The 57,671-nt window shown below is 61.8% G+C and carries 47 protein-coding genes and 1 tRNA gene (1 of these 48 running past the window's edge); 25 read left to right on the top strand and 23 right to left on the bottom strand.

All coding sequences use genetic code 11. The features are described 5' to 3' along the window. On the bottom strand, positions 1-2,042 hold the 5' portion of the coding sequence (locus EGJ68_RS08495) for a TonB-dependent receptor (protein ID WP_158283579.1). It extends 130 nt beyond the left edge of the window; only the first 2,042 of its 2,172 coding nucleotides appear in the window; its start codon is at positions 2,040-2,042; its stop codon lies beyond the left edge, outside the window. 531 nt (positions 2,043-2,573) lie between these two features. Between EGJ68_RS08495 and EGJ68_RS18110 the strand changes: the two genes are divergently transcribed. From EGJ68_RS18110 to EGJ68_RS08465, 6 genes are all read left to right on the top strand, one after another. Next, a complete protein-coding gene (locus EGJ68_RS18110) occupies positions 2,574-3,128 on the top strand; it encodes a hypothetical protein (RefSeq protein WP_158283578.1) in 555 nt (184 codons plus the stop codon). 273 nt (positions 3,129-3,401) lie between these two features. After that, the gene (locus EGJ68_RS08490; RefSeq protein ID WP_123034159.1) at positions 3,402-4,385 is read left to right on the top strand and encodes an AraC family transcriptional regulator; all 984 of its coding nucleotides are present in this window, start codon (positions 3,402-3,404) and stop codon (positions 4,383-4,385) included. Positions 4,386-5,587: 1,202 nt separating this feature from the next. After that, positions 5,588-6,142: a hypothetical protein gene (locus tag EGJ68_RS18105; protein WP_158283578.1), complete on the top strand. Its 555-nt coding sequence runs from the start codon at positions 5,588-5,590 to the stop codon at positions 6,140-6,142. A gap of 273 nt (positions 6,143-6,415) precedes the next feature. Then, positions 6,416-7,399 (top strand): AraC family transcriptional regulator, encoded by a 984-nt coding sequence (locus tag EGJ68_RS08480; RefSeq protein ID WP_123034159.1) that lies wholly within the window; start codon positions 6,416-6,418, stop codon positions 7,397-7,399. Positions 7,400-8,304: 905 nt separating this feature from the next. After that, positions 8,305-11,070: a hybrid sensor histidine kinase/response regulator gene (locus tag EGJ68_RS08470; protein ID WP_158283577.1), complete on the top strand. Its 2,766-nt coding sequence runs from the start codon at positions 8,305-8,307 to the stop codon at positions 11,068-11,070. Next, on the top strand, positions 11,067-12,158 hold the full coding sequence (locus tag EGJ68_RS08465; protein ID WP_199227988.1) for an HD-GYP domain-containing protein: 1,092 nt from the start codon (positions 11,067-11,069) through the stop codon (positions 12,156-12,158). The genes EGJ68_RS08470 and EGJ68_RS08465 overlap by 4 nt, the downstream gene beginning before the upstream one ends. A gap of 173 nt (positions 12,159-12,331) precedes the next feature. On the opposite strand, the gene EGJ68_RS08460 is transcribed toward EGJ68_RS08465, so the two are convergent. From EGJ68_RS08460 to EGJ68_RS08425, 8 genes are all read right to left on the bottom strand, one after another. Further along, a tRNA-Arg gene (locus tag EGJ68_RS08460) sits at positions 12,332-12,408 on the bottom strand. 65 nt (positions 12,409-12,473) lie between these two features. Next, a complete protein-coding gene (locus tag EGJ68_RS08455) occupies positions 12,474-14,171 on the bottom strand; it encodes an FAD-binding oxidoreductase (protein ID WP_123034157.1) in 1,698 nt (565 codons plus the stop codon). Between the two features lies 1 nt (position 14,172). Continuing rightward, positions 14,173-14,583, bottom strand: coding sequence for a hypothetical protein (locus EGJ68_RS08450; RefSeq protein WP_123034156.1), 411 nt, complete (start codon positions 14,581-14,583; stop codon positions 14,173-14,175). A 98-nt stretch (positions 14,584-14,681) separates the two neighbouring features. After that, positions 14,682-15,107 carry a hypothetical protein gene (locus tag EGJ68_RS08445; protein ID WP_123034155.1) on the bottom strand — a complete coding sequence of 142 codons (426 nt, stop codon included), beginning with the start codon at positions 15,105-15,107 and terminating at the stop codon, positions 14,682-14,684. 111 nt (positions 15,108-15,218) lie between these two features. Beyond that, positions 15,219-15,647, bottom strand: coding sequence for a group I truncated hemoglobin (locus EGJ68_RS08440; RefSeq protein WP_158283576.1), 429 nt, complete (start codon positions 15,645-15,647; stop codon positions 15,219-15,221). A gap of 9 nt (positions 15,648-15,656) precedes the next feature. Further along, a complete protein-coding gene (locus EGJ68_RS08435) occupies positions 15,657-16,481 on the bottom strand; it encodes a DUF3034 family protein (protein ID WP_123034153.1) in 825 nt (274 codons plus the stop codon). Next, positions 16,474-18,828: a putative bifunctional diguanylate cyclase/phosphodiesterase gene (locus EGJ68_RS08430; RefSeq protein ID WP_123034152.1), complete on the bottom strand. Its 2,355-nt coding sequence runs from the start codon at positions 18,826-18,828 to the stop codon at positions 16,474-16,476. Before EGJ68_RS08430 ends, EGJ68_RS08435 begins: the two co-directional genes overlap by 8 nt. Beyond that, complete coding sequence (locus EGJ68_RS08425; RefSeq protein WP_123034151.1) at positions 18,818-19,516, bottom strand: methylamine utilization protein; 699 nt, start codon at positions 19,514-19,516, stop codon at positions 18,818-18,820. The genes EGJ68_RS08430 and EGJ68_RS08425 overlap by 11 nt, the downstream gene beginning before the upstream one ends. Positions 19,517-19,756: 240 nt before the next feature. Between EGJ68_RS08425 and EGJ68_RS08420 the strand changes: the two genes are divergently transcribed. The 5 genes from EGJ68_RS08420 (at position 19,757) to EGJ68_RS08400 (ending at position 23,748) form a co-directional block, all read left to right on the top strand. Beyond that, entirely contained in the window at positions 19,757-20,980 is a 1,224-nt protein-coding gene (locus EGJ68_RS08420; RefSeq protein ID WP_123034150.1) for an acyl-CoA dehydrogenase family protein, read from the top strand. Further along, positions 20,973-21,371: an HIT family protein gene (locus EGJ68_RS08415; RefSeq protein ID WP_123034149.1), complete on the top strand. Its 399-nt coding sequence runs from the start codon at positions 20,973-20,975 to the stop codon at positions 21,369-21,371. The genes EGJ68_RS08420 and EGJ68_RS08415 overlap by 8 nt, the downstream gene beginning before the upstream one ends. Further along, positions 21,361-22,098, top strand: coding sequence for an SDR family NAD(P)-dependent oxidoreductase (locus EGJ68_RS08410; RefSeq protein WP_123034148.1), 738 nt, complete (start codon positions 21,361-21,363; stop codon positions 22,096-22,098). Before EGJ68_RS08415 ends, EGJ68_RS08410 begins: the two co-directional genes overlap by 11 nt. A 51-nt stretch (positions 22,099-22,149) precedes the next feature. Continuing rightward, a complete protein-coding gene (locus EGJ68_RS08405; protein WP_123034147.1) occupies positions 22,150-22,782 on the top strand; it encodes a glutathione S-transferase family protein in 633 nt (210 codons plus the stop codon). Between the two features lie 138 nt (positions 22,783-22,920). Beyond that, positions 22,921-23,748, top strand: coding sequence for an HAD-IIB family hydrolase (locus EGJ68_RS08400; protein WP_123034146.1), 828 nt, complete (start codon positions 22,921-22,923; stop codon positions 23,746-23,748). Positions 23,749-23,771: 23 nt separating this feature from the next. On the opposite strand, the gene EGJ68_RS08395 is transcribed toward EGJ68_RS08400, so the two are convergent. After that, positions 23,772-24,407 (bottom strand): DUF4136 domain-containing protein, encoded by a 636-nt coding sequence (locus tag EGJ68_RS08395; RefSeq protein ID WP_123034145.1) that lies wholly within the window; start codon positions 24,405-24,407, stop codon positions 23,772-23,774. A gap of 183 nt (positions 24,408-24,590) precedes the next feature. Between EGJ68_RS08395 and EGJ68_RS08390 the strand changes: the two genes are divergently transcribed. From EGJ68_RS08390 to EGJ68_RS08380, 3 genes are read left to right on the top strand one after another with little or no spacing between them, the layout of a single operon-like run. Next, entirely contained in the window at positions 24,591-26,354 is a 1,764-nt protein-coding gene (locus EGJ68_RS08390; protein WP_123034144.1) for a lyase, read from the top strand. Positions 26,355-26,365: 11 nt separating this feature from the next. Continuing rightward, entirely contained in the window at positions 26,366-28,267 is a 1,902-nt protein-coding gene (locus EGJ68_RS08385; RefSeq protein WP_199227987.1) for a pyrroloquinoline quinone-dependent dehydrogenase, read from the top strand. After that, positions 28,264-30,204 carry an outer membrane protein assembly factor BamB family protein gene (locus EGJ68_RS08380; protein ID WP_123034143.1) on the top strand — a complete coding sequence of 647 codons (1,941 nt, stop codon included), beginning with the start codon at positions 28,264-28,266 and terminating at the stop codon, positions 30,202-30,204. The genes EGJ68_RS08385 and EGJ68_RS08380 overlap by 4 nt, the downstream gene beginning before the upstream one ends. On the opposite strand, the gene EGJ68_RS08375 is transcribed toward EGJ68_RS08380, so the two are convergent. Genes EGJ68_RS08375 through EGJ68_RS08360 form a run of 4 tightly spaced genes read right to left on the bottom strand, consistent with a single transcriptional unit; the run spans position 30,194 to position 36,946 of the window. Then, positions 30,194-32,551, bottom strand: coding sequence for an efflux RND transporter permease subunit (locus tag EGJ68_RS08375; protein ID WP_199227986.1), 2,358 nt, complete (start codon positions 32,549-32,551; stop codon positions 30,194-30,196). The genes EGJ68_RS08380 and EGJ68_RS08375 overlap by 11 nt on opposite strands. Beyond that, positions 32,548-33,657, bottom strand: coding sequence for a YCF48-related protein (locus EGJ68_RS08370; RefSeq protein ID WP_199227985.1), 1,110 nt, complete (start codon positions 33,655-33,657; stop codon positions 32,548-32,550). The genes EGJ68_RS08375 and EGJ68_RS08370 overlap by 4 nt, the downstream gene beginning before the upstream one ends. 40 nt (positions 33,658-33,697) lie before the next feature. Then, positions 33,698-35,062: a DUF1329 domain-containing protein gene (locus tag EGJ68_RS08365; protein ID WP_123034142.1), complete on the bottom strand. Its 1,365-nt coding sequence runs from the start codon at positions 35,060-35,062 to the stop codon at positions 33,698-33,700. Positions 35,063-35,086: 24 nt separating this feature from the next. Then, positions 35,087-36,946, bottom strand: coding sequence for a DUF1302 domain-containing protein (locus EGJ68_RS08360; protein ID WP_158283575.1), 1,860 nt, complete (start codon positions 36,944-36,946; stop codon positions 35,087-35,089). A 185-nt stretch (positions 36,947-37,131) separates the two neighbouring features. Here EGJ68_RS08360 and EGJ68_RS08355 point away from each other — a divergent pair, with 185 nt between their 5' ends. Continuing rightward, positions 37,132-37,602, top strand: a complete 471-nt coding sequence (locus EGJ68_RS08355) for a pyridoxamine 5'-phosphate oxidase family protein (protein ID WP_123034140.1) — start codon at positions 37,132-37,134, stop codon at positions 37,600-37,602. On the opposite strand, the gene EGJ68_RS08350 is transcribed toward EGJ68_RS08355, so the two are convergent. The 4 genes from EGJ68_RS08350 to EGJ68_RS08335 form a co-directional block, all read right to left on the bottom strand. After that, on the bottom strand, positions 37,577-38,323 hold the full coding sequence (locus EGJ68_RS08350) for a universal stress protein (RefSeq protein ID WP_158283574.1): 747 nt from the start codon (positions 38,321-38,323) through the stop codon (positions 37,577-37,579). The genes EGJ68_RS08355 and EGJ68_RS08350 overlap by 26 nt on opposite strands. After that, positions 38,313-40,712 (bottom strand): Lon protease family protein, encoded by a 2,400-nt coding sequence (locus tag EGJ68_RS08345; RefSeq protein ID WP_123034138.1) that lies wholly within the window; start codon positions 40,710-40,712, stop codon positions 38,313-38,315. The genes EGJ68_RS08350 and EGJ68_RS08345 overlap by 11 nt, the downstream gene beginning before the upstream one ends. A gap of 100 nt (positions 40,713-40,812) precedes the next feature. Further along, on the bottom strand, positions 40,813-41,094 hold the full coding sequence (locus tag EGJ68_RS08340) for a hypothetical protein (protein WP_123034137.1): 282 nt from the start codon (positions 41,092-41,094) through the stop codon (positions 40,813-40,815). A gap of 274 nt (positions 41,095-41,368) precedes the next feature. Next, positions 41,369-42,715, bottom strand: a complete 1,347-nt coding sequence (locus tag EGJ68_RS08335; protein ID WP_123034136.1) for a serine hydrolase domain-containing protein — start codon at positions 42,713-42,715, stop codon at positions 41,369-41,371. 129 nt (positions 42,716-42,844) lie between these two features. On the opposite strand from EGJ68_RS08335, the gene EGJ68_RS08330 reads away from it, so the two are divergent. From EGJ68_RS08330 to EGJ68_RS08315, 4 genes are read left to right on the top strand one after another with little or no spacing between them, the layout of a single operon-like run. Beyond that, positions 42,845-43,279, top strand: a complete 435-nt coding sequence (locus tag EGJ68_RS08330) for an MAPEG family protein (protein WP_123034135.1) — start codon at positions 42,845-42,847, stop codon at positions 43,277-43,279. Between the two features lie 41 nt (positions 43,280-43,320). Next, positions 43,321-44,418, top strand: coding sequence for an MltA domain-containing protein (locus EGJ68_RS08325; RefSeq protein WP_158283573.1), 1,098 nt, complete (start codon positions 43,321-43,323; stop codon positions 44,416-44,418). Between the two features lie 46 nt (positions 44,419-44,464). After that, positions 44,465-45,322 (top strand): TIGR03619 family F420-dependent LLM class oxidoreductase, encoded by an 858-nt coding sequence (locus tag EGJ68_RS08320; RefSeq protein WP_123034133.1) that lies wholly within the window; start codon positions 44,465-44,467, stop codon positions 45,320-45,322. Between the two features lie 15 nt (positions 45,323-45,337). Beyond that, positions 45,338-46,384, top strand: coding sequence for an alpha/beta fold hydrolase (locus EGJ68_RS08315; protein WP_158283572.1), 1,047 nt, complete (start codon positions 45,338-45,340; stop codon positions 46,382-46,384). A gap of 38 nt (positions 46,385-46,422) precedes the next feature. Here the strand turns inward: EGJ68_RS08315 and EGJ68_RS08310 are convergent, their stop codons facing one another. The 4 genes from EGJ68_RS08310 to EGJ68_RS08295 form a co-directional block, all read right to left on the bottom strand. Further along, positions 46,423-47,724, bottom strand: a complete 1,302-nt coding sequence (locus EGJ68_RS08310) for a spinster family MFS transporter (RefSeq protein ID WP_123034131.1) — start codon at positions 47,722-47,724, stop codon at positions 46,423-46,425. A gap of 116 nt (positions 47,725-47,840) precedes the next feature. Then, a complete protein-coding gene (locus EGJ68_RS08305) occupies positions 47,841-48,131 on the bottom strand; it encodes a hypothetical protein (protein ID WP_123034130.1) in 291 nt (96 codons plus the stop codon). 10 nt (positions 48,132-48,141) lie between these two features. After that, positions 48,142-49,815 carry a dihydroxy-acid dehydratase gene (gene ilvD, locus EGJ68_RS08300; protein WP_123034129.1) on the bottom strand — a complete coding sequence of 558 codons (1,674 nt, stop codon included), beginning with the start codon at positions 49,813-49,815 and terminating at the stop codon, positions 48,142-48,144. A gap of 81 nt (positions 49,816-49,896) precedes the next feature. Further along, on the bottom strand, positions 49,897-50,781 hold the full coding sequence (locus tag EGJ68_RS08295) for a DUF6671 family protein (protein WP_123034128.1): 885 nt from the start codon (positions 50,779-50,781) through the stop codon (positions 49,897-49,899). Positions 50,782-50,902: 121 nt separating this feature from the next. On the opposite strand from EGJ68_RS08295, the gene EGJ68_RS08290 reads away from it, so the two are divergent. The 4 genes from EGJ68_RS08290 (at position 50,903) to EGJ68_RS18500 (ending at position 55,066) form a co-directional block, all read left to right on the top strand. Continuing rightward, positions 50,903-51,832, top strand: coding sequence for a LysR family transcriptional regulator (locus EGJ68_RS08290; protein ID WP_123034127.1), 930 nt, complete (start codon positions 50,903-50,905; stop codon positions 51,830-51,832). 2 nt (positions 51,833-51,834) lie between these two features. After that, the gene (locus EGJ68_RS08285; RefSeq protein WP_123034126.1) at positions 51,835-53,343 is read left to right on the top strand and encodes a cryptochrome/deoxyribodipyrimidine photo-lyase family protein; all 1,509 of its coding nucleotides are present in this window, start codon (positions 51,835-51,837) and stop codon (positions 53,341-53,343) included. 65 nt (positions 53,344-53,408) lie between these two features. Beyond that, positions 53,409-54,953: a tannase/feruloyl esterase family alpha/beta hydrolase gene (locus EGJ68_RS08280; protein ID WP_123034125.1), complete on the top strand. Its 1,545-nt coding sequence runs from the start codon at positions 53,409-53,411 to the stop codon at positions 54,951-54,953. Continuing rightward, entirely contained in the window at positions 54,950-55,066 is a 117-nt protein-coding gene (locus tag EGJ68_RS18500; protein ID WP_199227984.1) for a PLDc N-terminal domain-containing protein, read from the top strand. Before EGJ68_RS08280 ends, EGJ68_RS18500 begins: the two co-directional genes overlap by 4 nt. Here the strand turns inward: EGJ68_RS18500 and EGJ68_RS08270 are convergent. After that, entirely contained in the window at positions 55,035-56,198 is a 1,164-nt protein-coding gene (locus EGJ68_RS08270) for a tRNA-queuosine alpha-mannosyltransferase domain-containing protein (RefSeq protein WP_199227983.1), read from the bottom strand. The genes EGJ68_RS18500 and EGJ68_RS08270 overlap by 32 nt on opposite strands. A gap of 32 nt (positions 56,199-56,230) precedes the next feature. On the opposite strand from EGJ68_RS08270, the gene EGJ68_RS08265 reads away from it, so the two are divergent. Next, the gene (locus EGJ68_RS08265) at positions 56,231-56,614 is read left to right on the top strand and encodes a hypothetical protein (protein WP_123034123.1); all 384 of its coding nucleotides are present in this window, start codon (positions 56,231-56,233) and stop codon (positions 56,612-56,614) included. Between the two features lie 92 nt (positions 56,615-56,706). Beyond that, positions 56,707-57,671 (top strand): NAD(P)-dependent alcohol dehydrogenase (locus EGJ68_RS08260; RefSeq protein ID WP_158283571.1); only part of this gene is annotated, 965 nt, incomplete at its 3' end.

Genomic DNA, 57,671 nt, shown 5'->3' with positions numbered 1-57,671 from the left:
AGGGCGACCTCCACCTCGCCCCGGGGCAGCGGGGATGACAAGGTCAGACGTGCATTCCACAATCCGTGAGCCTGAATGATATACGTGCCTGCATTCACCGTGCTGCTGGAAAACTGCGCTTCTTGCCACAAGTACTGACTCGCCAGCCGCACATGGCCGAGCGCAGTCTCAGCGAGCGTGTACTCCAGGCCCAAAGTCAAAAAATGCCTGGGCGCTCCGATAAACCGATAGCGATCAGCCACATTGGTCCCATCCGCAGCAGTGATGCGATCGAAGCCGGCATCCAGCCAGGCGTAGCGGATGTCATAGCGCAGGTTGTCACCCCATAGCCCGGAAAGATCAAGCTCGAGACCGTCAATGGTCGCGGAGCCTGCGTTGAGCACATCCGACAACAACACGTTATTCGGATCTGACTGCACATTGACCTGAATATCTTCGTAGTCAGACTGGAACAGTGCCACGTTGAGTCTCACGCGACGATCCAGCCAATCCGATTTCAGCCCCAATTCCCAGGATACCAGCGTTTCATCGTCAAACCCTTCGCTGAACCGTTGGGGGCTCGTAGCCCGCGCATTAAACCCTCCACTCTTGTAGCCCTCCACCACTTTCGCGTACAGATTGATAGTCTCATGGGTTTGCCAGCTCATCACAAAGGATGGGCTAAAATTATCGAACTCCTGTTCACCCGCGCTGGGCTGTGGATTAAAGGTGACGGTGCCAGTCGCCACGTTTTCCAGCGCGCGATTGAGTACCGCCCGCCGCTTGTCCTCGGACCAGCGGCCGCCCAGCGTCATTTCGAGGCGCCGATCCAGAACCGGAGGCGCCCATTTCACATGCCCGAAGACGGCCAATGCGGTATTTTCGATGTCACGCCCGAACACCAACCGCCGCAGGCCGGTGCCTGGCGTGTAGTTGCTCGCCATTCGCTCCGCCTGTTCCTTGAACCAGTAGATGCCGAAAATGTGCTCGAGACCCCACTCATCCGAGCCACCCAGAAACTGCAGTTCCTGGCTCCAATTGTCCTGGATCCCTGTCGCCTCGGTTTGCAGTAGTGGCAGGGGCCCGAACTCGCCGCTGTGAAAGTCCTGATTCTGATAGTCTACTAATTTACGATATCCGGTTATGGAGCGTACCTCAAAGACACCGCCGGGAGACCAGCTGACATGAACACTATGGCCCTCTGCATGCACCCGGTTGGCGCGCAAGTCAGCAACGTCGGGACTGCCGCTGGATGGGCGGTCAGCCGCAAGTGGGGCAAGAGGCACACGATCGATGAAGGCCGGCGTGTCCTCACTCTCCGCTGTGTCGTAGGCGTAGCGCAAGCGCCAGGATGGCACAGGTTCCCAATACAGATCTGCCCGCAAGGCCTCGCGATCGCGGCTGCCGAAGTGACTTTTCCCACTCCCTGCATTGCGTACAAAACCCTGCTGGGAGGAAACCAAATAGCCAACCCCCAGTGCCGCTGTATCACCCAATGGCAGGTTGAGCCCCGTCCGGCTGCGCAGCAGGTCGCGACTGCCAGTGCCGAGGTGCTGTCGGAAGGCCCACTCCCCCAACTCAGGCAGGCGGGTGACAAAATTGACCGCACCGCCCGTTGCGTTGCGCCCATAAAGCGTACCCTGAGGCCCTCTGAGTACCTCAACACGCTCAATGTCGAGCAGTTCCAGATTCAGTCCCTGACTGCGCGCCAGGTAAACGCCGTCGAGGTAAACGCCGACCGAGGGATCCTGGATAATCTGTTCGTCGGCGTTACCCACTCCCCGGAGAAAGACCAGCTGAGTGGACTGCGCATTCGGATGGGGCAAAAGCTGCAGGCCAGGCACCTGCAGACGAAGCGATTCCAGATCATCGAAGCCAATCGTCGCCAGCGCTGTCTCATCCAGGCTAACCAGGGAAATGGGCACTAATTGCAGAGGCTCGCTACGTTTCTGAGCGGTTACCCTTACCTCCTCCAGCTGCGGCTCGCCTCGCGCCTGGGCAGACACACCAACGCTGGCCGCCGCACAACACACACCGGCGAAAAAAAAGAGAGAACTGCGCATGAACAACATCCCGTAGGGCAATCACGGATTTTACCCAAAACCTGACTCCCATACGTTCGCCCGGCCACATCCGTTACAAAAAGTTACCCACCGGCATTCCCTCTACACGCGTCACACGGCGCCTTGTGCTTGGGCCCCAACTACACACCTGCCCGCGGACTGACTTGACCCAACCTTGAGCAAGGGAGCCTCCGACAAACCCGGGGCGCTTCACCATCCTCCAGCCCTGGCAGGATTGGAGCGATAAACAGGGCTGGTTTGGACGCTGGGGAGGCGTCCACGCCGCACCGTCTCTGGCGGAAATGCCAAGTAATTTGGCGCGTCTGACTAGTGCATCATTCCACGCCTTGAGCGATGCTCCTCACCATCTCGAGCGGCAAGCGAGACCGCAGTTCTGTGCGGCCAAATGGCCATGCCAACCGTGTATCGGGGATTGTAACTACGCCGGTCAAAGCCGTCTGTGTGTTAGTGTCCCAGGATGTGGTGCAAAAAGCCTTCCTCGGCTGGAATATTTTCTAGGGAAAAAACTTTATGAAAAAAGCTTCATGTAGCCTCAGTTTCGCGCTTGTCGCTGTACTTACCTCGGGTGCGGTGTCAGCTGCTATCCAGCAGCACAGCTTCGCTATTACGGGTGACAATGGTGAGAGTGGTACAGGCAGCTTTACATGGGATGATGAGACTGTTCCCGTCGGAAGCAGTGTCGGCTCAACTGGCGTTAGTGGAACGGGAGCTATCCTCTCACTTACTATGACCATCTCGGGTGGCAATGTTTTTGCAGACGGTTTTGTCCCTGGTAGCACTATCACATTCACGTTGGCAGATTGCTCTCTCGCTACCGCCGATCTGTCACCCGATTTTCAAGAACAACTGAATTTTGACTGTGAAAGTGAAGACGGCCTGAACTACATTTTTCCAGTCGGCTCTTCCATTGCCAATCTCAATGAAACAGCGACCACTCTGACGTTTACTCCCGGCACAACTTCCTCAGCTAACCCCGCTACTCCAGTTCCAACGCTGCCCTTCTACGGACTAATGGCCCTCGGTTCTCTTTTAGGGCTTCTGGGGCTGCGCAAACTCAAGGCGTAACTCCTTATTCGGCTCAATACCCCCTATCCAACGCTACGGGATTCTGTGGAGGAAGCGGGGCGTCAAAGCCTGACTCCATGGACAATGGGTGCCCATCAGGTGACATGCCCCCTGTTCCAGCCGACAAGAGCTGCTGGAGGATGCTGGCATCACGGGATGGATACCCTGTACCCACCTTACGCAGCCGCGCCGGTGATCTTGCGGCTCTGATTGGCATTAGCGGGTACTATAGGGAGCAACACACAGGGATCAGATCATCAAAGGGGCAATTCAATGTTTCGAATTGAGCGCTACTGGCATGTGATTTTGCCTGCATTTGATATATCTGCAGAGGTTTTGGCGCGAAAGGCCGGGTTGCCCGTCGGGATTTTCGCGGATGATCCCGTGTTGATTGATGTCACCGCATGGGCTTCACTCTGGGACGCGTTTGAGGCCGAAGTTAACCAGCCCGACCTCGCTTTACAGATAGGTAAAAATGTCACGCTGGATATGTTTGACCCAGCGCTGTTCGCGGCCATGTGCTCTGAAAACTTCGAGCAAGCTATGAGAAGGTTTCAACGCTATAAACCGCTGATGGGTCCCTGCCGCTTGATTATTGAGAGCGATGCCGGTTTCGCTGCCACCTGTCACGTCAACGGCTTGCAGATACCACCACGGCTGTGGGGTGTTGCAGAGCTCGTGGTGTGGGTAAGTCTGGCGCGTCACCTGACGCGCCGACCAATCATTCCAATGCGCGTTGAGGCACCCATTGACCTGGCGAGATCGACTGCCTTTTCGACCTACTTTGGAGTGCCTGTGACGCGCGGCCCGAATTACAGGGTTGTCTTTAATCATGAGGACGTGCAATGCCCCATTGTGACGACCGACGCAGCTATGTGGGAGTTCTTAGAGCCAGTTCTGGAAAAGCGACTTGCTGATTGCGGTGCGTCAGCGTCGATGAGGGAGCGTGTGCAGGCGGCGCTCGTTGAACTCCTCCCAAGCGGTCGAAGCGAACTTGCCGAGGTGGCGACGGCTTTAGGTGCCAGCGCTAGAACCGTCCAGCGCCATTTGAACGCAGAGGGGGTGACCTATCGTGAAGTTTTAGACGCCACCCGCGCTAAGCTCGCTAAGTATTACCTTGCTCATACACAAATGACGACTGCCGAAATCGCTTTCCTGATTGGCTATGACGATCCGAACTCGCTCTATCCAGCGTTTCGAGACTGGACGGGAACGACGCCGCAGGCTGCGCGAGATGATGCGCAATCCAAACGGTAGCGACCCAGTCCGCGAGCTGCCCACTACTCTCAAAGCTGATCAGGTCAAAAGTTTGCTGTGAATTGCAGCTTTACTGGCGCACCACAGCATATCAGTGCTCTCACGATCGCTTTCAAACGATCTCGGTGGAATGGCGACTGACACTGCCGTCCCTGATGAGGGCTTCTCCGTCGCCGCCAGCAGCGTTAGTGTTCTGGCCTGCCCAGCCCCTAGCGAGTGACGTTACTGTCGATGTCTGACCTGCCAATGACGGTTCAGCAAGTCATGAGCGACGACCTGACGTTGCTCGCCGCTCCTCTGAACCTGACGGTGATCGCGCGCTCTGGTTGCCCGTACTGGGCTTTGTTGTGGGGATGATCACCACCATGATCAGTATCAATCTGCTCTACCAGTTCTGGGGGCACCACGGCTCTAATGTCCGCTACCTCGATTGCAATCACGGTGGCGTGCTGATCATCTGGGGGGGGGGGTAACCCATGGTCTACGGGCTTACGCGCGACATCATCGGAACGCCCACTCCCCCGNATGGGCACTAATTGCAGAGGCTCGCTACGTTTCTGAGCGGTTACCCTTACCTCCTCCAGCTGCGGCTCGCCTCGCGCCTGGGCAGACACACCAACGCTGGCCGCCGCACAACACACACCGGCGAAAAAAAAGAGAGAACTGCGCATGAACAACATCCCGTAGGGCAATCACGGATTTTACCCAAAACCTGACTCCCATACGTTCGCCCGGCCACATCCGTTACAAAAAGTTACCCACCGGCATTCCCTCTACACGCGTCACACGGCGCCTTGTGCTTGGGCCCCAACTACACACCTGCCCGCGGACTGACTTGACCCAACCTTGAGCAAGGGAGCCTCCGACAAACCCGGGGCGCTTCACCATCCTCCAGCCCTGGCAGGATTGGAGCGATAAACAGGGCTGGTTTGGACGCTGGGGAGGCGTCCACGCCGCACCGTCTCTGGCGGAAATGCCAAGTAATTTGGCGCGTCTGACTAGTGCATCATTCCACGCCTTGAGCGATGCTCCTCACCATCTCGAGCGGCAAGCGAGACCGCAGTTCTGTGCGGCCAAATGGCCATGCCAACCGTGTATCGGGGATTGTAACTACGCCGGTCAAAGCCGTCTGTGTGTTAGTGTCCCAGGATGTGGTGCAAAAAGCCTTCCTCGGCTGGAATATTTTCTAGGGAAAAAACTTTATGAAAAAAGCTTCATGTAGCCTCAGTTTCGCGCTTGTCGCTGTACTTACCTCGGGTGCGGTGTCAGCTGCTATCCAGCAGCACAGCTTCGCTATTACGGGTGACAATGGTGAGAGTGGTACAGGCAGCTTTACATGGGATGATGAGACTGTTCCCGTCGGAAGCAGTGTCGGCTCAACTGGCGTTAGTGGAACGGGAGCTATCCTCTCACTTACTATGACCATCTCGGGTGGCAATGTTTTTGCAGACGGTTTTGTCCCTGGTAGCACTATCACATTCACGTTGGCAGATTGCTCTCTCGCTACCGCCGATCTGTCACCCGATTTTCAAGAACAACTGAATTTTGACTGTGAAAGTGAAGACGGCCTGAACTACATTTTTCCAGTCGGCTCTTCCATTGCCAATCTCAATGAAACAGCGACCACTCTGACGTTTACTCCCGGCACAACTTCCTCAGCTAACCCCGCTACTCCAGTTCCAACGCTGCCCTTCTACGGACTAATGGCCCTCGGTTCTCTTTTAGGGCTTCTGGGGCTGCGCAAACTCAAGGCGTAACTCCTTATTCGGCTCAATACCCCCTATCCAACGCTACGGGATTCTGTGGAGGAAGCGGGGCGTCAAAGCCTGACTCCATGGACAATGGGTGCCCATCAGGTGACATGCCCCCTGTTCCAGCCGACAAGAGCTGCTGGAGGATGCTGGCATCACGGGATGGATACCCTGTACCCACCTTACGCAGCCGCGCCGGTGATCTTGCGGCTCTGATTGGCATTAGCGGGTACTATAGGGAGCAACACACAGGGATCAGATCATCAAAGGGGCAATTCAATGTTTCGAATTGAGCGCTACTGGCATGTGATTTTGCCTGCATTTGATATATCTGCAGAGGTTTTGGCGCGAAAGGCCGGGTTGCCCGTCGGGATTTTCGCGGATGATCCCGTGTTGATTGATGTCACCGCATGGGCTTCACTCTGGGACGCGTTTGAGGCCGAAGTTAACCAGCCCGACCTCGCTTTACAGATAGGTAAAAATGTCACGCTGGATATGTTTGACCCAGCGCTGTTCGCGGCCATGTGCTCTGAAAACTTCGAGCAAGCTATGAGAAGGTTTCAACGCTATAAACCGCTGATGGGTCCCTGCCGCTTGATTATTGAGAGCGATGCCGGTTTCGCTGCCACCTGTCACGTCAACGGCTTGCAGATACCACCACGGCTGTGGGGTGTTGCAGAGCTCGTGGTGTGGGTAAGTCTGGCGCGTCACCTGACGCGCCGACCAATCATTCCAATGCGCGTTGAGGCACCCATTGACCTGGCGAGATCGACTGCCTTTTCGACCTACTTTGGAGTGCCTGTGACGCGCGGCCCGAATTACAGGGTTGTCTTTAATCATGAGGACGTGCAATGCCCCATTGTGACGACCGACGCAGCTATGTGGGAGTTCTTAGAGCCAGTTCTGGAAAAGCGACTTGCTGATTGCGGTGCGTCAGCGTCGATGAGGGAGCGTGTGCAGGCGGCGCTCGTTGAACTCCTCCCAAGCGGTCGAAGCGAACTTGCCGAGGTGGCGACGGCTTTAGGTGCCAGCGCTAGAACCGTCCAGCGCCATTTGAACGCAGAGGGGGTGACCTATCGTGAAGTTTTAGACGCCACCCGCGCTAAGCTCGCTAAGTATTACCTTGCTCATACACAAATGACGACTGCCGAAATCGCTTTCCTGATTGGCTATGACGATCCGAACTCGCTCTATCCAGCGTTTCGAGACTGGACGGGAACGACGCCGCAGGCTGCGCGAGATGATGCGCAATCCAAACGGTAGCGACCCAGTCCGCGAGCTGCCCACTACTCTCAAAGCTGATCAGGTCAAAAGTTTGCTGTGAATTGCAGCTTTACTGGCGCACCACAGCATATCAGTGCTCTCACGATCGCTTTCAAACGATCTCGGTGGAATGGCGACTGACACTGCCGTCCCTGATGAGGGCTTCTCCGTCGCCGCCAGCAGCGTTAGTGTTCTGGCCTGCCCAGCCCCTAGCGAGTGACGTTACTGTCGATGTCTGACCTGCCAATGACGGTTCAGCAAGTCATGAGCGACGACCTGACGTTGCTCGCCGCTCCTCTGAACCTGACGGTGATCGCGCGCTCTGGTTGCCCGTACTGGGCTTTGTTGTGGGGATGATCACCACCATGATCAGTATCAATCTGCTCTACCAGTTCTGGGGGCACCACGGCTCTAATGTCCGCTACCTCGATTGCAATCACGGTGGCGTGCTGATCATCTGGGGGGGGGGGTAACCCATGGTCTACGGGCTTACGCGCGACATCATCGGAACGCCCACTCCCCCGACTCAGGCAGGCGGGTGACAAAATTGACCGCACCGCGAGGGCCCTCTGAGTACCTCAACACGCTCAATGTCGAGCAGTTCCAGATTCAGTCCCTGACTGCGCGCCAGGTAAACGCCGATATTACCCAAAACCTGACTCCCATAGGTTCGCCCGGCCACATCCGTTACAAAAAGTTACCCACCGGCATTCCCTCTACACGCGTCACACGGCACACTTGTGCCGCCCTACCCCACTACACACCTGCCCGCGGACTGACTTGACCCAACCTTGAGCAATGGCGCTACACATTTTGCCCAGGCACCTGACAGTGGCGCACTGGCCACCCTATCCAGGCAACGCTTTTTTCGCCGCATCAGGATAGTCGTGGGTTGTGGCATTTTGTTGATCTGCCTCGCTCCACCCAGCATTTTCACCTTGCGGCAGTTCGCCTACCTCAACTCCACCCTCGCCTCCGAAGCCAAGGTACTTACCAACATGAGTGAGCGCCTGTGGTCGGAGGATCCGCCCATCGACCTGGAATCCAAACTGGAGGTGCTGCGGACACTGGCGACCGACATCTCCGTTGCGGGCACTCAGATCCACGCTGCACTGGAATCGCAGCAGGTCGTCGTATTGCGAGGGGATCTTCGGCCACCGGTTGTGAGTGTAGAGTCCACCGCCACTGCAGAGGGCCTGGGGCCTGTGCGCTTTGTGGTTTCTCGATCCTTGCGTGACCGTCTTCCTTTGATGATCGCGGTATTAACCCTCGGCGCAGCGTTGACGCTGAGCCTGATGGCACTGCTCAATCGTCTCGTTTTCAGACCCTGGATTTTGGCTGAATCCGCGAGAGAAAGTCTTTTCGAGCGCTTTGAGGACATTGCAACACTGTCCAACGACTGGTTTTGGGAGATGGATGCCAATTCCCGCTTCCTGTTGAATACCATGAAGCCCGGAAACCTTGGCAGTACGCTGCCCCTGGATCGGGTCTGTCCGTGGCTCATCGATGAGATCACTCCCAGCAAGCCCTGGGAAATCACGCTCGAAGACCTCGCGCAGCACAGGCCCTTTATCCTCCGCTATTCATTTTCCAGCGAAACCGGCACGCGTTGGCACGAAATTCACGGTAAGCCGATCTTTGCGCCCACCGGCGAGTTTGAAGGTTACCGGGGAGCCGGTGTCGACATAACCGAAGATGAACGACTCAAGACCGAGATCGCTCGTCACAGGGACGACCTGCATCGTCTCGTCGACGAGCAAACCATCGAGCTGCTCGCAGCCAGGCGCGAGGCCGACACAGCCAACAGGGCGAAGTCTGTTTTCCTCGCCAACATGAGTCATGAAATTCGTACACCCATGAATTCCATTATGGGGCTGGCTCACCTCATCAGCAGTACAGAGCTCTCGCCCAAGCAACGCAGTCAGGTTGACAATATCCAGCTGTCCGGCGAGCACCTGCTACATGTCATCAATGAAATTCTGGATTTCAGCAAGATCGAAGCTGGCAAAATGACCCTCGACGAAGACGCCTTTGATCTGGAAAAGCTGCTGGATGATGTTGCGTTGCTAATGCAGGACCGTGTTCTGTCGAAACAGCTTGAGCTTGTTTTCGATCTCGACTGCAGCGCCGGCAAGACCTTCATCGGCGACCAGCAACGGCTGAGCCAGGCGCTTCTGAATTACATCAGCAATGCTGTCAAGTTCACTCGTCGCGGGCATGTGCTGGTAAAGGTCAGCTGCAAAGATGCCGGCGTTGAGTACAAATCGCTGCAATTCTCCGTAACGGATACCGGTATCGGGCTGACCGACGAGCAGGCCTCGCACCTGTTCGCACCCTTCGAACAAGGTCAGCGAAGCACCAACCGGCAGTATGGGGGCTCAGGGCTCGGTCTCAGTATCGTGAAAAATCTCGCGGAGATGATGGGTGGCGAAGTCGGCGTAAGCAGCCGCTACGGCCAGGGATCAACATTCTGGTTTTCGGCCAGGCTCAAGTGCGTCGCAGAGAATTCCGCAGAGGCAATGCCGCCGAAAAGCCTCTACGGCAAGCGCGCGCTGGTGGTAGACGACAACGGCACCGCAAGCAAAGTGCTGTCGAGGATGCTTGCACAGTGTCATCTGGAGGTGGATAGCTGCGACAACGGCGCAGAAGCCATCGCCGCCATCACGGCGCAGGCAAATCTCGGCAAGCCCTATGAGCTCGTATTTACCGACTGGAATATGCCCAACATGAACGGTGCTGAGGTCTCCCGTCAGGTTGCTGCTTTAGATATACCGCAGCATCCGGTATTCATTTGCGTCAGCGCCTACAGCCGGAGCGAAGTGCTGGAAGATTCGGACCCTGCAGATTTTGCAGACATCCTCAGCAAGCCTGTGAGCCCCTCCAGACTGCGTGCACTGCTTGAATCCCTGCAGGAACCGGCTTCGCTCTCGGCAGCCAGTGCGGTGGCCGATACTCAAGAACTCTCACCCGCGAGCGGGCTTGAGAACAAGCGACTGCTGCTGGTAGAGGACAATGAGCTAAACAGAATGGTTGCCGAGGCAGTGCTAACCCGTTTGGGCCTTGAGGTTGTCACTGCAAACGATGGTGAGCAGGCTCTCGCTGCAGTCCGCAACAGCAAACTGCCCTTCGAGTGCGTGCTGATGGACATTGATCTGCCCGACATGGATGGCGTGGCCTGCGCGGAGCAGCTGGCGGCGCTGCCGGGGCAATCGGAACTCCCCATCATTGCCCTGACCGCCATGGCGTCCGCACATGATCGGGAGCGCTGCCTGCAGGCGGGCATGGTAGACTTCATCGGCAAACCCTTTGATTTGTCGCTACTGAAGCAAACCCTGCTTCAGTGGATGGCCAACACGCGTCCGGACACTGTGGCTGCAGAGACAAAAGCCGCAACCGCGCGCCCGCAGACCTTGAACATCCAACTGGAGGAGGAAGCGCTCGCGATGATAAACGAGCTGGCCCGCTTGCTGGCAGCAGGCGACCCCGCCGCTATCGACTGCCTCGCTCAACAGGAAGCCTCGTTGCAAAAGCTGCTTGGCCCCCCCCATCGCGCCCTGCGTCAAGCCGTGAACACCTATGATTTCGCCGCCGCGCATGCGTTCATCGCACCTTATCTTGGAACCAATATGACAAACAGCAGAAAAGCAAGAACGCAGGGAGCGACAACGTGATCGATACGGACAAGGCGGCCATCATGGTTGTCGACGACACGCCGCAGAATTTAGCCCTGTTCTCTGAACTCCTGCGAGACCGCTATCGAGTCATTATTGCAAACAGCGGCCCAAGGGCGTTCGAACTGATCAGTGCAGGCCAAAGACCGGATGTCATACTCCTCGACGTGATGATGCCGGAAATGGACGGCTACGAGGTGATCAAACGCCTAAAGAGTGACCGCGCCACCGAAAACATCCCCGTCATGTTCGTCACTGCCAAAACCGAAGTCGCCGACGAGGAGCTGGGGCTGCATCTGGGTGCTGTCGACTATATCTACAAGCCAATCAATCCTCCACTGCTACTGGCGCGCCTGCAAACACACCTGGCATTGAAAGTCGCGACTGACATCCTGAGAAACCGTGCGGAATCGCTTGAAGAGGAAGTCTCTCGACGCACCCGGGAGCTGCGTGCGATACAGGACGTGACTGTATTGGCCATGTCGTCAATGGCAGAAACACGCGATAACGAGACCGGCAATCACATCCTGCGTACCCAAAACTATGTCAAATGCATTGCCGAAACGCTGGCCAAGCATCACGCGTTCCAAGAGCAGCTAACCCCCGACTACATCGAACTGCTCTACAAATCTGCACCGCTGCACGACATCGGCAAGGTGGGAATCCCGGATGCTATTCTGCTGAAGCCAGGCAAGCTGACATCGGAAGAATTCGAGATCATGAAGACTCACACAACCATCGGCTACGAGGCCATTGTGCGAGCGGAACAGTCCTTGGGTACAGAGGTCGATTTCCTCATATGCGCCAAGGAAATCGCACTATCTCACCAGGAAAAGTGGGACGGATCGGGCTATCCTCAGGCCCTGGCCGGGAGAGCCATACCCCTGTCAGCACGGTTAATGGCGGTGGCCGACGTGTACGACGCGCTGATCAGCAAACGGGTCTACAAGGACGCTTTCTCTCATGAGACCGCCGTCGCCATGATGACAGAAGGCAGAGGAACGCATTTCGATCCTGAGGTATTTGACGCGTTTCTCCGCGTGCAGGACGAGTTTGCCGCCATTGCCGCCCGCTTCAAGGACGACTAGAGCCGGCGAGCGTATGGATTCAGGAACTTTGAGAATTACAGGCTGAGGCTGCTGACCCATTGTGAATGCGCGATGCGGCGTTCCGCTGGCATCATGAACAGGGTTTAGTGAATATCGGCCCATCCCCCGTTACCTGGGTAGAGCCCCTAACCACTTGATTTGCTTGAGGAAATTGGCGCGCCTGGCACGATTCGAACGTGCGACCGCCTGGTTCGTAGCCAGGTACTCTATCCAGCTGAGCTACAGGCGCGTTGAGGGGCGGTACTATAGGTATCAGAGCCCCCTTCGTCAAGCCCTTCGGCGCCAAAAATCCCCTTACTTGCCCAACACGCCACCCGCGACAGCACCGCGCTGCGGTGTATCGATCAACACACCCGGGTTCATCATGCCTTGGGGATCAAGCGCTGCGCGGGCGCCGGCGAACGCAGCGCGGAACAAGGGAGGTGACTGCTCGTCATAGCCACCGGGCCTGTGGTCCCGCCCCACGGCATGGTGGTGGGTCACGGTGCCCCCCAGGCTCGTTACCGCCGCGTTCGCGGCCAGCTTGATATGCTGCCAACGGCCCAGCATCGCCTGCATGTCGCCGCAATCCGTGCCGTGCGCATAGAAACTGAAATACGGCGCCGGGCCATCGGGGTACACATGAGTGAAGCGACAGGTCACCATACCGTCTACGCCGGTTACCTCGCGAATCGCACGGCCCAGCGCATCGCGCACACCCGCATAGAAGGCCTCAAACCGGTCCCAGGTAATCGCCGTTTCAAAGGTATCCACCATCACTCCGCGCGGCGTGAGGTAGTTGCGGTAGTACGGTGCGCGCAGAAACTGGTCGCGCCAGGCACCTGCCGCCCCCTGCCGGTGTTCAGCCACCGCGGGCTTTTCCGCACCCCGCAATGAGCGTTGCGCCGCCTCAGTGTCCCAGCTGCCACCGTGGTCCGCCACCAGCTCCAGCGCCCGCGCCAGCCAGGCGTCCAGCGGGTGATCGGCTGACTCGAACGCCAACACCAGCAGGGCAGATACGCCATCTCCTACCCCATTGAGCAGCGCTTCCGCGGGGTCCAGTAGCCGACAGTTGCTGGGGAACAGGGCGGCCTGGCTGATAGCACGCACCGCGCTGCAGGCCTGCGCCATGCCCGGGAAACGCACACTCGCGGAGGCACGAAAGCGTGGCCGCTCCTGCACACGCATCCAGGCACGCGTGATCAGGCCCAGCGTGCCCTCCGAGCCCATGAGCAGGCGGTCGGGTGACGGCCCTGCACCGGAGCCGGGCAGACGGCGCGTCTCCAGCACGCCGCTGGGTGTGAGCATGCGTATGCTCTCGACAAAATCATCGATGTGCGTGTACTGGGTGGCGTAATGGCCGCCGGCACGCGTGGCTACCCAGCCGCCCAGCGTGGAAAACTGGAAGCTTTGGGGGAAATGGCGCAGCGTGAGGCCCGCCGGCTTCAGTGCCGCTTCCAGCTCAGGACCCAACGCGCCGCCCTCGATAAGCGCCGCGCGGCTGCTGTGGTCAATCTCAAGGACACGGTTCAGGTACTGTAAATCGATCACCAGCACACAGCTGTAGTCGCCCGACACATCCGCTTCCACACCGCCGCAAACACTGGTGCCACCGCCGAACGGAATCACCGCGGCCCGCGCGCTGCCGGCCCAGTCGAGCAGCGCTTCTATCTGCGCTTCGTCGCGTGGAAAGGCCACCCAGTCAGGCGCCGCTGGCAACGCGCGCTGCAACAGTCGCAGGCTGTCAGCGAGGGATTTGCCCAGTGCATGGGTAATGCGATCATAAGGGGTTGCAGAACAGATAGCGCGCAGGGCATCGGGCGGTGAGCCTCGAGATGGCGCAAGCGACACATCGTTCAACCGAGGCAGCGCTATCGCAGCGCCTCCGCCCACCAGGGTTACGAGATCGGCGAGCCGCGCCTCTTCAGCCGTGCCCAAATGCTCATCGGCATATCCCCAACCCCAAAAACGCAGTGCGCGCCGATGGCCAAGGGTGTCGAAAGCGTCTGCCACCTCAGCGAATGAAGCCGGTAGCGGATTCCATATACAAACGCAGCGGCAGGCTACCGTCGTCTTTCAGGTGAATGATGAGGCCGTAATTATCGTTGTCGTAGTCCGCCACCCACTCGTAGCGAAAGTCGGGCAATATATCGACCGGCTCAGGACGGCGGCCAACCACTCGCACCTCTTCCAGTGCACCCGGCTCGAATGCCGCGTGGGCTTTGGGAATAATCAGGGTGACCTTGCGCTCGCCGGGCTCAGTCCCGGGCTCCACGCTATCCACACTGATGCCGGATTCGGCGTCCAGGTGGCCTTTAACCAGTTGTAGCCAACCGCTCTCGGCGGTGGTCTTGTCGCCCCAGGATACGGGTGCAGCAAGCAACATGCACAGCGCACTTGATACACAAATCGAACGAACGAGCATGGTCGTCTCCGGGCATCCGCAGGCAGGAAAAGCAGAGCAACCCGCCGCGCGAGCCGACCATATGTGGCCGACGCCGCAGAGGGTCGCTCTCGTTACAGCTACTTCATGGCGTCCTGAACAGCCTTGTCGGCCTCGTCTGCCATCTCACCCGCCTTTTCCTTGGCATCGTCCATGGCCTGGCCTGCTTCATGCTGCATGTCTTCAGCGGCTTGACCCGCCTCGTGCATGGCGTCTTCGCCCATTTGCTCGCCATCGTGCATGGCGTCGTCGATTGCGTCGCCGGCGTCATCCATTGCATCGCCCGTTGCATCTGCAGCGTCGTCCATGGCATCGCCAGCAGCGTCCATGGCATTGCCGGTGGCATCAGCTACTGCGCTACCCGCCTCTTCAGCTTTGTCCGCTACCGTGCTCATGGCGTTGGAAGCAGACTCGCTAACGCTCTCCGCGTCTTCCTTGCTGCAGGCAGAAAGGCCAAAAACCATCATCGTTGCCAGTACGGCACCCGCTACTTTTTGTATTTTCATACACTCACCCCTTAATTTGGTTGTGTTGTCGCGTCCGCACAGGACCCCTTGAGACTACACAGCTAGCGCTACAGAGTAAAGCTATGCAACGATGCGGCATGAGGCCTGCGCTCACTCGGCAACAATATCACCGTGCATCGCAGCCAGTCTCTGCAGCAGGGCGTTCTGCGCACCCACCGCTATCTGCTCCTGCTCCATAACGCGAATAAGGCTACTCACGAGGCGGTTGAACTGCGCGGAGGTAACCTGCAGATGGCGGTGGGTTTCCCGCATGCTGTCCCCGGTGTACACACAGGGGCCATCGGTGACGGCACACAGCTGCTCCGCGAGCTTGTCGCGAAAGCGTTTGATGTCAGTATCGACAAACAGCGCGCGCGTCTCGGCGTCCTCGGCAATCTCCCAAAGCAAACCGGCAACGATGCGGTCGACACCTGCCTCACCGCCGAGCTGCGCATACAGCGAGTCGCCTCGCTCCGGCTGACCCGTACACCCGGTCACCAGTAATGTGAGCCACAACCAGAGATACAAGAAACGCGGCATGACGAACACCTATTGACTCAACTGTAGCGACAGGTACCAACCGCTCTGGCTTGCAAGCCCGGCGATATCACCCAGCTCCGTCCACGCCAGCACCGCAGCGAAGCGCTTGTTGGGAAACCAGCCGACAAACATATCGGCCCAGTCATCCTCGGTAACACTCTGCAGCTGGTCGGGCTTCTGCCGGTATTCCGCACCGATCACCCAATGCCGGTTAAGGAACACACCCACACTGCCCTCCGCGACCAGTTCGCGCTGTTCATCGAACCCGAGCAGCCCCGTCTGGTGCGCGGCGGTCCAGCGCAGTGTGCCGTTGGCAAACACGTTGCGACCCAATACGCCGTTGAGCCAGAGTTTGCCCGCCGCAAGGTAAAGGTCTGTGCCACTGTCACGTGCCGCACCCAAGGCCAGGGGCACGCCCATGTCGCGGTTGCGCTTGTACTGCAGGCCCGCGGTAAGCTGCGGCAGTGCGCCGTAAATGAGGTCGCCAGCCAGACGCGCTTTCGCCCCGAACACGTCCTGACGGATATTCAGGCCCAAGGGTGCCACCTCAAGGTCCTGCCGGCTCACGCTGAACTCGAGCGTGTTCTCCAGGCCTACGCTGACGCTCTGCACATCAAGCTGGAAGTCGTCCACACTCACCCTGCCCAGCGCCAGGGCACCGCCCCACTCGCCAACGTCGCCGTAACCACTGATCACGGCCCAGGGGGCAATGCCTCCGCCAGCCTGGCCTTCAATGCTACTGGCACCGCCGGTGGCCAGCAGCCGACTGTCAGCCTGTACCATCAAGGGCATGAAAAGTGCCAGTACAGCGAGGCGTGCCTGCCAGTTACGCATGGGAGTGACCCGCGATGGCAAGTACGGGAGGCGGCAGGTCGTCCAGCCACGCCGCGAGCTCGGGCGCCGGCATCGGGCGGGCAATGTAGTAGCCCTGCACGGCGTCGCAACCCATCGCCTGCAGCAGGCGCAGGGACGCGATATTCTCCACACCCTCCGCGACCACCTTGAGCCCCAGGTAGTGTGCCATCTCGATCGTCGAGCGCACGATCTGCTGGTCGTCCGCGTCCTGGTCAAGCTGCAGCACCAGGCTCTTGTCGATCTTCAGCTCCTGTACCGGCAGTATTTTCAGCTGTGCAAGGGAGGAGAACCCGGTACCGAAGTCATCGATGGCCAGTCGGATACCCACTTTTTCGAACTCCCGAATGTTCGCCAGCGCGAGGTCCATATCGGCCATCATCATGGTTTCGGTAATCTCGAACACGACGGCACTGCTGTCCAGGCCGGCGCTTGCCAACAGGTCGATGGCGTGACGCACGAAATCGAGCTGCAGTATGTCCGCCCCCGACAGATTGATACACACGGTCACTTCGAGCCCCGCGCGCTCCCAGTCCTGCAGCTGGCGCAATACCAGGCGCAGCACGATCATGCTGATGTCTGTAATGATGCCGGTTTGCTCTGCCACCGGGATGAACTCATCCGGGTACACCTCTCCCAGCTCCGAATCATTCCAGCGCATGAGCGCCTCAACTTCCAGCACCCTGTGGTCCGCAAGATCGTACTTGGGCTGATAGACCATGCGGAAGCTCTCTGCTTCCACCGCCGCCTGCAGACGATGTGCCAGTGTGATCTGGCGCAGGTGATTTTCATCCTGGCCGATTTCATAGAACGAGTAGCCATGTTTGGTTGAGCGCGCGTTACCGAGCGCAATCTGGGCGCGGCGCAGTAGCTCCTCAAAGCCCTGCCCGTGTTGCGGGGCAAACACGAATCCCAGCAGCGGCTCGATGCGCACGGGAATACCCTCTATCGACAACGGCGCGGCAAAATCGGCGCGCAGCTTGCTCAGCACCACGTCGACGTCGGCGCGGGTCAGCGCATCGAAAAACAGCAGGATCTGCGAGTCCGCGACGCGAGCGGCCATGTCACCCCGGCGCAGGCTGTCTGTCACCCGGCCCGCCACAGCCTGCAGGGCCTGGTCACTGAAGTCGCTGCCGTAGAGGTCGGTCAACTCGCGCAGGTTACCCAGCTCCAGCAGGGCCATTGCATAGTTTGCCGCGGCTGTTGGCTCCGCCATACGGTTGTTGAAGGTGCCGGTAATGTGGATGCGGTTGGGCAGACGCGTCAGCGTGTCGTGCTGCGCCTGATAGCGAATGCGCGCCTCACGCTCGGATACCGTGTCCTGCATCAGGTTCAGGGTATCGGCAAGCGTACCGAATTCCGCCCCGGATTTCAGGTCGATGCGGTGCGTGTAGTTGCCGTCGGCAATGCGCCGGGCAGCGCGCACCAGCGCGTAGATGGGCTGGGTTACACCGCGCGCTATCACCAGTGCCGTGAGAACCGCGAGCAGCAGGGCAACCAACCCAATCAGAATCATTTGCTGACGCAAAGGTCGGTAACTCTGCAGCGCCTGCTGCAATGATTGCGAGAGCAAGGCCGACAGGCGCTGCCCCTCTTCGTCCAGCAACAGCACCTCGCGGGTCACCCAGCGGCCATCAGCCCGTGTGGCGACTGCGCCCTTTTCGGCCTCCCCGGAGTGCGCACCGGCGTGCAGACCCGCGCTCAGGGCCGGAGGCAGCGTGGAGTGCAACACACGGCGGGCCTGGGTACCGCTCTGCGCCAGCAGGGTAATCTCGGCGTTGGTGAGGGCCCGCAGGTCTTCCAGCATAGAGTCGTCCACCGCTGTTCCCAGACCCACCCATCCCATCAGGTCCGGTGCAAACACCGGCACCAGCACCAGCTGGAAGGGTTGCTCGTTGAACAGGGCGAGTATTGCCGTGCCGCTCGCTTGTTCACTGCGCAGTGCGCTGGCTGCGCTGTCCGGCAGGCGCTCGAGCTCGTGCGTGCTGAGCAGGATATCGCCATCACGCGAGAGCATGACCACGAAATCCGCCGCGATACGCTCGCCGTGGTTCGCCAGCACGCTGAGCATGGTGGCCTGCTCACCGGTGGCGATGGCGCGTTTGAACGCGAAGTCGCCTGCCAGCACCTGGGCGCGACTGCGCAGCTGTTCACGGTCGACTTCGAGCAGTGAGCGAAATACACGCTCCACCACTTCCAGTTCGTCCCGCACGATCGTCTCAACCGCGGTATTGGACGCCCGCAACACGGCGAGCAGGCTACTCGCCAGCGTGACCGCCAGCAGACCACCGATAAACAACAGTAGCTTGTTGCGAAAGCTAACTCGCATCGCGGGTGAAACGTTTCAGCATGTTTTCGAGCTCGGAATCTGTCTTGCTTCCCTGCGGATCCTGCCAGGTCAGCGGCAGATCAAGGGCCAGCTCGCCATCGGTCTCCGGTAGTGGAAATCGCAACGGCGCCGCCAGCTGCGGATGCCATACCTCTAGCTCAGTGGCGCGCCCCCCCCAACGCAGGTTGGCAACGCCGCGCGCGTCGGACACCACCGCACTCGGGTTCTCGCTGACGTACAGGTAGGCCTTCATGCTGTCGTGGATGTTACAGCCCAATGTCACCACACCGGGCGTATTGAACGCGACGGGCGGCGCGTCGTTGGCACGAAACAGCTTGAGTTCAAACGCGTTACCCGCCGAAAACGAGTACACATGATGGCGCGTGTCATCGCTGTTGGGAAACGTTACCTCGGAACCGGGGCTAATGGTGGTCACCAGTGGGTCGAAGCGACGCTCGCGCTGGTCTACCGTTGCACCCGCCTGTGGCGCGGGCTGCGCAGCCTCCGCGCCGGGCACGGTCAACACCGCAAACGGTACCGGGTTACCGTCACTGCCGGTTAGGCGTACCTGCCGTTCTCCTGCAACGGCGCTACTCGCCATCAGCGACAACCCTGCTGCCAGGCCACCGAGAACCTTCAATCGACCGTGCATACCGCGCAACCCCAAAACATTGATCTGCCAAAGCATAACGCATTCCCGGACAAAGCCGCGGGCTGACGCAGGAAAACACCTGGCCCCGACAGGCGCAAACGCGCGCCTGACGCGCCTGGCGAGCGCCACGGTAAACCGACTCCATCGACCGGGGCAAGACCTTCCGTCACTGACTTGAACGCGCCGTGCCGGCGGGGTCCAATGAGGGCAAATACGGTTGCGAAACCGGGGGGGAGCGCTACACTTGAGCGCTTTGCCAATCGCATGGAGACCCACATGTACAGTTTCAGCGCGCAATCCAACGCCTACCAGGAACAGCTGGAGGCCTTCATGGACGAACATATCTACCCTAACGAGCAGCGCTACGCCGCCGAGCTGCATGCCTCCCCTTCACGCTTTGCCGCCTTGCCCGTGATGGATGAACTGAAGGTCAAGGCCAAGGCCGCCGGGCTCTGGAATCTGTTTATCTCGCCTCACGAGGCGGAATTCTGCGATCACGATGGTTTCAGTAACTTCGACTACGCCCCCCTGGCGGAAATCATGGGTCGTGTGCTCTGGTCACCAGAGGTGTTCAACTGCAATGCGCCGGATACCGGGAATATGGAAGTATTGATGCGCTACGGCAGCCCGGAGCAGCAGGAGCGCTGGCTGCGTCCCCTGTTGGCCGGCGAGATACGTTCCTCCTACGCCATGACCGAACCCCAGGTCGCCTCCTCCGATGCCACCAACGTGGAACTGCGCATTGAGCGGGACGGTGACGACTGGGTGCTGAACGGCCGCAAATGGTTTATTACCAGCGCCATGTATGAGCGCACGCAAATTTTCATCGTCATGGGCAAGTCAGACCCCGAGAACCCCAATCGTCACCTGCAGCAAAGCCAGATACTGGTGCCGCGGGACACCGCCGGTGTCACCCTGGTGCGACCGCTGACCACACTGGGCTACGACGATGCGCCGCTGGGCCACGCCGAGGTGCTGTTTGAGAACGTACGGGTACCCGCAGAGAACATGTTGCTCGGCCCGGGGCGCGGCTTTGAAATTGCCCAAGGGCGCCTCGGGCCGGGCCGCATTCACCACTGCATGCGCTTGATCGGTGCCGCGCAACGCTCGCTGGAACTCGCCTGCGCGCGTGCCGAAAGCCGTACCACCTTCGGGCGCAAACTGAGCCAGCATCAATCGGTGCGGGAGGATCTTTCGCGCTGTTTTTCCGAGATCGAGATGGGCCGTCTGCTGTTGCTGAAAACCTGCGCCAAGATGGATGAGCTGACCCCACAGGGCGCGCTCGACTACATCGCCGCGGCGAAAAGCACGGTGCCTCTGCTGATGCAGAACGTGATCGACCGCTGCATGCAGATTCACGGCGCCGGCGGTCTCACAGAGGACTACTGCATGGCAGACGCCTTCAATTATGCACGCTGGTGCCGACAGGCCGATGGCCCGGACCAGGTGCACCAGATGGCACTGGGGAAAATGGTGATCAAGCGCTATGTCGATGCCTGAGCTGCACCCGCAGCTGCAGGCGGACTGTCACGACCTCGGGGGAGTTGCCTCTGGCCGCCTGCTGTTGTCACGCAATGCCAGCCTGCACTGGCTGATTGTCGTGCCCGACACCGAGGCCACCGACCTGCTGGATATGCCCGGCGACGCCCTGGCTCTGGTCATGCAGGACTGTCAGCGCATCGGCCAATGGCTGAAGCAGGTGCATGCCTACCCGAAAGTGAACTTTGGCGCGCTGGGCAACCTTGTGCCGCAACTGCATCTGCACATCGTCGGGCGTCGCCCCGACGACCCCTGCTGGCCACAACCCGTCTGGGGCAACCTGCCCGCCGCGGGCGCGTGGTCTGACACAGAAATCTCAGCCATCAGGGAGGCCTTGACGCATGCCCCGTAATAATCAGGCACTGGTCATCGGCGCCAGCGGCGGCATCGGCAGCGCGGTAATACGGCACCTGCTCGACGAACAGCAATTTCACAGCGTGCTGGGCATCAGCCGCGCGACAGTAGCGCCGCCCGAGCTCGCGCAGCAGCCCGGTTTGCGCTGGCTGCACTGTGACGGCTCAGCCGCGGCCATCAAGGCCGCCGGTGAGCAGATTGCCCCGCAGGTGCCGCAGCTTTCGCACGTGGTGATCTGCAGTGGCATCCTGCACGATGCCGAGCACGGACCGGAGAAGTCACTGGAACAGTTGGATGCCGACTGGATGCAGACGGTGCTGCAGGCGAACGCCATCACACCACTGCTTTGGCTGCAGGCCATCGCCGGCAAACTGGCACGCAAGCAGGACTGCCGGATTGCGGTACTCAGTGCCCGCGTGGGCAGCATTACCGACAACCAGCTGGGCGGGTGGTACAGTTATCGCGCCTCCAAGGCGGCGCTCAACATGCTGCTGAAAACCGCGGCGGTGGAGCTGGCGCGGCGCGCGCCGGGTAGCAAACTGATCGCCTTTCACCCCGGCACCACAGACACGCCCCTGTCACAGCCGTTTCAGGCGCGAGTACCGACAGACAAGCTGTTCAGCGCCGACTTCGTCGCACAGCGTTTGCTGAGCACCATGGACCAGGCCCGCGCCGACGGTACCCTCGCCTACCTCGACTGGGACAACAAACCCATCGACTGGTAACCCGTGCCAGGCCGCTGACCTGGCCACACAGCACCATTTACGGAGCCCGTTATGCTGACCGTTCACCACCTCAACAACTCCCGCTCACAACGTGTGCTCTGGCTGCTGGAAGAGCTGGAGTTGCCCTACAAGGTTGTGCACTACACGCGCGACCCGGAAACCAACCTCGCGCCGCCGGCCCTGGAAGCGCTGCACCCGCTGGGCAAGTCGCCCCTGCTTGCTGATGGCGAGCAGATAATCATGGAGTCGGGCGCCATTATCGACTACATCCTGCGCCGGCACGGTAACGGCCGCCTGCTGCCCGCCCCCGGCAGCGCTGCGCACGAAGACTATCTGCAATGGCTGCACTACGTTGAAGGCAGCGCCATGCTGCCGCTCATGCTACGCATGTACACCTCACGGTTGCCCGATCAGGGCGCAGCGCTGCAGCCCCGTATCACCGATGAACTGAATCGCCATCTGGGCTATATCGACAGCGCGCTCGAAGGCAACAGCTGGCTGGTCGGGGACAGCTTTTCCGGCGCCGATGTGCAGATGTCGTTTGTCGCCGAGGTTGCGCCATTACTGCACACACTGGACCCGTTCCCCAACCTGGCGGCTTTCCGCAACCGCATTCATGCGCGGCCCGCCTACCGCCGCGCGCTGGAGCAAGGCGGCGCCTACGCTTTCGGCCCGGCTTCCTGAGCCCCGGAGGCGGGCCGGCGCCTGCGGCCTGCCTCAATCGCGTCGAGGTGCATACGGCGGTTTTCTCGACCTCACGGCGGCAAACGGCTATCCTTGCGCGCCTGTGAAACTTGCGCCCCAGGGCGAATAGGACCGACAGTGGAACTGGTTGTTTTTGATCTCGACGGTACGTTGCTCAACAGCGAATCGGGCATCAGTGCGTACACCCGCGATACACTGGCGATGCTGACGGAACGGCACATCGCCTACACCGTGGCGACCGGGCGCACCCTGCACGCATCTCGCAACATCATTGATGGCCATGGCTTTGCACTCCCGCAGATCTATAAAAACGGTGCCATGATCTGGTGCCCTAAGGCCACCGATTATAGCCACACCAGCTTTCTCACCCAGAGCGAAATCCAGCACGTGCTGGAAGCGGTTATGGCGCAGGACGTCACACCTTTCATCTTCACCCTCGCCCCCGGCAACTACCACGCGATTTACCATACCCCACTGCGCAACGACGTGGAAAGACGGCTGTCGGAGACCTTTGCAGAACGCTCGGAAGTGGACGTGTTACCGGTAGAGCGCATGCCCGCCGACGCGGACATCACCAACATCAGCGCGCTGGGTCCACCGGCCCGCATCCAGGCCATCGCCAACATGGTCGAGGCTGAGGCCAATCTGGTGGCCTACAGCGGCGATGCACTGGAGGGGGCAGCGCTGAGCTGGATTGATATTCACCACAGCGATGCGAGCAAGGGCAACGCCGTGGAAGTGTTGAAGCGTGAACTGGGTATAGAGCGGGTGCTGTGCTTTGGTGACAGCGACAACGACCTCAGCATGTTTGCCCTGGCCGATGAATGCTATGCACCGGACAACGCCAAACCCTACGTGAAGGCCGCCGCGAGCGCGGTTATCGGCCACCACAACGAGGACGGCATTGCCCGCTTCCTGCGCGAGCGCTTCGGCCTGCCTGCCTAGCGGCGGGTCAGGCCTGCGGGACCTCAGGGAGCGCTGTTAGCGGGCGGGAATGAGCCCAGCACCAGATTGGCTGCTTCATCGTACTTGCTTTGCTCGCGCCCGAGCTCTCCCTTGAGCCGGGACGTTGTCACACTGCGCCAAACCGACCGCTGCTGCTCGGGATCGATCATGTCCACCACGAATGTGCCTTGGGTGTACTCGTGCACAGACACTTCGGTGCGGCTGGACATGCAGGACCAGCAGCTGTACATGCTGTAGGTGTTGTAGCGATAGAAGCCGGGGCCGTACATGCCCATGGTCGTGGCGGAAGGCACCTCGTAGCTGCGCACATCCATTTTGTCTTCAGTCACCAGGTGCCAGCTCAGCAGCAGGTCAGCTTCCTCTACGCTGTTCACCAGGGTGAAACCCCGCGCAGTAAGCGCGCTTCTCAGTCCGCTCTCGATACGGTCGCGCGTCATGTCACTCATTTTCAGCGGATCCTCGCCCGGAGCGGTTTCAGCCGCGCGATACAGCGCGACTGTCTTCACGGCGTCAAAGTCGTACGCGGCGTTGTAGTCCACCGATGGGGTTGGCGGCGCACTGGCGCAGGCGGCCAGCAGAACAATAGCGACCGAGGCCAGGGAAATGTGAATACGTGAGCGAAGCGACGATGTAGCCATGAGAGAACCTGTGTTTTTCGGATAACGAAGCCGGATTGTAGCGCCTGCGTGGCGGGAGTTATAGCGCCAATTTACGCACAGACTGCCGGCTACCGCGAACTGGGCGCAAAGCGCACTGCCCGTAACCACTTCAGCTCGCCCGGTGTGCGCGCTATCATGCGCTGACGCAAAGGGAGAAACATAATGATCAGAATCGTCCCTGCCGTGTTGATGGTGCTGAGTGCAGGCATCAGCCACGCCACCGACATCCGGGTTGTCGACCATGAGGGAGCAGCGGTATCCACGGCCATGGTCACGGCCAGCCCACTTGAAGCACCGCCCGCGGACTTAAGCGACAATGGCTACCCGCCCCACGGTGTCACCAACACGGCGGCGGTGACCGTTACCCGCTTCACCAATGCACAGGGCGTTGCCACGCTGCCGGAGGCCGACAGTGCGCGGCTGGTTCGCGTACGCGCGCAGGGCTTCGTGGATGCCACCACAAGCGCCGACACCGACACTGCCAGTGCAACCGTCGTGCTGCAAAAGATGACGCCGGAGCAGCACATCGCCAGCTTCCCGTCCAATGTCTGGCTGTCGCAGCTCACGTTCGGCGGTGATGCCGAGTTGAAGAAGACCTTTCAGCTCAACTGTGCGTTCTGCCACCAGCAGGCCTCGCCCTTCATGCGTAACGAACGCACCGTAGAGCAGTGGCTGGCGGTATTCGCGCGCATGAACAGCTATGGCGCGCGACTGCCCGCCGAGGACCATCAGGCAATCGCCGAGCACCTGCAACGCGAGCTGCGGACACTGCGCGAGCAACCGCAGACCGTGCCGGAACCGCGTGCCTGGGACGCGTTCCTTGCCGAAGTCAGCATGACAGAGTGGCCCATCGGCGATGGCTTCTCGCAGATGCACGACTTTCTGCTGCACCCCAACGGCATGATCTATGTGGGTGACAATCTGTTCGACCGTCTTTACGAGGTTGACCCGGAGAGCGGCGAATACACGGTGTACAAAGTCCCCCACCGCGCGGACGATAAAGTCGGCGGCATTCTCGGTAACCGCTTCACCGTGTTCCCGAAAATGGACAACTACATGGGCGTGCATTCCTTTGCGGTGTCACCGCGGGATGGCAACATCTTTATCACCCCGTCCATGCAACAGGCGCTGCTGGAGTTCAACCCCACCACCAAGGCCTTCACTATCCACGAGATGGAGGAAGGCTACTACCCGCACACCATTCGCATTGATGAGCAGGACCGGGTGTGGTTTACCCTGGCACTGTCCTCCCAGGTGGCAAAGTTCGAACGCACGAACGGCGAGTTCACGCTGTATGACCTGCCGGCGCGCAGTATCAAAGAATGGCTGGTGCTGAAGTCCCTGCCGCTGTTGTTCAGCATTGATCCGGAAAACCGTCCGCAACCGGCACCGGACCGCGAGGGCACCGGTTTACCCATGCCCTATGGCATTGACGTGGCACCCGACGGACGCATCTGGGTTGCCCGACTGTACGCCAACGACCTGGCCGTGATCGACCCGGCGACCGATGAAGTGCGCATGATTGATTTCCCCTACGCGGGCCCTCGCCGCCTGCGCGCGGATGCCGAGGGCAACCTCTGGATCGTGGCGTTCCAGGACTCACTGCTGGTCAAGTATGCGCCAGAGAGCGGCGAGTTCAGTGACTACCCCCTGCCCGTACGCAATGAAATCCCCTACGCCCTGAACGTCGATCGCGACCGTGGCGTGGTGTGGGTGAACGGCAACCAGTCCGATACCCTGCTCAGCTTTGACATCGCCACCGAGGACTGGCGCGTCTACCCCATGCCCCGCCAACGCTTTTTTACCCGCGATGTCGAGGTGTCCGAAAAGGACGGTGCGGTGTACACCAGCAACTCCCACTTCCCCAGCTGGCAGACCGAAGGTGGCCAGCCGACCCTGCTGCGCATTACGCCGCCGACTCCGTGAAACACAGCGGCGTGCTTGCACTCAGCGCGGGCCTGTGGCTCTGGCTTGCAGCGCTCTCCGGCGCGTCGCTGGCGAACGACTGGCCGGTCTACGGTGGCGATGACGGGGGGCGCCACTACAGCCCGGCCGATGACATCAACACCGGCAATGTGGCCGAGCTGAAAGTGGCGTGGACCTTCCGCAGCGGCGACAGCGCGCAGTACGGTGCGGACATGGCCAACACTTCCACCCAGGCCACGCCCATTCTGCTGCCGGAGGCGGCCGGTGCCAGCCTCGTTTACTGCACGCCATTCAACCGGGTAATCGCCCTGGACCCCGGCAACGGCACACAGCGCTGGAGCTTTGACCCGCAGATCAACCGCGGCGGCGACCGCCCCTTTCGCTGCCGGGGTGTGGCCTACGCCGAGGACACGCAAAGCCCTGCCAACGCACACTGCCGACACCGTTTATACCTGTCCACGCACGATCGCCACCTGTGGGCGCTGGACGCAAGGGATGGACAACCCTGCAGCGGGTTTGGCAATGGCGGCCGTGTTGCCCTCTACGGCGCGAGCAGGTATGCCCCTGGCGATGTGAGTAACTCTTCGGCGCCGGTCGTTGCGGCAGGCGTGGTCATCACCGGCTCCACCGTTATCGACTTTACCCGGGCGCATACGCCGCGCGGCGTGGTGCAGGCTCTGGACGCCCACGACGGTTCAGCCCGGTGGAGTTTCGATCCCTTGGTGGGCCACCCGGACAGTGGCAGCGCCAACGTCTGGGCACCGCTATCGGTGGATACCGAACACGCGCTGGTCTTCCTGCCCACCAGCTCGCCTTCCCCGGACTACTACGGTGTGGGGCGCCCGGGCGACAATCGCTATGCCAACAGCATCGTGGCGCTGGACCTGAATACCGGTGAGCTGCGCTGGCACTTCCAGCATGTGCGCCACGACCTCTGGGACTACGATACGCCAGCCCAACCCATCCTGTTCAACTGGCAGCGCGACGGTGACAATATTCCGGCGCTGGTGCAGCTGACCAAACAGGGTCTGGTGTTCATCCTCAACCGGCTTACCGGTGAGTCGCTGTGGGAGATCACCGAGCAACCCATTCCACCGTCCCAGGTTCCCGGCGAGCAGGCGGCCCTCACGCAGCCCAAACCCATCGCGCCGCCGCCACTGCTGGACTCCTTCCTCATGCCGCATGACGCCTGGGGCCTCACGCCAGTGGATCGGGCGGACTGCCGCCGGCAACTGGAAAACCTGCACAACCTGGGCCTGTTCACACCGATCAGCGAAACCCCCACGTTAATGTACCCGGGCAGCCTGGGCGGGCCCAACTGGGGTGGTGGTGCGCTGCTCGATGAGCGCGGCGTGCTGTTGGTGAACGTCAACAACGTGGCCTTCAGCGGGCGCCTGGTACCACTTGGCGAGCAACCCGCCGCCGGTAACGGCCCGCCTGCGGCCGGCAAACAGTTTCGCGTGGTCATGGAGGGCACACCCTATGCCGCGGAACTGGGTAGCCTGCAGTCTTTCCTCGGTTTGCCCTGCAACCCCCCGCCCTGGGGCAAACTGATCGCCGTTGACCTCTACGCCGGCCGCCTTCTGTGGGAAACAGCGCTGGGCTCCGTACACGAAATGGGGCCCATAACAGCGCCTTTCCACATTGAGTGGGGGACCCCCAACCTGGGGGGTGGCATTGCAACCGCAGGCGGGCTGTTCTTTATCGCTGCCACCATGGATCGCCAGTTTCGCGCCTTTGACGTGAACACGGGCGCCACCCTCTGGCGCTACACGCTGCCCGTGGATGCCACCGCCACACCCATGACCTACCGCTACCGCGGGCGCCAGTACGTGGTCGTCAACGCCGGCGGTCATCACATGTTCAACCGCGGCAGCGGCGACTACCTTTACGCTTTCGGACTTCCCCCATGAAAAAACGCTTTTGGTTGCCCCTGCTGTTGCTGCTGCCCCTGGGCTACTGGCTTGCCAGTGAGGGCTTTTTTCGCGACCCCGTGCAGGCCGGCGAGGCCTGGGTGATGCGCCACGCAGACAAGCTGCCGCTGGCCTGGTTCGGCGGCAGGCTCTACGACGCGCACTGCGCGGGCTGCCACGATAATCCGGCGATGAAGGCACCCACGCGCCAGGCGCTGGGCAACCAGTCCCGCGAGGCGATTCTGGTCGCCCTGGAGTTCGGCAAGATGCAGCCCATGGCCGCACACCTGAGCCAGCAGGAGCGTCGCCTGATCGCTCTGCACCTCACGGACTCCGCCGAAGGCGTGTACGACTGGCTGGCGGATGCCGCCTGTGAAAGCCCTCTCGCTGGCGGTGCAACCCGGCTGGGCAACTGGGGCCTTGGGCCCCACAACCGGCGCTTTGTCGGCAACGCCGAGGCCGGCATCAACCGCGACAACGTCGACTCACTGGAACTCGCCTGGACCCTGGCCCTGCCGCGCGTTACCGACATGCGCTCACAGCCGGCACTGATTGGCGACACCCTGTACCTGGGCGATCGCGCCGGCATGCTCTATGCGCTCGACCGCCACAGTGGCTGCATCCATCGGCACCGGGAAGTGATGGCAGGTGTGCGCTCGGCGATCACGGTGGCAGACGGCCCCGACGGAGCACCGTTGCTGGTGTTCGCCGACTCGCTGGCCACTGTGTTCGCACTGGACCCCAACACCCTGGAAACCGTGTGGCAAACCCCGGCCAAGCTGTTCGAGAGCTCCGTGGTTACCGGCTCCATCAGCCACCATGCGGGACGCTTGTACGTACCGGTTTCGTCCTATGAGGTCGCAGTAGCGGGTGGCCCCGGCCACGCCTGCTGCCGGTCACACGGTGGCGTTATCGCACTGGACGCCAGCACCGGCGAGCAAGTCTGGGCCTGGCATGCAACACCGGATGCCACGCTGCAGGGCCAGCGGGCGGATGGCAGCGCATGGTACGGCCCCTCGGGCGCCTCCGTGTGGACCACGCCGGCGATTGACGCCGCACGCAACCGCCTGTACATCGGCACCGGGCAAAACCTGTCGCGACCGGCAACCGACACCAGCGACGCCGTCATTGCGCTTGACCTCGACAGCGGGGAAGCGGTGTGGCGCTTTCAAGCCACCGCAGACGACGTGTGGAATGCGGCCTGCCAGAACGACGGCGTGAATTGCCCCAGCCAGCCGGGGCCCGACTTCGACTTCGGTGCCTCCATCATCATCAGCGATGCTGCCGATGGCCGCCAGCTGCTGCTCGCGGGCCAGAAATCCGGCATGGTGCACGCGCTTGACCCCGATGCCAACGGTGCACTGGTCTGGCAAACCCGCGTGAGCCAGGGCAGCACCAACGGCGGTGTGCATTGGGGCATGGGGCTTGCCGGCAAGCGACTGATTGTGCCCATCGCCGACCCGGAGCGCGACATGCCGGGTTATACGCCCGCACCCGGGCTCTACGCGCTGGACGCCACCAGCGGCAACCTACTCTGGGAACACCCGGTTACCCGGGATTGCGACTTTCCCATGGAACACGCTCCGCTGGTGGGTCTGGCTCAGGTACGGGCCGGCGGCGGCCAGCCCCTCGAGGAACAATACCGCTGCTCCTACTACTACGGCCTGTCGGCTGCAACCACGGTGACACCGCAACTGGCCTTCAGTGGCGGTCTCGACGGCCGCATGCGCGCGTTTGATATTCGCAATGGCAGGGTGCTGTGGGAAGCCGCAACCGCCGTGCCCTTCCGCGGCAACAACGGCGTGGACGGCCATGGCGGCGCCATCGACGTGAGCGGGCAAGTGGTGAACGACGGCTGGCTCTACGTGCTGTCGGGTTACAGCATGTTCGGCCAGCTGCCGGGTAATGTGCTGCTGGCGTACCGCGTTACACGCTAGCTGCTTTCTCACGCGGAGAAAGCAGCCAGGCCAGGGCGGGCAGGAACAAGAGCGCGCCGATCATATTCCAGAAAAACATGAACGTGAGCATCAGGCCCATATCGGCCTGGAACTTGATCGGTGAGAACATCCAGGTACCCACGCCCACGGCCAGGGTCAGGCCGGTAAAGGCGACCGCGGTACCGCTGGACTTCAAGGCGTAGAAGTAGGCGTTTTCCAGCGTCTCCCCGCTGCGCAGATAACGCTGCAGTGAAGAGTAGATGTAGATGCCGTAGTCCACCCCGATACCCACGCCCAGGGCGATAACCGGCAAGGTCGCCACTTTCACCCCAATCCCCAGCGCAGCCATCAGCGCCTGCCCCAGCACCGAGGTGAGCATCAGCGGCACGATGATGCAGGTGGTGATACGCAGTGAGCGGAAGTTGATCAGGCACAGCACAATCACCACACCGTAAACCCAGAGCAGCATTTTGGTCTGCGCCTCGCGGATCACAATATTGGTGGCCGCCTCGACCCCGGCATTGCCCGCTGCCAACTCGAACTGCAGCGTCTCGCTGTTGTGCTCATCGGCAAACTCGGTTACCGCCGCCACCACACCGTCCAGCGTATCCGCCTTGTGGTCATCCAGGAACAGGATGACCGGGGCCATGGAGCAATTGGTATTGCGCAGCATGTTCGGCGCGCTGCTCAGGGAGTTATTGAGAATATAACGGTTGCGGCTGGTCTCATGCCACTTGGGGCTACCCTCGTTCATGCCCTGGATAGAGAGTTTCGACACATCCACCAGCGACATGGCCGACTGCACGCCGGGCACCGTTTCCATCACGCCCTGAAAATAATTCACGGCTGAAATGAACTCGTAACTGCCACACTGCTGCTCGCCGGTGCTCGCCATCACCACGAACACATCAGTACTGGTGCTGTAGTTTGCCGTGAGGAAGGCGTTGTCCTTGTTGTAGCGCGAGTCCGGGCGCAGCTCCGGCGCACCCGGGTCCAGGTCACCGATCTTCTGGAACTGCCCGTAGTAGAGACCGCCCGCAAACAGCAGTGTGCACACCCCCAGCACCGTCAACGCCGGGCCACGGCGCGTGACCCGCGACAGCAGACGCCAGTGCGCAAACCGGCTGTTTTCCTTGGTGGCGCGGTAACTCACACAACGGTCAGAGATACCGGTGTAGGTGAGCACCAGCGGCAACAACAACAGGTTGGTCAGTATCAGCACCGCGATGCCGGTGGCGGCAACAATCGCCAGCTCCTGAATGACGGGGATGTCGATGACCCGCAGGGTGAAGAAGCCCACACCGTCACTGAGCAGGGCAACAAAACCGGGCTTGGACAGACGTATAAACGTGAGCCGGGCCGCCTCGATGCGCGAGGTCTTGAAATAGATGAAGGTGCCGAAACGGTTAATGATCTGTACCGAGTGGCTCACACCCACTGCAAACACCAGAAACGGCACCAGCATGGAATACGGGTCCAGCCCCATGCCCATGAGTTTCAGCAGCCCCATCTGCCACACCACGGCCACCGTGGAGCACAGCAACGCCGCGGAGGTCAGCCAGCCGCAGCGGGAATACAAAAACAGCATGACGGCCGTGATGGCAAATGCCACCAGGAAAAACAGCCCGACCAGGGTGGCGCCTTCAATCAGGTCGCCGATGAGCTTGGCAAAACCGGTAATGCGAATACGGATATCATCGGACTGGTACTTGTCGCGCACCATGTCCTCGAGGTCACGCGAGAACTGTGCGTAATCCAGACGCTCCCCGGTGTTCGGGTCGATTTCAATCAACGGGGCGACAATGATGGTGGACTGGAAGTCGTTGGCAACGATGCGCCCGATCTGCCCGGACTTGAGCACGTTCTCACGCAATTTCGCCAGCGTGCGCTCGCTGCCGTCATAGTCGTCCGGTATGACGGCGCCGCCAACGAAGCCCTCCTCTGTTACTTCCATCCAGCGCGTGTTCGGCGTCCACAGTGACTGCAGTGCGGCACGGTCCACGCCGTTCACGTAGAACACCTCGTCGGTGATCTGTTTCAGCAGGTCCTGAAACTCGGCGGTGAAGATATCCCCCTCTCGACTCTCGACGATGATACGCACCGAGTTTCCCAGGCCCTTCAATTCGTCCTGACGCTTGAGGAAGTTCTGGATGTAGGGGTGAGAGGTCGGCAGCATTTTTTCGAAGCTGGCATCCGGCTGCAGCTGGCTGGCCTGCCAGGCAAAAAAGGCCGTCGCTACCGCAAACAACAGAATCAGCGGCAGCCGGGCCCGCATGAGCAGCGTGCCCAGCAGGGGCCGCAGGCGACCGTCTTCAGGCTCGATCGTTGTACTTTCGTGATCAGTCACAGGGGTTTTGCCTCGCTCAAAGCCGTCAGGCCTTTCATGCCGACCAACCAGATTTCACCATTCGCCGCCTGCACTGCAGACGACAGGCTGGCACGTGAAGGGTGTCGCCAGGCTTGCCGGTTGCCCTCGGCGTCAATGGCCAATACCAGGCCACCCGACCCCACCATGAGCGCACGCCCATCGGTCAACGCCACACCACCGTAAAGACTGCTGCGCTCGTCGTTATCAAGCTCGCGCCAGCTGACGCCACCATCCGGTGACAGGAAAATATGGCCGCGCAAGCCAAAGGCGAACACCGCACCCTCGAGGTCAACGCTGCCGAACAGAGATCCGTCGTAAAGATCCTCAATACGTACCCAGCTTTGCCCCTTGTTGGTGGAATAGTAGAGCAGGCCCGCCTCGCCACTCAGATACAGGCGTCCATCGACACCCGTGGCCATGGCGTAGTAGTGGAAGCGGTCGGGGTTGGCCACCCCGTCGATGGCGATGCGCCAGTCGGCGCCGGCATTGTCCGTGCGGTACAGCATGCCGTAGGCGCCGACCGCGAACCCGGTATCGGCGTCAATGAAAAGCACATCCAGAAAGGGATCCGCCGGACCGGTCTCGATGGCGTCCGTAGCGTCGTCCACCGCGAACAGGGCATCATCGAGGGCATACTCAAGGGCGTCCTGCTGTTCCGGGTCCTCATTGGCCGCGACCATCTCTTCGAGCGCCACCACGCGGGACTCCGCCCACGCCAGGTACTGGCGGTTGGCGTCGCGTCCATCAAACTGCAGCGACCAGCTTTCTCCGGCGTCCGCCGTATGCAGGATGGCGCCGGCATGACCCACCGCCCAGCCGACATCGGGCTGCGGGAAGTGCAGCGACGTCAGAGTGGTACTGACCGGCACATCCGCCTGACGCCAGGTCTGACCGTGATCATCGCTGAGCACGATCACGCCCCGCTCACCCACAGCCACCAGCCGCTCACCGGCGCGTGCGATATCGAGTAGCTGTGCGTGTTGCGGGTCGTCCATACGCACTGCCGGCATGAACGCGAACTCAACCGCAGCTTGTGCGGGCAGGGCACACACCAGCAGGCCCAGCAGCCAGACGATGGGGCTCACACACCCCACCGCGCTTCCTCTGCAATGCACCGCGGGTTACCTAACGGCGACCGGCGCGGCGCAGTGCCGCCGGCGTGAAGTCCTCGAAGTCACCCACATAGTCGAAGTCGTACTGGTAACCACGCTCTTCGTTATCGAGGCCGATAACCACATAGCGCCCCGAGATCAGGTCGTGCAGGGATTCAGCCGCCAGCCAGGGCACGGCCACCTGGTAGTGCATGACCATATGGCCTTCCTTCATTTTCCACAGTTCTCCGCGGCCGTCGTAATGGTCAACCACGGCGATCTGCCAGGTGTCCTCGTCGACATAGAAGGTGCGGCGGGCGTAAATGTGGCGGGCGTCATCTTTCAAAGTCGCCTCGACGACCCACACGCGGTGCAGTTCGTAACGCAGATACTGCGGGTCCATGTGCCCGGGCTTGATGATGTCGGTGTAGACGAGGTCACCGCGGCGCAGCGCATAGGCGTTGTATGGAATGTAAAGCTCGCGCTTGCCCACCAGCTCCCAGTTATAGCGATCCGGGGCACCGTTGAACAGGTCGAGGTCGTCCGCGGTACGCAGGCCGTCAGAGGCTACACCCGGCCCGTCGTAGGCGATGTTGGGCGCGCGCCGCACGCGGCGCTGGCCGGCGTTGTAGACCCATGCAGAGCGTGGCTCTTTCACCTGGTCCACGTTCTCGTGTACCAGCAGTACGTCGCCTTCCAGGCGCGCTGGCGCGAGAATGCGTTGCAGGAACACGAACAGGCGGTTGGGGTTGGGGTTGTCAGGAAAGCGGTTGGCAAAAATCGCCTCTTCCTCGAACAGCACCGGCGCGAAGGCGCCATTGGCCTGCACCGGCGCCTGGATATAGCGCCGCTTCACACCCAGCGGGGTGCGGTAACGGGTGATGTGGTTCCAGATCACCTCAATACCCGTCTCGGGAATGGGGAACGGGACGTTGGCCTTGAAGTCCACCAGACCATTGCCACCGGCTACCAAGTCAGTTTTGGTGGCCCACTCCTTGATGAGCGAGTACTCGGTTTCCGGCAGGCGCGCACTGCGCCGCGTGGGATACACTGGCATCTGATAGGTGTCGGGGTAGCGCCGGAACATCGCGACCTGACCCGGCGACAGTTTGTCCGCGTACTGCTCGACGTTCTCCGCAGTGATCGTAAACAGCGGCTCGTCTGCGCTGAAAGGGTCCACCAGGCGTTCGCCCTCGGTGTAACCGGCGGGCAGATCCTGATAACCGCCCTCCCAGCGAGGAATGGTGCCGTCTGCATTGCCGGCGCGCTCGGCGCCCATCGGCGTCAGCTCATCGCTGCCGAGGCGCGCAGCCTGTTCAGGGCTGACCTTGGCCAGCGCGAGGCTGCCGCTCATACCGAGCAGCGACGCCAAACCCACGGCGATCAATCTCTTATTCATGTGTAACTCCTTTTATCGTGAATGCTAGAACGCCACCGAGAAGCTCAAAGACACAAAGTCGCGGTCCTTCAACTCATCGTAGTCTGCCCCGAAATAACTGGTGTAAGACAGATCGGCGCGGTACACGTTGAGGTAGTCCGCCGTGACACCAACGCTCAGCGCGATACGGTCTTCGACAAAGTTGGGTGCCGGCGATGTACCCTTCACATCGTGCGACCATGCCATATTGGGCGTCAGGTTGATACCCGCCAGCACGTCGGTGTATTCCAGTCCGGCGCGCACCCGGTAGCCCCATGAGAAGTCGTCAGTGAAGCCATCGTTGGTGCAATAGTCGCCGTTGCTATTGGGGCGAATACCGGCAAAGGCTTCTGCTGCGGGGTGCGAATCGCAGGCAACGGGGGAGCCGGGCCACAGCGCAAAATTGCTGTTGAAGGGTTCGAAGTCACCCACGCCGTAATTCGGCGAACGGCCGTAGTTGATGTTGTCGTCCATTCCACTGAGCCAGACAGCACCCACCTCACTGGCAAAGGACAGGCGCTGCGCCCCCAGCACCTGCTCGAAGAACTTGATGAAGGTCATCTGGAATTGGGTATAGGACACGTCGTCGTAGCCCGCCACGTAGCCACCGGGACCTTGCTCCAGAGAGCGGGGCAACATGCGCGACCATTCCGCGGCGGTGCCCAGCGCCACCGCCTGCAACAAATCAGTGGTGTTGATCTGCAGCGGGAAGTCGGGGCGGTAGCTCAGCTCGCCCGACACCGCCCAGTCACCTACATTGGTGGCAAACGTAAGGCCCCAGAGCTCGATGTCCTCGGGGAACTCGAAGAAGTACTCGGGGTTCGCACCGAAGTTCACTGGCAGGCCGAAACTCTGCGTCGCGTTGGTGGCACTGAAAATCGGCGTGCGGCTGTGATAGTTCATGTAGTACAGACCGAACTCGGTACCGTTCAGTTCCTCAACGTAATAGCGCAGCGCCAGGCCCCACTGACCGGAATCCGACGCCTCGACATCGGCACCCCGAGGCAGGGTCAGGCCCGCCGCCTCTGCGTCGCTATCCGGGATGGCGTTGGAGATGGTGAGGTAGTCACAGCCACCACCGTAGGGGTCGGCTGAATTCCAGTAGGTGCCGCACTCATCGAGGATGGTGCGCTGCCAGTCGTACTGCACGAAGCCCTCTACGCTGAGGTCGTAGGTGAGACCATAGTTCGCATACACCATGCCCACCGGCAGCAGGGCTTCCTTGATCTCGGAACCCGGCTTGCGCAGCGCCGTGACATCGAAGGGGTTGATCACGTTCACCCCGTTCTGGATAAAAGTGCTCTCGCCCCAGCTCAGCACCATGTTACCCGCGCGCAGCTCCAGTGGGCTGTCACCCACTTCGAAGCTGCCGTAAACGTAGTAGTCGAGAAATTCGATACCACTGTACTGTGCCAGAGACTCGAAATCCGAGGTGTCCAGTTTGCGATTGGGGGTGTAACCGTTGGCTGCGTGACCATGCGGTACGTCGCTGGTGCCTACCTCGTGGTCGTACCAGTATTTGAGACGGGTAAAAAAGCCGTAGTTGTCCGCCGCCAGTTCCAGGTCGTGGATACCCCGTACCTGCAGCGAGTACATATCGCCCCGATCGTAGTTGAGGTTGCCGTCATCCGCCGTGCTGGAGGACGCGCGCCCCTTGCCGTCGGTGTTCCCGGGGGACAGCACGCCGAGGTCGGGCGCCTCCGTGCGCCAGCTGGCGCCAATGGAGATGTTCGAGGAAAAATTCCCTTCGAACGGCCCCAACTGGAAGGTCTGCGCCGCCGCAGGCAGCGCCATGCCGGCAGCCGCCAGGGCGAGGATCAAAGTGGATTTGCGGTGCGGAATGAAGCATCCAGGCTGTCTTTTCACAATCAGCTCTCCTGCTGCGTTTGTTTAACTTTATATCAGCAATAGGATAGCAGTATTGCTCATCAGGAACACCGGTATGTTGTTCCTGATCAATTTTTTGCGCAAAGTACATACCGCGTTTGCAGGCATTCACGGCAGCGATCCATCACCCTATACTGCGCCCTCACTACAACAAGCAGGTTCTCATGACACCCACAGCAAAAGGCCCCTGGTCTCTGGAAGAGATTCACCGTTTCCTGCATGACAGCGCCGTGCCAATGCGCCTCGCCTGCACCGGCAACGATGGTTACCCGCGCGTGGTATCCGTGTGGTATGTGTTTGCCGAACAGTCGATGCTGTGTGTTTCACACCAGAAATCCGCGCTCGTCAAGCTATTGCAGCGCGACCCGAAGGTGGGCTTCGAGATATCACCCAATGCGCCCCCTTACCACGGTGTGCGCGGCCAGGGCCGTGCCAGCCTCGCGCCGCTGGGTGACAGTGACGTGCTCGACCGGTTAGTGGCGCGCTACCTGGGGCAGCAGAAATCACGGGTAGGCAACTGGTTGCTGTCGCGCAAGGCCGAGGAGGTGTTGATTCGGATACAACCGGAACGCCTGTTTACCTGGGATTACCGCGAACGTATGGCGGACGTCACACGGGGTCAGGCAGCACAATAACCGGTACGGGTATTTTCGCCAGCAGTTGCGGGTCTTCGTTAGCCAGTGCGCGCAGCTCTGCGCGGCGCAGCAACAGGGCACCGTTGCGCACGCGCTGCAGTTGGTGTTCAAGATGGCCGGCAGAGCGCGCCTGCACCGTCTCCACCGCAGTGCACAAGGGCAGCTGCAACAGCGCCTCGGGAACTGGCGGCGATAACACCCGCAAGGGGCCGGGCCGCAGCGGCAGGTCCTCGGCGTACACCAGCACTGTGCACGGCGCCTGCAACAAGAGCGCCTGGCAGGTCGAGCCGAGCCGGGCGCCGCCGCCGTGCGCAGAAAACCCTGCTTTACCCAGTACCAGAATATCGTTTGCGGTCACCCGCGCGAGCGTGGCGGCCACCACGCCACCGCGCGTCACCTGCAGGGAATAGGCCACACCGTCCCCCGCCACCGCCGACTCCAGCGCCTGGCTGACCGCCTGTAACTGACGCGACAGGGTCGCCTGCATGGCGGCAACCGTCAGCGGCCTCGCCAATCCGCTGCGTGCGCCCACTTCGCAGGCGAAAGGGAAATCCGCCGAGCGCAGCAGGTTCTCATCTTCCACGTAGAGTGCGACCAGCTCCGCGCGGTGCTCGCGTGCCAGCTCGACCGCTGCCTGCAGTGCCGTCCTGCTGTGGCGCGAGGCATCGAGCATGGCCAGCACACGACGCGCCTGCTGGCGCTGCACCGCCTCACTGTTCATCGTCGCTCTCCTCCCCCACATCCGCCGGGCCTGCTGGCTCGTCGTGCTCGCTGCGCGCCGCTTTCACCGCCGCCGAGAAGGCCCCCAGGCGCGCAGACACGCGCCGGTCCAGCTCGCCCTGTTCCAGCCCCGTCAGCAACGCCAGGGCATCGTCGACGTGGCGCATGGCGTAAATGCGGAAGTGCCCGGCCGCGACGGCATCGCGCACCTCCTGCTTGAGCATCAGGTGTTCCACATTGGTGGCCGGCAACAGCACCGCGCGACCTTCCACCCCGCCCAGCGCGGCACAGACATCGAAAAAGCCCTCGATTTTCTCGTTTACCCCACCCACCGCCTGTACTTCACCGCGCTGGTTCACCGACCCCGTGACCGCGCAGGCCTGGCTCAGCGGCACACCGCTGATGGCCGACACCAGGGCGCAGATCTCGGCCACCGAGGCGCTGTCGCCGTCAACGCCACCATAGGATTGTTCAAAGGCGAGGCTGGCAGACAATGACAGGGGCGTGTCAGGCGCGTAGCGGTTGGCCAGGTAGCGGGCAATGATCATCACCCCCTTGGTGTGGATACGACCACCCATGCGCGCCTCGCGCTCGATATCCACCAGCTGGCCGTTGCCCGGGCGCGCGGTCGCCGTTATGCGTGAGGGCTGGCCAAACGCAAAGTCACCCAGCGAGAGCACCGACAGGCCGTTGACCTGCCCGACAACGGCTCCCTGGGTATCGATCATCACAATGCCGCGGTGAATGGCCTCGTGGCTGCGCTCCCGCAAGCGGCTGGCGCGCCGCAGCTGTTGCTGGATGGCGGTCTCCACATGCTCGCGGCCGGTAATCTTCGCGCCCGCCTGCTCCGCCCAGTGCTGCGCTTCCCGCAGCAGGTCGCGCAATTCGCGTTGTCGCGCGGTGAGCTTGCGCTGATCCGCCGCCAGGCGGCTGGCGCGTTCGATGACGGCTGCCACGCCGCCGCGGTCCAGGGGCTGCAGCCCCGCGTCGGTGGCGAGTGTGGCAATCATGCGTGCATAGAGCGCCTGATTGGCCGGGTCCCGGTCCAGCGTGTCCTCGAGGTCTGCCTGTACCTTGAACAGCTCGAGAAACTCCGGGTCGTGTTCGCACAACAGGTAATAGAACAGGCGCTCACCCAGCAGCACCACCTTCACGTCCAGCGGGATGGGCTCCGGCTCCAGGCTCACCGTACTGATCAGGCCATAGGCCTGCTCCAGGCTTTCCGTGCGAATGTGCCGGGCGCGCAGCACGCGCTTCAGTGTTTCCCAGGCGCCCGGCTGGGTGAGCAAGCCGCGCACATCGAGCACCAGATAACCGCCGTTGGCGCGGTGCAGGGCACCGGCACGAATCAGGGAGAAATCGGTGACCAGCGTGCCGTTGTGTACGTGATGCTCGGTGCGACCCACCAGGTGTTGATGGCTGGGCAAATCCTGGTAGACCACCGGTGCCCCGCTGGTCTCGCCATTATCGACCAGCAGGTTCACCTGGAAGCGGCTGAACACTGCCTCCGGCGAAACCTCGGGTGTCTCGGCAAGAAATGCCGCGGCGTGGGACAGCACGGCCTGACGACAGGCGCCCAGATGCTCCAGCACCGGAGCCTGCTCACCGTAGCGCGCTTCCAGCTCGGCGAGCGGCGCCTCGATGGCGGTATTGAGCATCTCGGTGTTCAGCGTGTCCACTTGCTGGCGCAGCTCCCTCGCCAGCAGCGGCATCTGCCGGATGGCCTGGGTCAGCTTGCGCTGCAGAATTTCCACGGTCGCTTCAATGCGCTCCTTGTCGTCCTTGGGCAACGCACGAAAATCCTCGGGCGACATCATGTTGTCGCTGTCGCTGCCGCCCTTGCCGTCGACTGGCGCGAAGGTAAACCCGTTGGGGGTGGAAACCAGCAGGATGTCCTGCTCCCGCGCCTCGCGCCGGATCGCCTCCACGGCATCGCGCTGGCGCTCCCCCATGGCCTGATTGAGGTCCTGCAGTCGATTCTGGTATTCCTCGCTCTCGAACAGCGCGGGAATGGCGGCGCGCAGTTCCTCGACCAGCTGCGCGAGGTCCGCCACCAGCTGGCGCCCCATGCCGGCCGGCAGCGCCAGGTAGCGAGGCGAGCTCGGGTCATCGAAGTTGTAGCGGTAGGCCCAGTCCCCCGGCGCGTTCTCCCCGGCGGCACGCTGCGCCAGGAACTGCTCAACCAGGTCGTGACGGCCGTGACCGGGGTCGCCCAGCACATACAGGTTGAACCCGTCGCTGCGCATGGCGGTGCCGAAACTCAGCGCCTCCCGGGCGCGGTCGTGGCCGTAGAGCAGGTCCAGCGGCTCCAGCCCTTCCGTGGTGGTGAAGTCGAATCCATCGCCCGAGCAGGCGCGGTAGATCTGATCCAGGGCCAGTGGTTCCAGCATGACAGCCCTCCTGTGCAGCATTCGGGAGGAGAATCATAGCAGGCAGCGGGCAAAAAAAACCCGAAGCCAATGCCTCGGGTTGGCGACTTTATTTGACCTGTCAGATGGCCATGTCGAGTTTGCGCGACAAACGCGCTTTCAACTGTTCGTCCAGCTTGCGTGAAATCGCCTCAGCAGATACGGCCAGCTCGCGTTCCACGGCCTCCGCTTGCGCCTGCTCCTCCGCACGCACTGCCGGTTGCCACTCTGCACTCGCTGACGTTTCGTTCAACGCCAGCAGTAAGCGGCCTTCCTGTTCGGCCGTCTGCGCAAAGGCGGTGCTACCCAGGGCAAAGGTCAGTGCCAGGGTGCCGAGCCTGGCTGTTGCAGCCAACGTATTCATTTCCACTCTCCTCAGATGCCGGTAACGGTTGCAGACCACCTGCACCCTTTCGCTTTACCGGTTTGTTACCACACTTCACATATGGTAACGGTTTTACTGATCCTACAGGTAACTGGATCATGAATTGTTTGTCATGATTGCCCAGAAAACCCAGATACTTCTGAGGATTTAATAAGGAGATATCTATAACTTATTAATTAATAACGTCTTTTTAATACCCGACAAAAAGACTCAGGAAAATGTGAAAATTACCGCGCAGGCAGCCCGCCGAGTGTTACCTCGCATTCTGGAGCCTGGAAAGCAGCTCACCCATCTTGCGCGACAGCGGATACTCTCCTGCGGTCCAGCCCAGCCGCACCACAACCAGCCCCTCCTCCGGCATCATCAGTACCGCCTGCCCCCGGTTGCCCAGCATCGCAAACGCGCTGCGCGGGAGATCCGGCCAACGCAGCGTAGCGCCCCCATCGTTGAGCCAGAGCTGGTAGCCGTAACGTGGCTCATTGGCGCTGGTATTGGGCGCCGTGGCACGCGCGACCCAGCCCGCGGGCAAGAAGGGGCGACCCTGGAGCCTGCCATCGTCCAGCAATAATTGGCCAAGGCGGGCCCAATCCCGCGCGCTGGCGTAGACGAACGAGCTGGCGACCACAATGCCCTCGGCATCGGGCTCCAGCACGGTGTGATTCATGCTCAGTGGCTGCAGCAGCTGGACGTAGAAGAAATCCAGCTGCGCCTGGGGACCGCCGAGCCTTGCGGCCGCAAAACGCGCCAGCAGGTTGCTGGTGCCGGAGGAGTAATAAAAGTGCGTCCCAGGTGCGTGTGCACCGGGGCTGCGCAGGGCCACGGAAGAGGCATTGCGGGCATGAAACAGCATGCGTGTGGAATCGCTTCCGGGAATGTAATCCTCCTCCCAGCGCAGCCCCGAGGTCATTTGCAGCAGCTGTGCCAGGCCGATGCGCGCGCGGTCATCGCCACCCCATTCGGGAAACAGCGGCCCCCCTGGCGACGCAGGGAGCAACCCCAACGCTTCCATGCGACCCAGCGCGATCGCCATCAAGGACTTGCCCATGGACCAGCCGAGCAGCTGCGAGCCCGCGTTGTACCCGGGGGCATAGCTTTCCGCCACCAGCTCACCGCGTTGCAGCACAAGCAGGGCACGGGTGTGCAAGCCTTCCGCGTTATCCGCCGCCAGCACGGCCTCGGCCGCCGCCTGCTGCGCTGTGAACCCGCTGTCACGTGCTGGCCACGGCGCCGGCGGTGTGCTGCGGGCAGGCGGCTGCAGTGCATCCACCAAGGCTGTATCGCCATGGTTCACTGTGCAGCCCAGCCCCGGCCGGTAAGTCGCGGACGCCGGCGCCAAACCGAACAAGCTCACGTCTACCCGGTTAACGCCAAAATCGAGTGACAGCTGGCGATTGATCGCTGCATAGCTGGCCAGGTCGTCGAGAATCTGCGCGTCGTCAAAGCCACTGATAAAACGCCCCGAACAGGCCAGCTTGGCGCCGAGCCCGGTGGCGAGGGACACCGCGTTGCCCAGCTGCCACAACGGCATCCCGAGGAATACCGGGGGCACTGCCAACAGAAGCAGCAACAGCGCGAGGGCGATCAATAACAGACGTTTCATCGACGGTGTTCCTGGTAACACATGATTTGACTTCAGCTTACGCCAGACGGTGTGCTCTCCGGAACAGACTTGACGCCGAGCCGCGCGATCAGTTCTACTCGCGACACATTAGCCCCGAGAGTGCCCGCCATGCCTGCCCTGGAAATCCTCGCCCCCGCCGCCCTGCTCGCCAGCTGGTCTCTGGTCATGTTGACATGGATGGCCGCTACACGCATGCCTGCCATGAGCAAATCAGGGCTGGACCTGTCCAAGCCACAACCCGGTGGACGCCGCGGTGCCGACCTCGAAGGGGTGCTTCCCGACCACGTGAACTGGAAGGCTCACAACTACACTCACCTGCACGAGCAGCCCACCGTCTTTTACGCGCTGTGCTGCATTCTGGCCATTACCGGCATCGACAGTGCCCTGGCGGTGCAGCTGGCCTGGGCGTACCTGATATTGCGTATTGCCCACAGTATCGTGCAGGCCACCACCAACTACGTGCCGGTGCGCTTCCTGCTGTTCCTGCTGTCGTCACTGGCGCTGGCCGGCATGGCGGTTATCACTGTACGCGCCACCTTCTAGGCCAACCCTTCATGCAACGGACTTTCAGGAGCACGCTGCTCGTGCTGCTGTTGTGCAGCGCGGCGGCCAACGCAGCGCCCACATTCCAGCCAGCACAGCCCCTGGCACCCGGGCAATGGCCGGACCACAGCGAGGCACTGTGTGACGTTGCCGCCGCCACGGCCGACTATCTCGCTCAGGGCAACGCCTACGACCCGGCTGTCATTCACGGCGGCACCACGCCCTGGCTGCACACCCCGCCCGAGCGCATTCGCACCACGCTGGAATTCGTTTGCGCAGTTGCGGCAGAGGATGCCCGCCTGGGGCGCAACTCGCGCCTCACCGACCCCGCATTCCTGCAGCGCCACTTCGAGCTGCTGCGCTGGCAGCCGGATGGCGCGCGGGCCGCACAGTTGGCGAGTGGCAAGCCACTGTTGCAGAACCTGCCTGCCGAACGCCTGTTGCTGACCAAATACTACGTGCGTGTGGCGTCCGGCAGCGAAGCGCAGACAGCGGCCACCCCCCACGCCCTCTACGGCCTGCCGCACGATGAGGCCCAGCTGCCATTGGCCGAGGCCGATGCCCTGGGCACGGCCATCACCCGCTTCCAGTTCGGCAAACAGGCGATTGTGGCCAGTGAGACTGCAGCCGCAAGCGCGAACGACATGGCACAGCGCGCGCCGCCGCTGATCTGGCTCAGCCGCGCGGACCTGGAAGGCGCCCTGCTGCAAGGCACGGCGGTCATCGAAGACGACGCGGGCCAGAAGCGCTACTTCAACGTTCATCGCAACAACGGTATTGCCTACGATCGCACGCGCAAGCCCGAAGCGCAGGAGCGCTACTGGTATTTCAAGGCAGTGCCGGGCGTGCTCGGTTACGGCAAGGACGCCGATTACAAGATTCCTGTACAACCACTGGTGACCGTTGCGGGCGATATTTTCCAACTCGGCCTGGGCCGCCTGGTGCTGCTGCGCACCGAAGAAGCCGGGGAGCCCACCTACCGCCTGAACGTGATGGCGGATACCGGCGGCGCTTTTCATGACAATCTGTACCAGCTCGACTGGCTGAGCGGCTACTACCGCGATTGGGCGGGGTATCATGCGGCGAATCGTCACATGAGCGATTACGCCGAGGCCTGGCTGCTGCTGAAACGCGAGTAAGCCGCATCACTCGCCTGGCGTTTTTCCCGCAACGTCAGGAGGAGATATGGAATATTGGCTGGCCTGGTTTCACGAGGGCAACGACCAGGTAAAACAGGTTGCCGCGGCAGCAGAGAAAATGGGCTATGCGGGCATTGCCGTGTCGGACCACGTGGCCATCCCGCGCGATTACACCTCTGTGCACCCTTCCGGACAACGTCACATCCACGCCCACACCCGCTTCCCGGACCCGATGATTACCATCGCCACCATGGCCGCGGTCACCGAGCGGCTGCGCTTCATGACCTATGTGTACGTGCTGACCATGCGCGAACCTTTCAGCGCTGCCAAACAGGCGGCCACGCTGGCCATGCAAACCGACAATCGCTTTGTATTCGGCGTTGGCGCGGGCTGGTGCGAAGATGAAATTACCGTACTGGGGCACAACCCGCGCAACCGCGGTAAACGCATGGACGCGATGCTGGAGGTGATGCGGGATTTCTGGGATGACGGCATGGCCGAGGCCGACAACGACTTCTACCAGTTCCCCCCCACGGGGCAGTTCCCGGTGCCCGGCAAAGTGCCGGTGTGGATCGGCGGCAAGTCGCCCGCCGCCCTGCGCCGCGCCGCGCACTCCGACGGCTGGATGGGCATGAACTACCCCATGACGGAGATTCGCGAGCTACTGGCCCAACTGAACGCCGAGCGCGCCATCGTCGAGGCCGAACGCGGCGCGGAGCCCTTCGGACGCTTTGTCATGCCGCAGACCGAACCGGACCCCGGCATCTACCACCAGCTGGAAGACTGGGGCATCGACGGCACCATCGCCATGGCCTGGACCGTCGACGACCCGGCCTTTCATTCACTGGAGGCCAAACTCGAGGCCATGGAACGGTTCGCGGACCGCTTCATTACGCCGCGCTAACTGCGGGTGAGCAGCGTGGAGCATGCCAGCGCCCCGGTGGGTGATATTGAACTGCACTACAGCCTGTGCCGGGGCCAGCCGGAACAAGCCTGGGTGATTCTCTGCCACGGCTTTCCCGGCCTCGCCTACAGCTGGCGCCATCAGTTGCCGGCTCTGGCCGAGGCCGGCTTCAATGCGGTCGCATTCGACCAGCGCGGTTACGGCCGCTCAAGCCGGCCGCTTGACCCCGCAGTGTATGACAGCCAGCACACGGTGAACGATGTGCTGGGGCTAATGGATCATCTGGGGCTGACGCAAGCGGTACTGGTGGGGCACGATTTCGGGGCGGCCCAGGCCTACAACGTGGCTGTGCGTCACCCGTCACGCGTTAGCGCTGTGGTGGGCGTGGCCTGCCCCTACGATTTCGACCTTGCCGGACGCGGTGGCGCCGGCGCCAACCCGTCGCCCGGCGCGGACTACGGGCGCGCTTTCGCCCGTCCGGACAAGGCGCCCAGCACCTGCTTCGCGGAAATAGCAACGCGACACTTCTACCACATGCACTACTACCAGGAGCCCGGGCGACCAGAGCGCGAGCTCGCCCGTAACCCCCGTCTGTTCCTCACCCGGCTGTTCTGGGCGCTCTGTGCCGACGGCCACCTGCTGGACTGGACGCGCTTCAGCACCGAAGGCAACAGCTACCTGGATGTGCTCGCCGACCCAGACATTCCCCTGCCCTGGCCGTGGATGAACGAACAGGACATGAACACTTACGTCGAGGAATTCACGCGTTGCACAGCAGGAGCAGAGTTTATCGGCGGCATTAACTCCTACCGGGTCGCGGACCGCAACTGGCAGCTGGGCGAGGCCTGGGCAGACGCAAACGTCACGCCCCCGTCGCTGTTTATCGCCGGCAGCGAAGATCCTGTATTGCAGATGATCGGCACCGATGCACTCGAGGTGCTGGCGCGCCGTTCCAGCGACCTGCGCGGCATAGCGCTGATTCCGCACGCCGGCCACTTTGTACAGCAGGAGCAGCCGGAGGCGTTCAACGCCACATTGCTCCGCTTTCTCGCCACGCTGTAGCCGGCGGTCAGCCTCTGCTCTTGAAATGAGAGGCGGCGCTAGTCTTCCACCCGCGCCAGATCAGCGGGAAACGCCGCGCCTGCGCGCCAGTAGTGCCAGGCCGCCCAGACATTCGCCAGGGAACAGATCATCAGCGCCCAGCGTAAAGAATGCGCGCCGTAGTCCGCTGCCAGCAGGTCGCTGATCAGGCCCACCACCGATGGCCCCAGTGCGAGGCCGACGATGTTGATCACGAACAACAGAATGGCCGAGGCGACACTACGCATGCGCAGACCGACCAGCGTCTGTGTCTGGGCGAAGGTGGTGGCCTGGTAGAAATTACCCAGCATCACCGGCAGCACCATCAGCAGCAACACCGCGCGAATGTCATCGAGCAGGAACACAAATACCCCGGCGGGCACGGAAATGAGCAGGGCCAACGCCACAATCCACAAATACCAGCGCGCATCCCGGGCGCCGAAGTAGTCCGCCAGACGCCCGCCAAGCACAATGCCAATGCCGCCGGGAATACCGAATATCAGGCCCAGCCAGGTACCGATCTCACCGGAGGACATGCCGTGAGAGCGTGCCAGGAAAGCCGCTGACCAGGAGATCAGGCCGTAACCGACAAAGGCGGTAATGCCGCCGCCCAACGCCATGTGGACAAACGAACGCCGCGCCAACAGGTAGCGGAACACCGCGCCAATAGAGGGCTGGCTACCGGGGGCGGTCACCCGCGTTTCGGACATGCCGCGATCCGGCTCGCGCACCGTAAAGCGAATCACCAGCGCCAATACAATCCCGGGAATACCCACCACAAAAAACGCCACGCGCCAGCCAAACCACTCGTTCATCCAGCCCCCGACAAAAAAACCGAACAGGATGCCGATTGGAATGCCCAGTGAGTAGATACCCAGCGCCGTTGCCCGCTCATTGGCCGGGTAGTAATCCGCCAGCATGGAATGGGCCGGTGGCGAACAGCCCGCCTCACCCACCCCGACGCCAATGCGATAGGCCAGCAGCTGCCAGTAATTCTGCGCCAGCCCCTGCGCCGCCGTGAACACACTCCAGATACCCACCGCCGCCGCGATGAGGTTGCGCCGATTGGCACGGTCTGCGTAGCGCGCAATGGGAATACCCATCAGGGTGTAGAACAGAGCAAAACCCAGCCCCGTGAGCAGGCCCATCGCCGTATCACTGACGCCGAGTTCCAGGCGAATGGGTTCCACCAATATGCCGAGAATTTGTCGATCAATGAAGTTGAAGGTGTAGGCGATGACCAGGATGGTCAGCACATAACGGCGCGTTCCCGCAGAAAACAACGAAGACGGCGCGCCGGCAGAGGGCGGTGTAGCGGCCACGTTTAGGCTCCTTTTTTATTATGTATGAGCCTAAGGGCAGCGTGCCCCCAGTGCAAGCCAAGCGGTGTTCAACGAAGCGGCATTCATTGCTGCCACGGCCCTGGCGATTGCCGGCGTTATTTCGGCGTCAGCGTGATATCGATGTTGCCACTGATACTCAGCGTCATGCCCGCCGCTTCCGCCTCCTCAACCAGCGCCGCGAGGTCGGCTTTGGTCTGGCGCAGCTCGCTGATGCGACCTGCGCTGGCCGTATCCGTTTCGCCAAAGCGTTCACGCCGGCTCCAATTGTTGCGCTGGTGAAAGCTGATCTTGTCCTCAATCAGGGTCATCAACAACTGGCTGGCTTCATCGGGGTAGAACACGCCACTGATCAACCGAAAACGCCGCGCTTCCAACTCGTCTGTCATGCTGTTTTCCTTACAGGTATTTGTCTGTGACCGCGCCTTCCGACGCCGAGGCCACGGTTTTGGCGAACTTGGCCAGCAGGCCGCGTGTGTACCGCGGTGCGGGAGGCTGCCAGCGTGCCAGGCGGGCAGCAATCTCGTCGGCGCTGAGTGACACGTCTACGCGCGCGGTTTCCGCGTCGATCACGATCTCGTCACCGTCCTCAACAATGGCCAGCGGGCCGCCTTCACTCGCCTCCGGCGTGATATGCCCCACCACAAAGCCGTGGCTGCCGCCCGAGAAACGGCCATCGGTAATCAACGCCACATCGGCGCCCAACCCTTTGCCCATCAGCGCCGATGTGGGGCTGAGCATTTCGCGCATGCCGGGGCCACCGCGCGGCCCCTCGTAGCGGATCACCAGCACATCACCCTTGACCACGCGGCCATCGAGAATTGCCTGCAAGGACTCCTCTTCAGAATGAAACACACGCGCAGTGCCCTGGAAGCGCAGGCCCTCTTTACCTGTGATTTTGGCGACGGAGCCCTCCGGCGCGAGGTTGCCGCGCAGAATCATCAGGTGACTGTTGCGTTTAATGGGGTTGTCGAAGGCGCGGATGATGTCCTGCGACTCGGGGTAAGGCGCCACATCCGCCAGGTTCTCTGCCAGCGTGTTGCCGGTTACCGTGAGGCAATCGCCGTGCAGCAAACCCCGCTCCAGCAGCATTTTCATCAGCGGCTGGATGCCGCCAATGGCAATCAATTCGGACATCATGTACTTGCCGCTGGGGCGCAGATCCGCCAACACCGGCACGTTCTCGCCCACCCGCACAAAATCGTCGAGTGTCAGTTCCACATCGATGGCGTGCGCCATAGCCAGCAAATGCAGCACCGCGTTGGTGGAACCGCCGAGTGCTATCACGGTGGCAATGGCGTTTTCAAATGCTTTCCGCGTCATGATGTCGGAGGGCTTGATGTCCCTCTCCAGCAGATTCAGCACCGCGGCGCCCGCCTGCCGGCAATCCTCCGCCTTGGAGCGCGACACTGCCTCCTGTGCGGAACTGTTGGGCAAGCTCATGCCCAGCGCCTCAATGGCCGATGCCATGGTGTTGGCGGTGTACATGCCGCCACAGGAACCGGGGCCGGGAATGGCCGTTTCCTCGATCTGCTTCACGTCGAGCAGGTTGAGGTCGCCCCGCGCGTGCTGGCCCACCGCCTCGAAAACGGAAATGATATCCGTGTGGTTGGCACCCGGCTGGATGGTGCCGCCGTACACGAACACCGCCGGACGGTTGAGCCGTGCAATGCCGATCATGCAGCCCGGCATGTTCTTGTCGCAGCCGCCCACCGCCACCAACCCGTCGAAGCCCTGACAGCCGGCCACCGCCTCGATGGAGTCGGCGATGATTTCCCGCGATACCAGCGAATACTTCATACCCTCGGTACCGTTGGCGATGCCGTCGGAAATGGTGATGGTGTTGAACACAACCCCCTTGCCACCGGCGCCATCGGCGCCGGCACAGGCTTCTTCCGCCAGCGCGTTGATGTGCATGTTGCAGGGCGTGACCATACTCCAGGTGGAGGCAATGCCGATTTGCGGCTTGTGGAAATCCTCGTCGGTAAAACCTACCGCGCGCAGCATGGCGCGGGCGGGTGCTTTTTCGATGCCGTCCACAACAAGGGACGAGTGGTGACGTTTGTCTTTCACAGTGGTTTTGGCCTCCGGTTTGGCTGGGTAACTTTACGCTCGAGTCAGTGAATCGGCTTGGTAACAGAAAAAAGCCGCATATCAGGGATTACACCACGAACAGTATTGCGGTTCAGCGAATTTCTCTGCAACCGGCTCACGCTCTTCATGCCCACAAGCGCTGCAGCAACGGATGGCGGCAAGCGATAGCGCGGTGGGGGCATCACAGTCGGCACAGGGCAGGCCCGGTTCAAACCGATCCGGCCAGAAATCCGGCGCGGCACAGTGGGGGCAGGTGGTTTGCAGGCGCTCGGCCAGTTGCTCTGCCGCTTGGCGGATATAGGCTTGGCGTTCCGGGCAATGCATGGCCCTGAGGTCCGGTTCAATGCGCACCGGGTCTGTATCATCTGCCGAGGAGCGCGGGAGCACGTTCGTGCGAAGCTCAGCCAGCACCGCCGCAGCACCACACAACCCCTTGCTCACGCCAGCCGGGTGGCGAATGATCCAGCCTTGCGCGCTGGGGAATGGCGCCAACTGCGTCAGCAGCTGCGGTTCAGATTCCCAGATGAATGCTGCAACCCGCACCGGCCCGGCGGCACGCGCCACAATCTCCCGGCCCGAGCGCCGGTCCCAGAGGAGCAACAGCTCTTCGTCCCAATTCATGAACCCGGCCATGGGCCCACCACCGAAACTGCCCTCACTGCCCAGGCCAAGGTCGAGACCGGTCAGCTCACAGGCCAGCTGCGCCTTGCGGCGTGCGCAGTCCAGCGGGCTCAGCGTACGCGCCACTTCGCCCGAGAAGGTGCCCAGCTGATCCGTATCGAACGCGTCGGTAACCCTGACGTCCAGGCCAAGCGCTGCCAGCGGGGCTTCCACCAGCGCACCTTTGCCATGGCGAGTGAGCAGTGCGATACGGCCGCTGATCGCCGCAGGCGAAGCAGGCCTGCCACTGGCGTCGCCGCTGCACGGGTGTTGCTGGTCAGTCATACAGGCGCGGTACCGTAACTGTCGTGGCGGGTGTCATTCAACTGTCCAATAGTGAAGCGCCGGAATGATTTTGTATAACAGTTAGATTAGATATTATTGTTCTTTTAAAGAGAACGCTAACATGCGCCAGCTGAACTTCCATCATCTCTATTACTTCTGGGTGGTGGCCAAAGAAGGCCACCTCACACGCGCCGCACAACAGCTGCACGTCTCGCAGTCCGCCCTGTCGTCCCAGATCAAGCAGCTGCAGGAACAGCTCGGTCACGAACTGTTCAGCCGCGACGGTCGCTCACTGCGCCTGACCGAGGTAGGCCACCTGGTGCTGGAATACGCGGAGAGCATATTCAACCTGGGCAGCGAACTGCTGGCGCTCACGGAAAGCGGCGAATTGCAGCGTGTGCAGCGCCTGCGCATTGGCTCCGTGGCCACGCTCTCGCGCAACTTTCAGGAAAACTTCCTGCGCCCGGTCATCGGCGAAGCCAAGGTGAAGCTGGTGATTCACTCCGCCAGTCTGGAGGAGCTGCTGGAGCAACTGCGCGTGCACAAGCTGGACCTGATTCTCTCAAACCGTGCCGTGGCGGCCGACACGTCTACCCCCTGGCGCTGCCAGCAGATTGCCGAGCAGAGCGTATGCATTGTGGGGCCGCCCGGCAAGCCGGCCAAACAGTTCCGTTTTCCGCACGATCTGGGCACGCTGCCACTACTGCTGCCCGGCCCCAACAGCGAGATTCGCAACCAGTTCGATCTGCTCTGTGAGCAACACGGCGTGGAGGTGGACCCGTACGCGGAAGTGGAGGACATGGCCATGCTGCGTTTGCTGGCGCGCGACTCGGGCGGCCTGGCGGTGGTGCCAGAGGTGGTGGTACAGGACGAACTGGAGTCCGGCAAGTTGCAGCGCTACTGCGTGCTGGAGAACGTTGTCGAGCGATTTTATGCCATCACCGCCAAGCGGCATTTTGAACTGGTGGCGCTGAAAACCCTGCTGGAGCAGTCGCAGGCCGGCGAGCCGGAAGCAGTGCCGCGTAAAAAGGCCAGCAAACGGTCACGTTAAGCATGCCAGACGGGTTCATACCATCAAGCGAACGCCCCGCGCTGGTCTGGTTCAAACGCGACCTGCGCCTGGCTGACCACGCGCCGCTGTGCCAGGCCATCGCCAGCGGGCGGCCGATATTTTTGTTCTACTGCTTTGAGCCATCGCTGCTCGCAGACCCCCACTACGACACCCGTCACTGGCGCTTTGTCACCCAGTCACTGCGCGACATGAACCGGCGCCTGAAACCCTGGGGCTTGCGCGTACACGTGTTTCTCAGCGAAACGGTGCCCCTGTTGCAGGCGCTCAAGGCAGATATCGGCCCGGGTTCATTGCACAGTCACGAGGAAACCGGGCTCGCCATTACCTACGCGCGCGACCGCGCCGTGCAGGCATTCTGCGCCGGGGAAGGCGTCGACTGGCAGGAGTCCCCCTGCAATGGCGTGCAACGGGGCCGCCGCCATCGCCAGGGCTGGGCCAGCACATGGGAGCACACCATGCGGCAACTCCTGGCCACACCCCCATGGGAAAAGGCGCGCGCGGCACCGCTGCCACCCAACGGGCAGAGCATGCCCCTGCTCGCACGCGGCCGGGTAGACAGCACATGGTTCGAGGATGTTCCCGACTTCCAGCGAGGCGGCGAAACACCGGCCGCAGACTGGCTGAATAGCTTCCTCAGCAACCGCCACCGCCGCTATGCCGGCAGCCTCTCCAGCCCCAACGACAGCCGCGAACATTGCTCCCGGTTATCACCCTACCTGGCCTGGGGTAACCTGAGCGTACGGCAGGTGTGGCAGGCACTGCAGGCCGCACAACAGCAGGAAGGTCAGCCGAAATCGCTGGCGGCGTTTGCGTCGCGCCTGTACTGGCACTGCCATTTCATCCAGAAGTTTGAAATGGAGTGCGGCATGGAATTCCGTGACCTGAACCGGGGCTACGCCCGCCTGGAGCGCCCTTTCGATGAGAGCCATGTGACCGCCTGGGAAACGGGAACCACAGGGTTCCCCGCCATCGACGCCGCCATGCGCTGCCTGGTCGCCACCGGCTATCTGAACTTCCGCTGGCGCGCCATGCTGGTGAGCTTTCTCACCCACCACCTGTGGCAACACTGGCAACAGGGCACAGCGCACCTCGCCCGCCAGTTTCTCGACTTCGAGCCAGGCATCCACTATCCGCAATTCCAGATGCAGGCAGGGGTGACAGGCATCAACACCGTGCGTATCTACAACCCGGTGAAACAATCCATCGAGCATGACGCGGAAGGACAGTTCCTGCGCCAGTGGCTACCAGAGTTGCGCGCACTGGAGGCGCCGCTGATCCACACGCCGTGGCAGGTAACGCCGATGGAAGCGGCCTGGCTGGGCCTGGAAGGCAACTACCCCGCCCGCATTGTGGACCTGCAAGCCGCACACCGCCGGGCGCGGGAGCAGCTTTGGGGCATGCAGGATGACCCGCTGGTGCGCGAGGAAGCCGAGCGCATACTGGGCCGCCACATCGAGCGCGGCAGGCGCAGGTCCAAACGGCGTCGATAAGCGCCCGTGCAGCGCCCGCAGCAATACGCTACCATCCGGATAAAACAATAAGCGGAGTTCAACGCATGGAAATTCGCAGCGTGCTTGGCAACGCCGCCATCCTGTTACTGCTGGGTGCCAATACAGCAAGCGCTTCCAGTGATGACGCCGCTTGCAAGGCGCTCGAGCAGGCGCTGGCAGGCGCCACAAGTATCTCACTGGATACCAAACCTCTCTTGGCGCACACCGATGAGCTTCCGTCGCATTGCCGAGTGCGCGGCCAGGCCGTGGGCAAAGTGGGCTTTGAGCTGCGACTGCCCTTGCAGGCAGACTGGAACGGCAAGTTCATGCTGGCCGGTTGCGGCGGCTTTTGCGGCCAACTGTTGCCCGACAAACCGGGCTACTCCAACAGCATCAACGAAGCCCTGAAGCAGGGATACGCGGCCATGGCACACGACAGTGGCCACCAGTCGCCGTCGACAGCCGATACCAACTGGGCGCGCAGCGGCGATGATCAGGCGGTCGCGCTGTGGGCGGCAGAGGTGCTGCCCACACTGGTTGCCGCCAGTGACACAATCATCAACCTCTACTACGACCGCGCAGCACAGCGGCGCTATTTTTCCGGGTGTTCCAACGGCGGCCGCCTTGGCCTGGTCGCCGCGCAACGCTATCCGGCCCTGTTTGACGGCATTGCCGCCGGTGGCCCTATTCTCGACCTGTCTGGCAATGCCGGCGTGCAGGGTGCCTGGATGATCCAGCAGGCCTGGACACCTGAAGGCGAGCCCCGCTTTACCCCCGCACACATTGATCGACTGGCAGCGCATGTGCGCAACGCCTGTGACCACCTCGACGGCGTGCAGGACGGCCTCATCGCCACACCCGAGCGCTGCCAACCAGACCTCGCCGCGTTGCGCTGCACCGCGAACACCGATGCAGGCTGCCTGAATGACGCTCAACTGCAGCGCGTGGCAGCCCTTTACCGCGGCGCCCACGATGGCGAGCAACAACTGTTCCCGGGCCTGCCAGCGGGTTCCGAACACCTCTGGCCGTTCTGGATTACCGGCCGTGAGGGTCAGCCGGCGTGGGGGCAACAGGCCTCACAGGGCTTCCTCGATATTTACCGCGGGGTACCGGCCGGCGAGCACATCAATCCCGCCACCATCGACGTGGTTGCAGAAGCTCAGGCGATGTCCAACTCACCACTGGCGCTGAGCGCCAATGCCACCAATACCAACCTGTCCGGTCTGCGCGAAGCCGGTACCAAACTCCTGCTCTGGCATGGCTGGGCCGACCCGCTGATTCTGCCGCAGCGCACCATCAATTACTACGAGTCGGCCATCAAGGAGAATGGTGGCGCGGAGGCGTTGGCGGAACATGCCCGCTTGTTCCTGGTGCCGGGGCACGGCCATTGCTGGGAAGCACCGGGGCAGGCACCCGACCTGTTCGATCCACTGCACGCACTGGACAAGTGGGTGGAGGAGAACACGCCGCCGGCGCAGATCGTTGCCCGCGACGCGCTGGCGCCGGAAGCCACCGAGGCTACCGCCCTGCTCTGCCCCTATCCCCAGCGCGCCATCTACAACAAGCACGGCCCCATGGATGAGGCCAGCAGCTATCACTGCCGGAAGTGAAGGGGGCCAAGAGTCCCGCGGGCGGGTTGGCCAAGTTGCTGTGGATTCTGCTCCTGCGGCTGGCGCCCGTCGTGGGGCTTGTTATCTGGCTGTTGACGGGGCCGAAGAGGTAGTTCCAGCCCCCGGTGCAGCGGCCAGCAGCTCGGTCCACACCGCCGCCAGGCTGGCACTGTACCAGGGCGTAACGTCCACCGGCGGTGGCAACCCGCCGGTCAACCACAACCGCAGACGTGCCACCAGTGCGGCTGCATCATCCTGTGGGTAGCGGCAGGCCGGCGGGTATTGTTCCGGGTAGCACAGCGCATCGGGCACCAGGGGTATGGCGCCGGCACTCGCCGCCTCCAGCATGGCCAGGCCCTGAAATTCGTGGCGCGCAGTACTCACCGCAATTGCCGCCCGGCCCAGTTGTGCTCGGTACTCGGCTGCCGGCAACTGCCCGTCGGCGACAATGCGCAGCGGCAGTGCCTCTCGCAGCCGTGCCAAGGCCGGCGGTGCACGCCGTGGCCGCTTGCCCAACAGGGCGAGCCGAAACCCAACGCCCTCCTCGGCCAATGTAATCATCGCCTCGGCAAAGCGTTCCGGACACTTGTCGTGCTCCCAGCGGTGGTTCCACAACACCAACTGACAGTCGCGCTGTTGCGCTGCCGGCACTGGCTCAACAGGCACTGGGCACAGCACACTCTTCTGCGCCAGGCGCTGCACCACACCATCCGGCACCGCATCCGGCATTTGCGCCAGCAAACCCGCGATGCCCTGTAAATAACTGTCGCGGTTGAACGCGGAGTTGAACAGCAAGCGGTCAGCCGCCAGCCCACCATAAAGCTGCACCATCTGCGGCTCCAGCCAGTGGCTCTGGCGGTGGCTCAGCGGGTAAGCAAACTGGTTCTCGTGGAAGTAGTACAGCGTTGGCACGCCGGCCAGTCGCGGGTGCAGCCCCTTGAGCGTCGCAAGGTCCACCATGGAAGAAGCCACGATGAGGTCCGGCTGCTCCAGCGGCAAGGCATCCAGCCAGGACAAGGGATTGCCGCGGATACGCCAGGCAAAGTGACGCCCCGGCAGTTCCAGCCGCTGCCAGCGGAGCTGCGGTTGCGAGGCCAGCAACCAGTCTGCCCAGGCGGCGTGGCTGTCGGCACGGTAGGCGGACAGCAACCACGCGCGCGGGCGCGACACGGCTGTACCGGTGTGGGCTGATTGGGATGAAGAAGGCATGCACATGATGTACCACAGCCCCTGCAGGGTTGTCATGCTTGGCGTAACCGCGTGGGGAGGCTATTCTTGTGGCAACACTGGCATTCGATTCACTGCGTTACGCACGCCGCCTGCGGGAGGCCGGCGTACCCGAACCGCAGGCTGACGCACAGGCAGAACTGATGGCCGAAGCATTTGGCTTTTACGCCGACAATATCGTAACGCGCGACTATCTGGACGCCGTCTTGCGCGCCGGATTCGGCGAACAAACACAGCGCTTTGAGCGAATTGAAACTCGGCTGGACACGTCTGATACTCGGCTGGACAGGCTTGAAATTCGGCTGGACAAGCTCGAAGCGCGGCTGGGAAAGCTCGAGCCACTGCGCGCACAGGCTACGCTGCACTCGTTCATGCTTGGGCTGATTGTGGTTGTGCAGGTAGTGCCCCAGCTGCAAGCCTGGCTGGTCCACTGAACGCACCCCACAGGCTATTCATCGCAAAAAGCTTGCCGCGCAGCCCACACCCAGAGAGAGTGACCCCTTCTTCACTGCCCGGGGAACACAACATGCAACGACGACGTATCCTGCAAATACTGGCCGGGCTTATTGCCACTGTCGTTATCGCCGTGGGCGCATTGGCACTGGTTACCGGGTATAACGCACCCTGCGAGCCAGCGCCGCCGACAGCGGCAGGCGACACCGGTTTCACGGCCAACCTGCAGCGCTGCTACGGTGATGTTGGTGTTGTTACCCTGGAGACACTCCCGCTGCCGGAACTGGACCCCAGCCAGGTGCTGGTGCGGGTTCACGCCGCCTCGGTGAACCCGCTCGACAAACATTTCCTGTACGGCACACCCTACCTGCTGCGCTTGGCCAATGGCCTGAATGCGCCGAAGTCGCCGCGCATGGGGGCCGACTTTGCCGGCACCGTGGAGGCCGTGGGCAATGACGTGACGCTGTTTGCTCCGGGCGATGAGGTGTTTGGCGTGGCCGATGGCGCCTTCGCCGAGTATGTGGTGCGCAATGAAACCGGCGGCATGGCATTAAAACCCGCAAACCTCAGTTTCGAGCAGGCCGCCGCGATGCCGGTGGCGGCCATCACCGCTCTGCAGGCTCTGCGTGACAAGGCAAACGTCCAGCCCGGCCAGCATGTGCTGATCAACGGCGCTTCCGGCGGCGTTGGCAGCTACGCGGTGCAACTCGCCAAAGCCATGGGCGCCACCGTGACCGCAGTGTGCAGCGGCCGCAACGCCGCACTGGTGCGCGCACTCGGTGCGGACCACGTTATTGACTACACCCAGGAGGACTACACAGAAGGCGACACGCGCTACCATGCCATTGTGGATATGGTGGGCAACCGTTCCATCTCAGCCATGCTGGATGTCACCGAACCCGACGGCGTACTGGTGCTGGTCGGCAACATGAAGATGGGCAACTGGTGGGGCCCGCTGGCCCGGCCGCTGCATGCCCTGGTGCGCTCGCCTTTCGTATCCCAACGCCTGGAGCCCTTGATGGCAATGACCACCGCAGA

The sequence above is a fragment of the Haliea alexandrii genome (assembly GCF_003719295.1).
Taxonomy (GTDB): domain Bacteria; phylum Pseudomonadota; class Gammaproteobacteria; order Pseudomonadales; family Halieaceae; genus Haliea; species Haliea alexandrii.
This window is presented reverse-complemented; position numbering and strand designations above follow the sequence as displayed.

Coding starts and splice junctions, on each gene's coding strand:
- EGJ68_RS18110 (WP_158283578.1), top strand. CDS start 2,574: ATGAAAAAAGCTTCATGTAGCCTCAGTTTCGCGCTTGTCGCTGTACTT.
- EGJ68_RS08490 (WP_123034159.1), top strand. CDS start 3,402: ATGTTTCGAATTGAGCGCTACTGGCATGTGATTTTGCCTGCATTTGAT.
- EGJ68_RS18105 (WP_158283578.1), top strand. CDS start 5,588: ATGAAAAAAGCTTCATGTAGCCTCAGTTTCGCGCTTGTCGCTGTACTT.
- EGJ68_RS08480 (WP_123034159.1), top strand. CDS start 6,416: ATGTTTCGAATTGAGCGCTACTGGCATGTGATTTTGCCTGCATTTGAT.
- EGJ68_RS08450 (WP_123034156.1), bottom strand. CDS start 14,583: ATGCTCGTTCGTTCGATTTGTGTATCAAGTGCGCTGTGCATGTTGCTT.
- EGJ68_RS08445 (WP_123034155.1), bottom strand. CDS start 15,107: ATGAAAATACAAAAAGTAGCGGGTGCCGTACTGGCAACGATGATGGTT.
- EGJ68_RS08440 (WP_158283576.1), bottom strand. CDS start 15,647: ATGCCGCGTTTCTTGTATCTCTGGTTGTGGCTCACATTACTGGTGACC.
- EGJ68_RS08435 (WP_123034153.1), bottom strand. CDS start 16,481: ATGCGTAACTGGCAGGCACGCCTCGCTGTACTGGCACTTTTCATGCCC.
- EGJ68_RS08430 (WP_123034152.1), bottom strand. CDS start 18,828: ATGCGAGTTAGCTTTCGCAACAAGCTACTGTTGTTTATCGGTGGTCTG.
- EGJ68_RS08425 (WP_123034151.1), bottom strand. CDS start 19,516: ATGCTTTGGCAGATCAATGTTTTGGGGTTGCGCGGTATGCACGGTCGA.
- EGJ68_RS08420 (WP_123034150.1), top strand. CDS start 19,757: ATGTACAGTTTCAGCGCGCAATCCAACGCCTACCAGGAACAGCTGGAG.
- EGJ68_RS08415 (WP_123034149.1), top strand. CDS start 20,973: ATGCCTGAGCTGCACCCGCAGCTGCAGGCGGACTGTCACGACCTCGGG.
- EGJ68_RS08410 (WP_123034148.1), top strand. CDS start 21,361: ATGCCCCGTAATAATCAGGCACTGGTCATCGGCGCCAGCGGCGGCATC.
- EGJ68_RS08405 (WP_123034147.1), top strand. CDS start 22,150: ATGCTGACCGTTCACCACCTCAACAACTCCCGCTCACAACGTGTGCTC.
- EGJ68_RS08395 (WP_123034145.1), bottom strand. CDS start 24,407: ATGGCTACATCGTCGCTTCGCTCACGTATTCACATTTCCCTGGCCTCG.
- EGJ68_RS08390 (WP_123034144.1), top strand. CDS start 24,591: ATGATCAGAATCGTCCCTGCCGTGTTGATGGTGCTGAGTGCAGGCATC.
- EGJ68_RS08380 (WP_123034143.1), top strand. CDS start 28,264: ATGAAAAAACGCTTTTGGTTGCCCCTGCTGTTGCTGCTGCCCCTGGGC.
- EGJ68_RS08365 (WP_123034142.1), bottom strand. CDS start 35,062: ATGAATAAGAGATTGATCGCCGTGGGTTTGGCGTCGCTGCTCGGTATG.
- EGJ68_RS08355 (WP_123034140.1), top strand. CDS start 37,132: ATGACACCCACAGCAAAAGGCCCCTGGTCTCTGGAAGAGATTCACCGT.
- EGJ68_RS08350 (WP_158283574.1), bottom strand. CDS start 38,323: ATGAACAGTGAGGCGGTGCAGCGCCAGCAGGCGCGTCGTGTGCTGGCC.
- EGJ68_RS08345 (WP_123034138.1), bottom strand. CDS start 40,712: ATGCTGGAACCACTGGCCCTGGATCAGATCTACCGCGCCTGCTCGGGC.
- EGJ68_RS08340 (WP_123034137.1), bottom strand. CDS start 41,094: ATGAATACGTTGGCTGCAACAGCCAGGCTCGGCACCCTGGCACTGACC.
- EGJ68_RS08335 (WP_123034136.1), bottom strand. CDS start 42,715: ATGAAACGTCTGTTATTGATCGCCCTCGCGCTGTTGCTGCTTCTGTTG.
- EGJ68_RS08330 (WP_123034135.1), top strand. CDS start 42,845: ATGCCTGCCCTGGAAATCCTCGCCCCCGCCGCCCTGCTCGCCAGCTGG.
- EGJ68_RS08320 (WP_123034133.1), top strand. CDS start 44,465: ATGGAATATTGGCTGGCCTGGTTTCACGAGGGCAACGACCAGGTAAAA.
- EGJ68_RS08305 (WP_123034130.1), bottom strand. CDS start 48,131: ATGACAGACGAGTTGGAAGCGCGGCGTTTTCGGTTGATCAGTGGCGTG.
- EGJ68_RS08295 (WP_123034128.1), bottom strand. CDS start 50,781: ATGACTGACCAGCAACACCCGTGCAGCGGCGACGCCAGTGGCAGGCCT.
- EGJ68_RS08290 (WP_123034127.1), top strand. CDS start 50,903: ATGCGCCAGCTGAACTTCCATCATCTCTATTACTTCTGGGTGGTGGCC.
- EGJ68_RS08285 (WP_123034126.1), top strand. CDS start 51,835: ATGCCAGACGGGTTCATACCATCAAGCGAACGCCCCGCGCTGGTCTGG.
- EGJ68_RS08280 (WP_123034125.1), top strand. CDS start 53,409: ATGGAAATTCGCAGCGTGCTTGGCAACGCCGCCATCCTGTTACTGCTG.
- EGJ68_RS08270 (WP_199227983.1), bottom strand. CDS start 56,198: ATGACAACCCTGCAGGGGCTGTGGTACATCATGTGCATGCCTTCTTCA.